This is a genomic window from Nocardia seriolae NBRC 15557, assembly GCF_007990715.1.
Lineage (GTDB): Bacteria > Actinomycetota > Actinomycetes > Mycobacteriales > Mycobacteriaceae > Nocardia > Nocardia seriolae.
Window position 1 is genome coordinate 56,757 of the sequence record NZ_BJWY01000010.1, and the last position, 44,559, is coordinate 101,315.

Annotated in this window: 23 protein-coding genes and 1 tRNA gene; 15 read left to right on the forward strand and 9 right to left on the reverse strand. The window is 68.7% G+C overall.

Features of this window, described 5'->3' with window-relative positions:
- Positions 1 to 2 precede the first annotated feature (2 nt).
- From NS2_RS05345 to NS2_RS05375, 7 genes are all read left to right on the forward strand, one after another.
- Positions 3 to 1,829 (forward strand): multicopper oxidase family protein, encoded by a 1,827-nt coding sequence (locus NS2_RS05345; protein WP_033086209.1) that lies wholly within the window; start codon positions 3 to 5, stop codon positions 1,827 to 1,829.
- A 237-nt stretch (positions 1,830 to 2,066) separates the two neighbouring features.
- Positions 2,067 to 2,783: a DUF6875 domain-containing protein gene (locus NS2_RS05350; RefSeq protein WP_033086210.1), complete on the forward strand. Its 717-nt coding sequence runs from the start codon at positions 2,067 to 2,069 to the stop codon at positions 2,781 to 2,783.
- A 6-nt stretch (positions 2,784 to 2,789) separates the two neighbouring features.
- Entirely contained in the window at positions 2,790 to 19,241 is a 16,452-nt protein-coding gene (locus tag NS2_RS05355; protein WP_052086062.1) for a non-ribosomal peptide synthetase, read from the forward strand.
- Positions 19,242 to 19,397: 156 nt separating this feature from the next.
- Complete coding sequence (locus tag NS2_RS05360) at positions 19,398 to 20,834, forward strand: molybdopterin-dependent oxidoreductase (protein ID WP_158544116.1); 1,437 nt, start codon at positions 19,398 to 19,400, stop codon at positions 20,832 to 20,834.
- A 254-nt stretch (positions 20,835 to 21,088) separates the two neighbouring features.
- On the forward strand, positions 21,089 to 22,219 hold the full coding sequence (locus NS2_RS05365; RefSeq protein WP_036549180.1) for a sensor histidine kinase: 1,131 nt from the start codon (positions 21,089 to 21,091) through the stop codon (positions 22,217 to 22,219).
- Complete coding sequence (locus NS2_RS05370; protein ID WP_033086213.1) at positions 22,216 to 22,821, forward strand: response regulator transcription factor; 606 nt, start codon at positions 22,216 to 22,218, stop codon at positions 22,819 to 22,821. Before NS2_RS05365 ends, NS2_RS05370 begins: the two co-directional genes overlap by 4 nt.
- A gap of 115 nt (positions 22,822 to 22,936) precedes the next feature.
- Positions 22,937 to 23,647, forward strand: a complete 711-nt coding sequence (locus NS2_RS05375; protein WP_197707846.1) for a hypothetical protein — start codon at positions 22,937 to 22,939, stop codon at positions 23,645 to 23,647.
- A gap of 1,015 nt (positions 23,648 to 24,662) precedes the next feature.
- On the opposite strand, the gene NS2_RS05380 is transcribed toward NS2_RS05375, so the two are convergent.
- Together NS2_RS05380 and NS2_RS05385 are read right to left on the reverse strand one after the other, a co-directional pair.
- Positions 24,663 to 25,352 (reverse strand): hypothetical protein, encoded by a 690-nt coding sequence (locus NS2_RS05380; protein ID WP_045436547.1) that lies wholly within the window; start codon positions 25,350 to 25,352, stop codon positions 24,663 to 24,665.
- A gap of 404 nt (positions 25,353 to 25,756) precedes the next feature.
- Entirely contained in the window at positions 25,757 to 27,760 is a 2,004-nt protein-coding gene (locus NS2_RS05385; protein WP_033086214.1) for a TPM domain-containing protein, read from the reverse strand.
- A 61-nt stretch (positions 27,761 to 27,821) separates the two neighbouring features.
- On the opposite strand from NS2_RS05385, the gene NS2_RS05390 reads away from it, so the two are divergent.
- The 4 genes from NS2_RS05390 to NS2_RS05405 are packed head-to-tail and all read left to right on the forward strand — an operon-like array spanning position 27,822 to position 31,227.
- Positions 27,822 to 28,517 carry an MBL fold metallo-hydrolase gene (locus NS2_RS05390; protein ID WP_033086215.1) on the forward strand — a complete coding sequence of 232 codons (696 nt, stop codon included), beginning with the start codon at positions 27,822 to 27,824 and terminating at the stop codon, positions 28,515 to 28,517.
- Positions 28,518 to 28,561: 44 nt separating this feature from the next.
- Positions 28,562 to 29,221: a YdcF family protein gene (locus NS2_RS05395; RefSeq protein ID WP_033086248.1), complete on the forward strand. Its 660-nt coding sequence runs from the start codon at positions 28,562 to 28,564 to the stop codon at positions 29,219 to 29,221.
- A gap of 3 nt (positions 29,222 to 29,224) precedes the next feature.
- Positions 29,225 to 30,493 (forward strand): deoxyguanosinetriphosphate triphosphohydrolase, encoded by a 1,269-nt coding sequence (locus NS2_RS05400; RefSeq protein WP_033086216.1) that lies wholly within the window; start codon positions 29,225 to 29,227, stop codon positions 30,491 to 30,493.
- 29 nt (positions 30,494 to 30,522) lie between these two features.
- The gene (locus NS2_RS05405) at positions 30,523 to 31,227 is read left to right on the forward strand and encodes a HalD/BesD family halogenase (RefSeq protein WP_036549188.1); all 705 of its coding nucleotides are present in this window, start codon (positions 30,523 to 30,525) and stop codon (positions 31,225 to 31,227) included.
- A 61-nt stretch (positions 31,228 to 31,288) separates the two neighbouring features.
- On the opposite strand, the gene NS2_RS05410 is transcribed toward NS2_RS05405, so the two are convergent.
- From NS2_RS05410 to NS2_RS05420, 3 genes are read right to left on the reverse strand one after another with little or no spacing between them, the layout of a single operon-like run.
- Positions 31,289 to 31,969 (reverse strand): energy-coupling factor ABC transporter ATP-binding protein, encoded by a 681-nt coding sequence (locus tag NS2_RS05410; protein ID WP_033086218.1) that lies wholly within the window; start codon positions 31,967 to 31,969, stop codon positions 31,289 to 31,291.
- Entirely contained in the window at positions 31,966 to 32,529 is a 564-nt protein-coding gene (locus tag NS2_RS05415; protein WP_033086219.1) for a biotin transporter BioY, read from the reverse strand. Before NS2_RS05415 ends, NS2_RS05410 begins: the two co-directional genes overlap by 4 nt.
- A gap of 24 nt (positions 32,530 to 32,553) precedes the next feature.
- Complete coding sequence (locus NS2_RS05420) at positions 32,554 to 33,144, reverse strand: energy-coupling factor transporter transmembrane component T family protein (RefSeq protein ID WP_063876854.1); 591 nt, start codon at positions 33,142 to 33,144, stop codon at positions 32,554 to 32,556.
- Positions 33,145 to 33,356: 212 nt separating this feature from the next.
- Between NS2_RS05420 and dnaG the strand changes: the two genes are divergently transcribed.
- Positions 33,357 to 35,273, forward strand: coding sequence for a DNA primase (dnaG, locus tag NS2_RS05425; protein WP_033086221.1), 1,917 nt, complete (start codon positions 33,357 to 33,359; stop codon positions 35,271 to 35,273).
- A gap of 130 nt (positions 35,274 to 35,403) precedes the next feature.
- Here dnaG and NS2_RS05430 read toward each other — a convergent pair whose 3' ends face one another.
- Positions 35,404 to 35,649 carry a hypothetical protein gene (locus NS2_RS05430; RefSeq protein WP_033086249.1) on the reverse strand — a complete coding sequence of 82 codons (246 nt, stop codon included), beginning with the start codon at positions 35,647 to 35,649 and terminating at the stop codon, positions 35,404 to 35,406.
- Positions 35,650 to 35,836: 187 nt separating this feature from the next.
- On the opposite strand from NS2_RS05430, the gene NS2_RS05435 reads away from it, so the two are divergent.
- Positions 35,837 to 35,909 (forward strand) — tRNA-Asn (locus NS2_RS05435).
- 125 nt (positions 35,910 to 36,034) lie between these two features.
- Here NS2_RS05435 and NS2_RS05440 read toward each other — a convergent pair.
- Positions 36,035 to 36,844, reverse strand: a complete 810-nt coding sequence (locus NS2_RS05440; protein WP_033086222.1) for a tyrosine-type recombinase/integrase — start codon at positions 36,842 to 36,844, stop codon at positions 36,035 to 36,037.
- Positions 36,845 to 37,663: 819 nt separating this feature from the next.
- Between NS2_RS05440 and NS2_RS05445 the strand changes: the two genes are divergently transcribed.
- Positions 37,664 to 39,013, forward strand: coding sequence for an AAA family ATPase (locus NS2_RS05445; protein WP_261772263.1), 1,350 nt, complete (start codon positions 37,664 to 37,666; stop codon positions 39,011 to 39,013).
- 45 nt (positions 39,014 to 39,058) lie between these two features.
- Here the strand turns inward: NS2_RS05445 and NS2_RS05450 are convergent, their stop codons facing one another.
- Together NS2_RS05450 and NS2_RS05455 are read right to left on the reverse strand one after the other, a co-directional pair.
- Positions 39,059 to 42,295 carry a DEAD/DEAH box helicase gene (locus NS2_RS05450; protein WP_033086224.1) on the reverse strand — a complete coding sequence of 1,079 codons (3,237 nt, stop codon included), beginning with the start codon at positions 42,293 to 42,295 and terminating at the stop codon, positions 39,059 to 39,061.
- A 116-nt stretch (positions 42,296 to 42,411) separates the two neighbouring features.
- Positions 42,412 to 43,656, reverse strand: coding sequence for a DUF6880 family protein (locus tag NS2_RS05455; RefSeq protein ID WP_143161402.1), 1,245 nt, complete (start codon positions 43,654 to 43,656; stop codon positions 42,412 to 42,414).
- Between the two features lie 168 nt (positions 43,657 to 43,824).
- On the opposite strand from NS2_RS05455, the gene NS2_RS05460 reads away from it, so the two are divergent.
- On the forward strand, positions 43,825 to 44,349 hold the full coding sequence (locus NS2_RS05460; RefSeq protein WP_036552659.1) for a helicase associated domain-containing protein: 525 nt from the start codon (positions 43,825 to 43,827) through the stop codon (positions 44,347 to 44,349).
- Positions 44,350 to 44,559 lie beyond the last annotated feature (210 nt).

A 44,559-nucleotide genomic window follows, 5' to 3' on the forward strand; every position in this document is an offset into this window, starting at 1 on the left:
GCATGGCCGAGAACCTGCCGCGACGGGGGTTCCTCACGGGAACCCTCGGTCTCCTCGGGCTCGGCGTCACCGGGATCGGGCGAGCCGATCCCGTCGCGGTGCCGCCGCCACCGCTGCCCATGCCCTACCTTCCGTCCTCGCCGTACACCCCGCTGAACTACCACTCCCCGCCGTTGCAGCCCTTCGTCGACGAGCTTCCGGTCCCCGAAACCATACCGGCCGCAGGGGAATTGGCGGCGACCTCGGGGATGCACCGCTATCACCGGGAGCTGCCGGAGACCCGCGCCTGGGGCTTCTCCCGGCCGGTGCTGGGCCCGTGCCTGGAGGCGCGCCGGGATCGGCAGGCGCACGTCGGTTTTCGCAACGACCTGGGCACCCACGTGCTGGCCCAGCACGTGGATCTCACCATGCACGGCGTGACCGAGCTGGACCGCACCGATCCGCGCTTCACCGTCCACCTGCACGGCGGGGTGAACGCGCCGAGTTCGGACGGGCATCCGCTGGTCGGCTGGCGCAATGGCGGACGGCCGAGCTTCACGTACACGAATCGGCAAGAGGCGGCGACACTCTGGTATCACGACCACGCCATGGGCATCTCCCGCCTCAATATTCAGGCCGGTCTGGCCGGGATGTACTACCTGCGAGACGAATTCGACACCGGCCGGGCGGACAACCCGCTCGGGCTGCCCAGTGGCGAGTTCGAGGTGCCGCTGATCGTGCAGGACCGCACCTTCAACGCGGACGGCACCGTGCAGCCCATGGTGGGGCTCTATCTTCCGCAGGGCTACAACCAGTCCGGGCAATTGGGTGACGTGGCGTGCGTCAACGGGGTGGTGTGGCCGCGCTTCGAGGTGCGCCGCACGGTGTATCGCTTCCGGCTGCTGAACGGATCCAATTCGCGGGCTTATGTTTTTGCGCTCACCAACGCCCGGCTGTGGGTGATCGGCGGCGATCTCGGCCTGCTGGATGAGCCGATCGTCACGCCGAGCGTTCGGGTGAGCCCCGGCGAACGCATCGATGTGCTGGTGGATTTCAGCGAGCTGCGCGACGGGGAGGTGGTGGATCTGGTCAATGTCGCGCTCAACGACATCGGCAATACCTTCTTCATGGTCCCGGAGCTGCGCAACATCATGCGCTTCACGGTGGCCGGGGACGGGCCGCCCGCCGAGATCCCCTCGGTGCTGCGCGGCGGTCCCGGACTGCCCGACCCGCTGGGGCCGCTGCCCGAGCCGGACTCGGTGCGCACCGTGACCCTGATGGGATACAACGAAGACGCCCGGCAGGCGGCCGTCTTCCCGGGCATGGGGGTGCTCGACAATCTGCCGTTCCTGGGCACGGACATCGATACCGCGCGGGCGGGGGCGGTCGAGCAGTGGAACATCGTCAACACCACCTCGTTCGACCATCCGGTCCATATTCATCTGGCCCGCATGCGCGTGCTGGGCCGGCAGTCGATCAATGCCTACGACTACTGGATGGCCGACCCGCCGCCCGCCTTCGGTATCCGCTGGGCCCCCTCGGCCGACGGCTTCGCCCTGGGTCCGCAGACGCTGCCGCCGCTCTGGGAGACCGGGTGGAAGGACACCGTCGAATGTCCGACCGACGCCATCACCCGGGTCCTGGTGCGTTGGCCCTCGGTCGAGGAGCTCGGTTTCGACCCGGACGCGCCCGTCGCGGTCCCGCCCGATGCCGAGGCGATGTCGCCGAGCGGGGCGATGTCCGGGGACATGATGGCCGGTCACGAGGAGATTCGCGGGTACGTCTGGCACTGCCACAACCTCGACCACGCCGACCACGACATGATGCAGCAGATCCGGGTGCTGCCGTGATCGCGGCTGAGTAGCGGGCTACTCGGGGGTAGGTACGAGGTGCTGGTGACCTTGGTTTCGCGGGAAAAGCTGATCAAAGTCTGACCGGTCTATTCTTTTCCTTCGCCCCCGAAATTCGAGGCACCGTAGCGAAATTGGGTATGCGACTACTCGTGTTAACGGCCCATGACCGGCGCACTATTTAGGTGTGTGAGAACGGCGCATTCTCTGCCGTATCTCGATCATCCGAGGTGAGTCATGAGCGAGCGTGTTATCGGCCCCCGCTCGGGGCTGCAATGGGTGTCATTGGGGGACATCGGATCAACCTGTTCGGCCGCCCGGCCCACGGTCGCGGCTTTTCGATCTTGGGCCGATTCCTTTCGGACCAGGCCCAGCGACGAACTGGGGCGCGACGGTGCGGTGTGCCCGTACGTCAAGCCGTCGCTGCGGCGGGATCTGATGTGGTTGGCGCAGGTACCGGCGGCCGAGCCACGGCCGATGTGGGTGCGCGCGATCATCGCCGACGCCCTCGAGGTCTATCCCCAACTGCCCACGGGGAACGGCGGTTCCGATTCCGTGCTGCGGGCTTTGATCACCGTTTTTCCGAATTTGCACGATTATACGCTGATCGACGAGGTGCACTCCGAATTCAAGAGCAAGTTCGTGGAACGCGGCATCATGCTGGGTCAGTTTTATCCGGGCTGCGATCAACCGGGATTGTGGAACAAGGATTTTCGGCCATTGGACGCGCCGCTGCCGATGCTGGTGGTTCGGCCGATGATGACCACGGATTTCGCCTTCCTGGTGGATCGGCCGGAGTGGGCCGACGCGTACGTGCGCAAGTTCGCGCCGTCGCTGCCCGCCCACGTGCGCTCGGTCATGGTGGGGCGCTTGACATCCGGGACCGCCGAATGCGTCCCGGCCTACCACGAAGCACAGCTCGACGACGAATCATGTTCCGTGACCAGCAGGTAGGCAATCGTGACGCGTGAACTCGCGGCGGATCGGACCGCCACCACCCTTTCTCGAACGGCCATCGTCTTTCCGCTCTCCCCGGCGCAACAGGGGTTTTGGTATGCGCAGCAACTGGATCCGACCGTGCCGTTGTCGGAGGCCCAGTACATCGAGATGCGCGGGCCTCTCGACCTGGAGGCGCTGCGCGGTGCCGCCACCACCGCGGCGCGCGAATTCGGTTCCGGCGTCCTGCGACTCGTCGAGATCGACGGCAGGCCGTATCAGCTGATCGATCCGGGGAAGGCGCCCACCCTGGGGTTCCTGGACTTCGCGGACCGGCCCGATCCGATGGCCGAGGCGCTGGCGTGGATGCGGGCGGAGGTGGCCGCGCCCATCGACCTGCTGGGCGAGAACGCCGGAGTAACAACGGTGATCCGGGTCGGGGAGTCCCATCACCTGTGGTACACCAGAGCACACCACATCCTCATCGATGGATTCGGCTCGATGACCATGCTGTACCGGGTCGCCGAGCTGTACAACGCCGCGGTGCACGGGCAAACGGCGCCTCCCGGCACCGCGGCCTCCCTCGCGGAGGTGCACGAGGCGGAGATGGCGTACCGGGAATCGTCCCGGTTCGCCGCCGACGCCGCGTACTGGCGCGAGGTGACCGCCGACATGCCCGAGCGGTGCAGTCTGGTGGCGGCCACCGCGCCCGCCGCCGCGCTGGCCCGCGAAGCCTGGGAGCAACTGCCCGAGGCGACCTCGGCGCTCCTGGAGAGCGCCGCGCGGCGGCTCGACAGCAGCGTGGCCGGGGTGGTGATGGCGGCCGTGGCGCTCTACTACGGGCGCATCACCGCCACCGAGGACGTGGTGCTGAGCCTGCCGGTCTCCGGCCGGACCACGGCCGTGCTGCGGCGCTCGGGCGGCATGATCGCCAATGTGGTGCCGCTGCGGGTGCCGGTGCCGCGGACCGGACGGGTCGGCGTCGTGCTGGCGGCGATCCGGGTCGCGGCCTCGGGTGCATTGCGGCACCAGCGTTTCCGGCACGAGGACATGCGCGACGAGCAGGGCGACGGCGCGGGGGAGCTGACCCGCGGGATCGTCGGGCCGGTCATCAACATCATGATGTTCTCGGCCGGAATCGACTTCGCCGGTCTCGAGTGCGGCCTGAACGTGGTCACCTCCGGGCCCATCGAGGACCTGTTCGTCAACTTCTACCAGCACGGCGCGGACGCACCGATCCACGTGGACTTCGCCGCGAATCCCCGGCTCTACGACGAGGATTCGCTGCGCAGTCATCACCGCCGGTTCCTCGCCCTGCTGGATTCGCTACTGGACGCCGACGCCGAAACCCCGGTCACCGCACTGCGATACGCTACGGCCGAGGACGGCAGCGTGCTCGGCGGCGCGCACGGCGCGCCCGCGCCCGAACCCCGGCTGCTGCCGGAGATCCTCGAATCCGGTTTGCGCAGTGCGGGTCCCGACGCCGTGGCGATCGTCGCCGGTGATCGGGAGCTGACCTACCGTGAACTCGATGCGCTGTCGAATCGGCTGGCGCGCCGGATCATAGCCGCCGCCGACGACAAGCCGGTCGGTCCGGAATCGGCTGTGCTGCTGCATCTTCCACGCTCGATCGAGGCAATGGTGGCGCTGTGGGCGGTCGCCAAGACCGGTGCCGCGTTCGTGCCGCTCGGCACCGCCATGCCCGCCGACAGAATGGCCCGGATCGCCGCCGAATGCGATGCCGGTATCGGGCTCACGCTGCGCCGAACCGGCGGCGAACTGCCCGATACGGTGCGGTGGATCGCGCTGGACGATCTCCTGGACCGAGCGGCCGGGAGCGACGGCGAGTCATGGTCGACGGCCCAGCTCACGCCCGGCGAGCTGCCGGGCCGTCCGCGGCTGGAGAATCCGGCCTACATCGTGTTCACCTCCGGCTCCACCGGCGTCCCGAAGGGCGTGGTGGTCACCCATGCCGGGCTCGCGGGTCTGGCCGCCGCCATCGTGGACGCGTATCGGGTGGCCCCCGGCGCACGGGTGCTGCAATGCCTGAATCCGAGTTTCGACGCGGCCGTCCTGGAATGGCTGATGGCCTTCGCCTCGGGCACCACGCTGGTGGTCGCCGAGCCGGATCCGGTGCTGGGCGCGGAGCTGGCCGCGCTGGTGCGCGAGCACCGGATCACCCAGGTGTGCTCGACGCCCGCGGTGCTGTCGACCCTGGACGCGCACGCGCTGGACGGGGTGCGGGCGGTGTCCTCGGGCGGCGAGCCGACGCCGCCGGATATCGTGGCGCGCTTCGGAATCGGGCGCGACCTGCTGAATTCGTACGGTCCGAGCGAGACCACGGTGGCCGTCACCTACACCAAGGGGCTGGTGCCGGGGGAGAACGCCGGACTCGGTGAACCCATCCGTGGCGCGGGCATGCTGGTGCTGGATCGCTGGCTGCGCCCGGTGCCCGTCGGGGTCGCGGGGGAGCTGTACGTGACCGGGCCGGGGGTGGCGCGCGGGTATGTGGGCCGCGCCGCGCTGACCGCCGAACGGTTCGTGCCCGCGCTGTCGGGACCGGCCGGGAGCCGCATGTATCGGACCGGAGATCTGGTCCGGTGGACGAGGGCTCCCGGCGCTTCGGGATCCTCGCACGTGCTCGAATATGTGGGGCGCAGCGATTTCCAGGTGAAGCTGCGCGGGATGCGGATCGAGCTGGGCGAGATCGACTCCGCCCTGAACGCGCATCCGGCGGTGGAGATCGCGGTGACGGTCGCGCGTCAGACCTCGGGCGGCAACTCCGTGCTCGCGGCCTACGTGGTGCCCCGGGCCGAGGCCAGCCTGACCGAATCCGAACTCCTGGAACACGCCTCGCACCGGCTGCCGCCCTACATGGTGCCCGCGACCGTCACGGTGCTGGGCGCGCTCCCGCTGACCGCCAATGGCAAGGTCGACCGGCGCGCCCTGCCCGAACCCGTACTCGCGCAGCCGGTCCACCGGGCCGCGGCCGGTGCCGCCGAACGCCTGCTCTGCGACCTCTACGCCGAGATTCTGGGCGGCGCGCAGGTCGGCCCCGAGACCTCGTTCTTCGCGCTCGGCGGCGATTCGATCATGGCCATCACCCTGGTCTCGCGCGCCCGCGAGAGCGGGCTGGTGTTCTCCGCCCGAGAGGTTTTCGAGCACCGCACGCCGGCGGCGCTGGCCGTGGTGGCGAGCCGGGTGGCGGATCGCCCGGCCCGGCTGGCCGAACTGCCCGGCGGCGGCATCGGGAGCATGCCGTTGACGCCGGTCGCGGCGTGGCTGCTGGAACGGCCGGGCTGGGAACGGTTCGCGCAGTCCATGGTGGTTCGGCTGCCCGGGGGAGTCGAGGCCGGGGCGCTCACCCGCAGCGTGCAGGCCCTGGTGGACCGCCACGACATGCTGCGTGCCCGCGTGATCGAGACCGGACCGGTGCTGGAGGTCGGCGAGCACGCCGACGCGGGCGCGCTGCTGACCCGAATCGATTGCCCGGCAGGCGGAATCGGCGATGCCCTGATCGCTCGCGAGCTCGACGCGGCGGTCGGCCGGTTGCGCCCGCGCGCCGGGGTCATGATCGCGTTCACCTGGCTGGACGCCGGACCTGTGACGCAGGGGCGATTGCTCATCGCGGTCCACCATCTCGCGTGTGACGCGGTGTCGTGGCGAATTCTGCTGCCCGATCTGCTGTCGGCGTGGACGCAGGTGGCGGCCGGGACGGACCCGGAACTCCGGGAGACCGGCACGTCCATGCGCACCTGGGCGCACGCGCTGAGCGGGCTCGCCGAATCGGACGCGGACCGGTGGCCGGTCAGCGAACTCGGATACTGGCAGCACACCTTGGCACCCGATCCGTTGGTGGGTGCGCGTCGGCTCGATCCGGTGCCGGATACGCACGGGACGGCCGGGCGGCTCGAGGTCGAGGTGCCCGGCGAGGTCTCCGCGGCGCTGGTCGGGCGGATCACGGCGGCCTATCGCTGCGGGGTCGAGGACGCCCTGCTGGCCGCGCTGGCCCTGGCCCTGGCCCTGGCGCGGTGGCGCGGGGATCGGGAGACGGCCACGGTGGTGGCGGTCGAGCGGCACGGCCGCGAGGAGGCGGCCGTGCCCGGAGCGGACCTGTCCCGCACGGTCGGCTGGTTCACCGCGCAGGTGCCGGTACGGATCGGACCGGTTGCACCGCAGGCGGATCCGTCGGACACGCGGGCCGCCGCGGTCGCGCTGAAGACAGTGAAGGAGCAGCTGCGGGCGGTGCCGCGCGGCGGCATCGGCTTCGGCCTGCTGCGCCACTCGAATCCCGCCACCGCGCGCGAACTGGCCGGGCTGCCCGAGCCGCAGGTGGGATTCAACTATCTCGGGCAGATTCCCGACGGTGTCGGTGAGGCCGATTGGCTGCCGGAGTCGATGGCGGATCGGCTGGGCGGCCACGCCCATCCGGACATGCCGCTGGCCGCCGTGCTCGCCGTGGACGCGGTGACCTTGGAATCCGCCGATGGGCAACGGATTCGGGCGATCTGGCAGTTCGCGCCCGGCGCGATCGATGGCGTCGCGGTGGAAGCGCTGGCGCGGGAATGGGTTTCGGCGGTGTCCGCGATCGCGGCCTTGGCCGATGATCCGGCGGCGGGTGGGTTCACGCCCAGCGATCTGGATCTGCTGTCGGTCGGCCAGGCCGATATCGACGGCTGGGAGCGGCGGTACGGCCGCCTCGACGATGTCTTGCCGCTGACCCCGTTGCAGCGCGGTCTGCTCTTCCAGTCCCAGCTGGCCGCGGGTGGCGCGGACGGGTACTCGGTGCAGGCCGTCATCGATGTGGAGGCCGACCTGGACTTCCCGCGTCTGACCGCCGCGGTCGAGGCCCTGGTCCAGCGCCACGATGTGCTGCGCACGGGCTTCGTCCAGTCCGGCGACGGGGCGGTCCAGGTGATCGCCGCGCACGCCGACGTGTCGTGTGTCTATCACGACGCGCCCGACGCCACCCCGGCCGCGCTCGACGAGCTGGCCGCCGCGCAATTGCGCATCCCCTTCGCCGTGGACACCCCACCACTGCTCCGCGTGCTGTGTATCGGCATGGGGGACAGGCGAATCCGGCTGGTCATCACCAATCACCACCTGATTCTCGACGGCTGGTCCATGCCGCTGCTGTTCGCGGAACTGATCGCGCTCTACGAAAAGGCCGGGGACACGGCTGGATTCGACACCCCGGTGCCGTTCCGGCGCTACCTCGAGTGGATCTCCGAGCGCGATGCGGAACGGGCGCGCGCGGCCTGGTCGCAGGCATTGGACGGACTCGACGGGCCGACACTGGTGGCCCCGGGCGCACCCCGCGCTGACGCCGCCGCGGCTCCGGTCGCCCACGATGTCCCCCTGCCCGACGGGCTGGTCGAACGACTGCGCGCCACCGCCGCCGAGTCCCAGGTCACCGTGAACACCATCGTGCAGGTGGCCTGGGCCATGACCCTGGCAGGACTCACCGGATCCGCCGATATCGTCTTCGGCGCAACGGTTTCCGGTCGTCCGCCCGAGCTTCCCGGGCCCGAACGCATGGTCGGCATGCTGGTGAACACCGTGCCGGTCCGCATCCACCTGAACCCCGCCGAGCCGATCACCGGCCTGCTGGCGCGCGTCCAGCGTGAACAGGCCGCCCTGGCCGAGCACCAATTCCTCGGCCTCGACGAAATCCATGCCCGCACCGGCCTCGGCCCGCTGTTCGACACCGCCACCGTCTTCGAGTCCTACCCGGTCGACGCGGCCTCCCTCACCGCCGCCACCCGCCAGGCCCAACTCGCGGTCACCGGCATCGTCGGCCACGACGGCACCCACTACCCACTGTCCCTGGCCGCCTACGCCGACACCGGTCTCCGGCTCGAACTGACGCGCTCGCCGCGCTATTTCGATGCGGCACAGGCGGATTCGATCGCCCGGGCCATGTCTCGGCTGCTGGTCGCGATCGTGTCGCACCCGGAACGCCGCACCGCGGCGGTGACCGATGCGGACCCGCTGAACACGGCTGCCATCCGGCGCGGTGCTCCTGCGGTTGCGGTGCGACTGCTGCCGGACCTGCTGACCGCCGCCGGAACGGCTCAGCGTGTCGCCGTGGGAACTCCCGCGCAGCCCGCGGTTCGCCGTGGCGATGTCGCGGCATCGCATCGCAATCCCTTCCTCGCTGCGGATCTCACCTATGCCGAGCTGGATGATCTGTCGAATCGGCTGGCGCGCAGGCTGATCGAGAACGGCGCGGGCCCGGAGCGGGCCGTGCTGGTGGTGCTGCCGCGGTCGGTCGAGGCCATGGTCGCCATCTGGGCGGTGGCCAAGACCGGTGCGGCGTTCGTGCCGGTCGACAGCGCGCAACCGGCCGCCCGGACCGCCGTGATGGCGTCCGAATGCGGAGCGACACTGGGCATTACGGTGACCGCACCCGACATCGAGCTGCCCTCGGAGGTCGACTGGCTGCGGCTGAACGATCCCATCGTCGCGGGGCGTCTTGCCGGGCTGTCCGGTGCGGCGCTGACCGATGCCGATCGCCTGGCACCGCTGCGCCCCGGCCAGGCCGCGTACGTCGTCTTCACCTCCGGTTCCACCGGAACACCCAAGGGTGTCGTGGTCACCCACGCCGGTCTGGCGAGCATGGTCGCCGCCACCGTGGAGCGGATTCGGATCGATCGCGATTCCCGGGTGATGCACTGCCTGCATCCGGCATTCGATGCCGCGATCCTGGTCTGGCTGTCCACCTTCGCTGCCGGTGGCACGCTCGTGCTGGCCCCGCCGACGGCCAATGCCGGGGCGGAGCTGGGTGCCGCGCTCACCGAAAGCGCCGCCACACATCTGATCTGCACCCCGTCGGTGCTCGCCACCGTCGATACCGAAGATCTGGCGACGGTTCGGGCCATCGCCACCGGCGGTGAGGCTTGCACACCCGCCCTGGTGACGCGTGTCGGAGCGGATCGACTGCTGGTGAACTCCTACGGTCCGGCCGAGACCACCATTGCCACCAGCTACGGCGATCCGATGACCACGGACACCGCCACCGTGATCGGCAACCCGATCGCCGGTGTGGCCATGCTGGTGCTGGACCACTGGCTGCGGCCCGTGCCGCTGGGCGCGGTCGGGGAGCTTTACCTGAGCGGTCCCGCCCTGGCGCGCGGATACGCCGCCCGGACCGCCGCGACCGCAGCTCGGTTCGTGGCCGATCCCTACGCCGCCGGTGCCCGCATGTATCGCACCGGCGATCTCATACGTTGCACGGCAGCGGGTTTCGAGTATGTCGGCCGCACCGACTTCCAGGTGAAGATTCGCGGTATTCGCGTCGAGCCCGGTGAGGTGGATGCCGCGCTGCTGACCCACCCGATGGTGGCGGCGGCGGTGACCGTGGCTCATCGCGGGCAGACCGGCGCAATGATGCTGGCCTCCTACGTTTCGCTCGCGCCGGGCGCAGCGGTGTCCGCCGATGACCTGTCGGCGTGGCTGGCGGGCAGGTTGCCCCGGTATCTGGTGCCTGCCGGCATCCAGGTGCTCGACGAGCTGCCGCGGACCGCGGGCGGCAAGGTCGATCCGCGGGCGCTTCCGGAACCGCAAGTGGCGCAGGCGGAATACGTGGAGCCGGTGGGTGACGAGGCCATCGTCGCCGAGATCTACGCCGATGTGCTGGGACTCGAGCGCATCGGTGCGCGCGATGATTTCTTCGCGCTGGGCGGGGATTCACTCATCGCCACCCGGGTGGTAGCGCGGTTGAGCGCCGCCCTGCACCGGACGGTACCGGTGCGCACCCTGTTCGAGGCCCCGGTGGTGGCGGAACTGGCCCGGCGCGTGCGGGCCGCCGAATCGGCGGCCGAAGGTCCGGCGCTGGTGCGCGGGCCGCGCCCGGAGCCGGTGCCGTTGTCGCCCGCGCAGCAGCGCATGTGGTTCGTCAACCGCTTCGATCCGGGATCCCCGGCCTACAACGTGCCGGTGGCGCTGCGACTTTCGGGCCACCTGGACACGGCGGCGCTGCGGGCGGCGGTCTACGACGTGATCGACCGCCACGAGACCCTGCGCACGGTCTACCCGGATCTCGATGGCGTCGGCGTCCAGCGGATTCGCGCCGTGGACGAGATCGCGCTCGACCTCGAACCCGTCGTGATTCCCGCCGACCGGCTGCCGGAAACGGTGATACGCACCGTCACACAGGGATTCGATGTCACCGCGGCGGTTCCCCTGCGGCTGAACGTCTTCCGCATCGAAGGCACGGAAGACGAACACGTGGTCGTGCTCGTCGCCCACCACATCGCGACCGACGGCTTCTCCATGGCCCCGCTGACCCGGGATCTGGCTGCCGCGTACGCGACCCGGGCCGCCGGGCAGACACCCGCGTGGGAGCCGTTGCCGGTGCAGTACGCGGATTACAGCCTGTGGCAGCTGGATCGGCTCGGGGCGGAGGACGATCCGGAGTCACTGCTGGCGCGTCAGGTGCGGTACTGGTCGCAGCACCTGGCCGAGCTGCCCGATCACCTGGAACTGCCGACCGATCGGCCCCGTCCGGCGCGCGCCTCGTACCGGGCGGCCGAGTGGACCACCCGGGTGGACGGCGACCTGACCGCCGCGATCGAACGGTGTGCCCGCGCGCATCGGGCCACGCCGTTCATGGTGGTGCACGCGGCCTTCGCGGTGCTGCTGGCCCGTCTGGGCGGTGGCCCCGATATCGCGGTCGGCACGCCGGTCGCCGGTCGCGGACGGCGTGAGCTCGACGATCTGGTCGGGATGTTCGTCAATACCCTGGTGCTGCGCACCGGGATCCGGCTCGGGGAGAGCTTCGCCGACCTGCTCGAGCGGGTGCGCGATATCGATCTCGCCGCCTTCGAACACGCCGATATGCCGTTCGAACGGCTGGTGGATGTCCTGGCACCGGCCCGCTCGCAGGCCCGCCATCCCATCGTCCAGGTCATGCTGGTCTACCAGAACCTGGTGATCCCGGAGCTCCGGCTGCCCGAGCTGACCGTGGCCCCGCTCGAAATGCCGCAGACCACCAGCCGATTCGACCTCATGCTGACCCTGCGGGACGCCGGTGACGACGGCATGTCGGCCGTATTCACCTACGCGCGTGACCTTTTCGACGAATCGACGGTCACCGCGTTCGGCGCACGGTTGCTGCGCCTGCTGGAGCGGATCATCGCCGATCCGTCCGCGCCGGTCGGGGATCTGGAGCTGCTCGCCGCCGGTGAGCGCGCCGCGCTGCTGGATCGCACCGGCGGCCCGGCGGTGCGGCCCGGCACACTGCCGGAGCTGCTGGCCGCGGCGGTGGCGGCGAATCCGGACGGCCCGGCCGTCACCTTCGCCGGTCGCGCCCTGACCTACACCGAGCTGGACGCCGCCTCGTCGCGGCTGGCGCGCGAGCTCATCGCGCGCGGCGCGGGCCCGGATGTGCGGGTGGCCATGGCCGTTCCGCGCTCCATCGAATCGGTGCTGGCCGTCTGGGCCATCACCAAATCCGGCGCGGGTCTCGTCCCGGTGGACCCGAACTATCCCGCCGACCGCATCGAGCACATGGTCACCGATTCCGGAGCGCTGTTCGGGGTGGCACTGGGTGCGGCCGCGCCCACGCTGCCCGCACTGCCGGGGCAGTGGCTGCCGCTGGACGACCCCTATCTGCTGCGGGACCTCGAAAAGCATTCGGCCGCACCGATATCGGATGCCGACCGCCGGGCCCCGCTGCGACCGGGCAATATCGCCTACATCACCTACACCTCCGGCTCCACCGGTGTGCCCAAGGGCGTGCTGGTGACCCATGCGGGCCTGGCCAACTACAGCCGGGCACAGCTGGATCGGCTCCGGCTCGATTCCTCCTCGCGCACCCTGCATTTCGCGTCGCCCAGCTTCGACGGCGCGATGCTGGAGCTGCTGCAGGCCGTCGGCCCGGCCGCCACCATGGTGATCGTCGAGCCCGGGATCATCGGCGGCGAGGAACTGGCGGAGGTGATCCGCGGCGAGCGGGTGACCCACGCGTTCCTCACCACCGCCGCGGCCGCGACCATGGAGACCACCGGGCTCGACGAACTCCGGGTGCTGTCGGCCGGTGGCGAGGCCATGCCCGCGGACCTGGTGGCCAAGTGGACGGCCCCCGCGCCCGACGGCTCGGTGCGCGCCCTCCACAACGTGTACGGCCCGACCGAGACCACCATCGTCACCAATATGAGTCCGCCACTGGTGGCCGGTGATCCGCTGGTCATCGGCGCACCGATCCGCGGTGTGCGGGCCCTGGTCCTCGACCCGCGCCTGCGGCCGGTGCCCGAGGGCGTCGTCGGTGAGCTGTACCTGTCGGGCATCCAACTGGCTCGCGGATATCACGCCCGGCCCGGCCTCACCGCCGAACGGTTCGTCGCCAATCCCCATGAGCCGTCCGGTGAGCGCATGTACCGCACCGGCGACCTGGTGCGCTGGCGGCCGGACGCGACCGGACATCCGGCCATCGAGTACCTGGGACGCAATGACTTCCAGGTGAAGGTGCGTGGGTTCCGCATCGAACTCGGCGAGATCGACGCGGCGCTGGTCGCGCACGAGAGCGTCGAATTCGCGGTCACCGTCGGCTACCGGCGCTCCGGGACGGCCGAGTCCACGGCGGTCGTGTCCTACGTGCTGGCCGCTCCGGGCCACGACATCGACACCGCGGAGCTCACCGAGTTCGTGGCCGAGCGCCTGCCGGAATACATGGTGCCCATGGCCATTACGGTCCTGGACGAACTGCCCCTCACCCCGGTCGGGAAGCTGGACCGCCGGGCGCTGCCCGAACCGGTGTTCGGTGCGCGCGAATTCCGCGCTCCCCGAGGCGAACTCGAAACACTGGTCGCCGAGGTGTTCGCGGAGGTTCTGGGCGCGGAGCGGGTCGGCGCGGACGATCACTTCTTCACCCTCGGCGGAAACTCGCTGCTGGCAACGCAGGTGACCGCGCGCCTCGGCGCGGCCCTCGACACCCGGGTGCCGGTGCGGGCGCTGTTCGACGCCCCGACCGTGACCGCGCTCACTGCGGCCCTGGCCACCGGTGTGTCCGCGGCCCGTCCGCGCCTCGAAGCGCGCCCGCGCCCGGAGCGCATTCCACTGTCCGCGGCGCAGCTGCGCATGTGGTTCCTCAACCGACTGGAACCGGAGTCGCCCGCCTACAACATCCCCGGCGCGTTCAATATCGAAGGGGCCCTGGATATCACGGCTCTGCGAGCCGCCATCGACGATGTGGTCGCCCGCCACGAGACCCTGCGGACGATCTACCCGGTCGATCCGGACGGGCAGCCGTATCAGCGAATCCTGCCCGCCACACCGGGTTCCACACCGGTGACGGAGATCGCGGCGGCCGCCGACGAGGTCGCGGGCGTGCTGGCGTCGCAGCTGTCGCACGGCTTCGACGTCGGCCGCGAAACCCCGCTGCGGGTCTGCGTGGTGCACGTGGCACCCGAGCACACCGTGCTGGCCTGGGCCGTGCATCACATCGCCGCCGGCGGCTGGTCCATGACACCGATGGCGCGAGACATCGTGACCGCGTACGTCTCTCGCGCGGCCGATACCGCACCGCAGTGGAGTCCGCTGCCGCTGCAATACACCGACTACGCGCTGTGGCAGCGCGAACTGCTCGGAGCCGACGACGACCCCGACGCCCTCGCGCACCGCCAGCTCGACTTCTGGCGTACCGCCCTCGCGGGCCTGCCGGAGGTCCACGGCCTGCCCACCGACCGGCCCCGCCCGCCCCGGCCGTCCGGGCGCGGCGACGATGTCGAATTCACCATCCCGGCCGAGGTTCACGAACGACTCCAGGCCCTCGGCCGCGCGCACGGCGCGAGCCCGTTCATGGTGGTGCACACCGCCCTGGCCATCCTGCTGGCCAGGCTGTCCGGGGAGACCGATATCGCCATCGGCTCGGTGGTCGCCGGCCGCGGCGAGGGCGAACTCGACGATCTCGTCGGCATGTTCGTCAATACGGTGGTACTGCGCACACAGCTCGACCCGGACGCCGTCTTCGCCGCCGCCCTGGATACCGTGCGGCAGTCGGATCTGGCGGTCTACGAGCACATGGAATTGCCGTTCGAGCGACTGGTGGACGCGCTGTCCCCGGAACGCTCCACCGCGCACCATCCGCTGTTCCAGGTGCTGCTGGCCTTCCAGAACCTGCGGACACCGCGAACCACCCTGCCCGGCTTGGCGATCAGCCCGGTGGAAGCGCCGGCGCCGGGATCGAAGTTCGATCTCGAATGGGTGCTGGCCGAGGAGTTCGGTGCCGAGGGCGAACCGGCGGGGATCACCGGCAAGCTGGTCTACGCCACCGACCTCTTCGACCGTTCCACCGTCGCCACCCTGGCGGACCGGTTCGTGCGGGTGCTGACCGCCGCCACCGCCGATCCCGCTGCCCGGGTGTCGGATATCGACCTGCTCGACGCTGCCGAACGCCGCGTCCTGGTGCCGGCGCGTGGACCCAGCGGGAGCGGCACGACCGGCACCCTGGTGCGGATCCTCACCGCGACCGCCGCCGCGCATCCCGATCGCCCGGCCATCGTCGCCGCGGGCCGGACCATCGGCTACCGGGACCTCGACCTCGCCTCCGATGCGCTGGCCGCCCGGCTGGCCACCGCCGGTGCAACCGTGGAAACCGTTGTCGCCCTGGCCCTGCCGCGGGGCGCGGAACTGCTCACCGCAGTCTGGGCGGTGGCCAAGACCGGTGCCGCGTTCCTGCCTGTCGATCCGCGCAATCCGCTCGACCGCATCGACCACATGCTCTCGGATTCCGGTGCGGTCCTCGGCCTCACCAGCGACGAGCATCGATCGGCGCTGCCGGACTCGGCCGAGTGGATGACGCTGAACGGCGCGGCGCGACCCGGAACCGGCGATCGGCCGATGCCCACCGCCGTGCACCCCGATCACCCGGCCTGGCTGATCTACACCTCCGGATCGACCGGAACTCCCAAGGGCGTCACGGTTTCCCATCGCGGGCTCGCGAATCTCGTGACCTCACTGCGCCACACCTTCGGAGTGGATCAGTCATCCCGCGTATTGCTGGTCGCCTCAACGAGTTTCGATGCCTCGATGCACGAGGCGCTGATGGCCTTCGGTGTCGGCGGCGCGGCCGTGGTCGCCCCGCCGGAGGTATTCGCCGGTGACGCCCTGGCGAATCTCATCGCCTCCGAGCAGGTCACACACCTGGCCATGACGCCCACCGCCCTCGCGACCATGGATCCGGCCGCGGTGCCCACCCTCCGGACACTGGGCGTGGGCGGTGAGGCCATCGGATCGGAACTGGCGCAGCGCTGGTCGGCGGATCGCACGCTGATCAATGTCTACGGGCCGACCGAATTCACCATCTGGGCAACGGCTTCCGAGCCGTTGACGGCAGAGGCGCCGATCACCATCGGCGGACCGATCCACGGTGCGGCCGTCCTCGTCCTCGACGAGCGGCTGCGGCCGGTGCCCATGGGCGTGGCCGGGGAGCTGTACCTGGCCGGGCCCGCGCTGGCCCGCGGCTATCACGCGCGCCCCGGGCTGACCGCGGCCCGGTTCGTCGCCGATCCGTACGGTTCGGCGGGTGAGCGCATGTACCGCACCGGCGATCTGGTCCGCTGGATCGGCGAACCGGCGTCCCCGCGACTGGAATACCTGGGCCGCAGCGACTTCCAGGTGAAGATCCGCGGTCAGCGCATCGAGCTCGGCGAGATCGACGCAGTGTTGTCGCGGGCCGAGGGCGTGGAGTCCGCTGTCACCCTGGGTGTTCCGGGACCAGGCGGGGCCACCGCGCTGGCGGCGTACGTGCAGCCCGCGCCCGACGCCGCGGTGGATCTCGCCGCATTGCGGGCCCACGCCGCCGCCGGACTGCCCGGGTACATGGTGCCGTCGGCCTTCGTGCTGCTCGACGCCATGCCGCTCAACGCGGTCGGCAAGCTCGATCGGAAGGCGCTGCCGCAGCCGGTATTCGAGGCCGAGACCGAGTATCGCCCGCCGACGACTCCCACCGAGATCGCACTCGCCGGGATCGTGGCGGAACTGCTGGGCCGCGAACGGGTCGGCGTCCACGATTCGTTCTTCGCGCTCGGCGGCGACAGCATTCTCGCCATCCAGCTGGTCTCGCGGGCACGGCCGCACGGGATCGAGCTGTCCCCGATGCAGGTGTTCGAGCACCGCACGGTCGCGGCGCTGTCGGCACTGGCGGACAACGCCGGGGAGACCGTCGTGCTCGAGGAACTCGACGGCGGCGGCACCGGCGAGCTGCCGCTCACCCCGGTCGTGCGCTGGATGACCGAGCGCGGCGGCGATTTCGGGCGCTTCGCCCAATCGGCGGTCTTGGAGCTGCCGTCCGGCATCACACGTGAACGGATCGTCGCCACCGTCACCGCGGCGGTGACCCGGCACGACATGCTGCGGGCCCGGCTCACCAACGAGGACGGCGACTGGCGACTGCGCACCCGCGAGCCCGGCGAGGTCGATGTCGACGCGCTGCTGCACCGCGTCGAATTCGACGAGAACGAGGTTGCCGGTCAGCGGGAACGCGCCGCCGCCGAACTGGATTCGGCTCTCGACCGGCTCGATCCGGCCAACGGCACGGTGCTGCAACTGATCTGGCTCGACCCCGAGGATGCCGCGGTGCGCCGCAACGGCCTGTTGATCCTGGTGGCTCACCACCTCGTGATCGACGGCGTGTCCTGGCGCATCCTGATCCCGGACCTGATCGCGGCGTGGGCGCAGATCGCCCAGGGTGCGACGCCGGCCCTGCCCGAGACCGGCACCTCCATGCGACGGTGGGCGCACGCCCTGCGCGAAGCGGCCCACAGCGATACCCGCACGGCCGAACTCGACTACTGGCGTCGCCTCACCGACGAACCGGACCCGCTCATCGGCGATCGTGAACTCGACCCCGCCGTCGATCGCACGGCCACCGCGCGCGCCATCGATGTCACGGCCCCGGCCGAGGTCACCGACGCGCTGCTCACCACGCTGCCCGCGCTCTTCGACGGATCCGTGGAGGACGCCCTGCTGGCTGCCCTCGCGCTGGCCGTATTGCGCTGGCGGACAGCACGTTCGGCCGCGCCGGGGCCCGCCTCGGTCCTGGTCCGGATGGAAGGGCACGGACGCCAGCAGGAGATCGTGCCCGGCGCGGATCTGTCCCGCACCGTCGGCTGGTTCACCAGCATGTACCCGATGCGCGTGGACCTGTCCGGGATCGACGTCGGCGAGGCCCTGGCGGGCGGACCCGCCATGGGCGCGGCCATCCTCGCGGCCAAGCATCAGCGACTCGCCCTGCCGGACAAGGGCATCGGCTACAGCCTGCTGCGCTACCTCAACGAGGACACCGCCCGGCAGCTGCCGCACCGGGTGCCCGGCCGCATCGGATTCAACTATCTCGGCCGCTACGCCGACGCGGACCGGCCCGCCGGCCTGGCCGGGCTCGGGTGGCTGCCCGCCGAGGAGTTCGGCGAACTGCACGCGCCGGAGCATCCCGAGGTGCCCATCGCCGCGGAGATCGAGATCAACGCGGTCGTGGTCAGCGGTCACCTGCGCGCGAACATCGGATACGCGGGTCTGCTGCTGGCCCGCGAGGAGGTCGCGGAACTGGCTCGGCTGTGGATCGAAGTGCTCACCGCGGCAGCCGATTTCGCCGAGACACCCGCCGCCCGCGCGGCCGCCGAGGCGGAAGCACGGGAGCAGGCGCGACAGGCGGAGATCGCCGCCCTCACCGCGGGGCTCGCGGACCGGCCCGTCGGACTCGGCCTCGACGTGGTGTTCCCGATCCGGACCGCCGGTGACGGCCCGGCGGTGTTCTGCGTCCATCCGGCCTCGGGCATCGCCTGGAGCTACCTGGGCCTGGGCGAGTTGCTCGCGCCCGGGCGGCCCGTCTACGGCTTGCAGGCTCCCGATCTGTCCGGCGAAGCGCCGGTGGGCAGCATGGACGATTTCGTAGAGCGCTACCTGCGCGAAATCCGCCGCCTGCAACCGGAAGGCCCCTACCACCTGATCGGCTGGTCGTTCGGCGGGCTCATCGCGCACGCCCTCGCCGCCCGACTCCAGGCCGAGGGCGCCCAGATCGGCACCCTGGCCCTGCTCGACGCCGACAGCGGCGACACCGACGCCGACAGCCACGAGCAGCTCACCGCGGTCTCCCTGGTCGAGGCGCTCGGCCCGGTCCTCGGCATCACCGACATTCCGCCCGAATCCACCGCCGAGGACGTCGTGGAGCTGATCCGCGCCCGCATGGGCTGCGTCTCCCTGGTGGACGCGGCCACGCTGGAACACATGGCCGCCTCCTACAACTCCTCCGGCCGCGCCCGCACCGGCTATCGGCGACCGGTATTCCACGGTGACGCACTGTATTTCAGCGCCACGGTGGACAGCGCGGAGGTCTTCGGCCCGGCGGGCTGGCGGCCGTTCATCACCGGCGACATCAACAACCACGACATCGAGGTGACCCACAACGAGATGACTACCCCGCACGCGCTCGCCATCATCGCCCGCGTCCTCGACGAAAACCTGGGGACGCCCCGCTGAGACCACCGTCCGGCCGGTATCGAATGCTGTCGTTCATGCCGAATGCGAGCCCGCCTTTCGCGCCGAGTCCGCCGGATGCCGGGTGAGTACCCCCGCGACTGGGGAACAATGGTCGCTGGAAACCCGGTCGGCTACGGAAGGTTCGAGCAAGTGTCGGTGGACGAGAAGAGGCGGCTGCTGGGGGCGGCGGCCGTGGGGTTGGGCGCACTCGGCGCGGGCGAGCTGCTGGCGGCGGCCCGGGGCGGTTCGCCGCTCGACGGTCTGGGGCGGCTGGCCGCCGACTACGCGCCGGTGCCGGTGGTGGAGACCATGGTCGCGCGGGCGGGCAGGCACGACAAGGAGATGACCCGCCTGGGCGTCGCGCTGGGCGGTGTCGCGGCGGCGGCCGGAATGGCGCTGCTGCCACCGCGATTGCGGACACCCGCGGCGGTCGCCTTCGGCGCCGGAACCGCGGCCGCGGCGCTGCGCAGCGCCGACCGGTCGGTGCCCGGCGCACTCGGCGGCCTCACCGCCGCGGCGGTGCTGCGTGCCGGACTGCGGCGGCGGCCGACCGGCTTCGGCGGCGAATTCCTCTGGGCGGCAGCGGGAACCGGCATGCTGGCCGCGGCCGAGTCGCTGCTGCGCCGCGACGACCTGCGCCACCGCGAGCAGGCCCGCCGGGTCGGGCCCATGGGCGCGCACGCACCGGTCCCCGAGGACGGCATCGGCATCGAGCCGGGCCTGACCCCGCTGATCACCGCGGCGGGCAAATTCTATGTGGCGGACGTGAATTCGCGGCCGCCCCGCATCGACCCCACCCAGTGGCGGCTGTCCATCGGCGGCAAGGTCGCCCACCACCTGCGCCTGTCCCTGGCCGACCTGGCCGAGCAGGCGGTCGAATTCGACGCCGTGATGGTGTGCGTGCACAACACGGTCGGGTCCCACCGCTGCGGCAATGCGCGCTGGTTCGGCGTCCCGTTGACCACCCTGCTCGAACACGCCGTCCCCGAATCCGGGGCCACCCGCCTGGTCACCCGCGCCGTCGACGGCTACACCATCTCCCTGCCACTGGAACCGCTGCGCACCGGCGAATGGCCCGGCTACCTGGTCATCGGCATGAACGGCGAAGCGCTGCCGCCCGAACACGGCTTCCCCGCACGGGTTTTCGTCCCCGGCATCTACGGCCAGTACACGGGCGCGAAGTGGATCACCGAACTCGAACTCGCCGACGACACCCACGTCGACTACTGGTGGAAACGTGGCTGGCCCGCCGAAACCCTCTGGGTCCGACCCGAATCCCGCATCGACGTGGCCACCTGCGGCCCCTCGGACTCCGGCAAGTTCACCGTGGCGGGCGTGGCCTGGGCCCCGCCCCACGGCGTCTCGGGCGTCGAACTCCGCATCGACGAGACGGAGTGGTTCCCCGTCGAACTCGGCTCCGAACTGGCCCCCGCCGCCTGGCGGCGCTGGCGCACCATCGTCGACCTCCCGCCCGGCACCCACACCATCCAGGCCCGCGCCATCAGCCGCTCGGGCGAGGTCCAGGACGCGGGGGAGCGCCCGCCCTTCCCGATCGGGCCTGGTGGTCTGCACACGGTGACCGTCACCGCCTGACCGGTCGCCGACCCGGCCATGACATCTGTCATGCGGGAGTGGTGACGGACGGGGGAAGCGCCCGGATCCCCGTCGGCCGACAGTAGGGGTATGAACCACCGGAATGGCTGTCACAGCTCGACGGGACTGCTGGAACGCCATCCGGCGGTCCCGCCGTCGCGGTCCGATCGTGCTGTTCGCGACGCATTATGTCGACGAGGGCCACGCTCATGTCGTCGGGAGCGCCGGTGCGAGGTCGGGTAGCGTCCGGCGCTGTGGACGAGGAAGACGAGGGCGTTCGGCGGCGGCGACGGTTCGGGGCATTGTTTTCGGCGGCATGGGTGGTCTATCTGATCGACCCGCTGCGCAAGGGCTGGGAGCTGGAGAATCCGGTGGCGCGGGGGTACACGCTCGCGGTGATCGTGGCCTTCGGCGTCGTGTATGTCGGATCGTATTGGTTCCTGGTGCGGGGGCCGGTGCGTCAGCCGTGGCCGCCGAGTCCGCAGCTGCGCACAGTGGTCTGGCCCTTGGCGCTACAGGTGGCGCTGATTCTCGCTGCGGCGGTGACCCTGCGCTTCGAGGTCACCGGGCTGGGTGTCTATCTGGCCTCCTATATCGGGTTCACCATGTCGGCGCGATGGGCGATCCCCATGGTGGCCGCGGTGATTCTCGCGGCGACCGTGATTCCGCAACTGGCCGTCGGGCACTCGCCGAACTACCCGCTCATGCAGTCGGTGGCACTGGCCGGTCTCGCGGTCGGCGGACTCCGGGTGATCCTCATGCGCAACCATCAACTGTATATGGCGCGCAAGCAGCTCACCGACCTGGCGGTGGCCGAGGAACGGTTGCGGGTGGGCCGGGACGTGCACGACATCCTCGGCCATTCGCTCACCGTCATCACGGTGAAAACCGAACTGGCGCAACGGCTCATCGACCTCGATCCGGAGCGCGCCAAGACCGAGATGGCCGATGTGGAGCGGCTCGCGCGCGAGGCGCTGGCGGGCGTGCGCACGACAGTCGGTGGGCTGCGCGAGGTTTCGCTGGCGGGGGAGCTGGCCAATGCCCGCACCGCCCTGAACGCCGCCGAAATCGACGCCGAGCTACCGGATTCCGACGAGCTGCCGATCCGCTACAGCGTGGTGTTCGGCTGGGTGCTGCGCGAGGCCGTCACCAATGTGGTGCGGCACAGCGGGGCCGGGCACTGCTGGGTGCGGGTCACCCCGACCAGCATCGAGGTGTCCGATGACGGTGTCGGCATACGCGATTCGGGCCGGGCCGGCTCGGGGCTGTCCGGGCTGCGCGAGCGGGTGCAGGCCACCGGCGGCACCCTCACCCTGACCGATCGACAAGAGGGCGGATTGCGGGTGCTGGCAAGCTTTCCGGCGACGAACAAGGAGCCGAAGTGATCAAACTACTGCTCGCCGACGACCAGGCCCTGGTCCGCGGCGCGCTCGCCGCGCTGCTGAGCCTGGAACCCGACCTGGACGTGGTCGCCGAGGTCGGACGCGGCGACGAGGTGCTGGCCGCGGTCGCGCGCACCGCGCCCGACGTGGCGCTGCTGGATGTGGAAATGCCCGGCCTGGACGGTATCTCGGCCGCTCAGCAGCTGCATGCCGCGCATCCGGAGGTGCGCATCCTCATGGTCACCACCTTCGGCAGGCCCGGCTACCTGCGCCGCGCCATCGACGCCGGAGCATCCGGATTCGTCGTCAAGGACACCCCGGCCCGCGAGCTCGCCGACGCCGTCCGCCGCGTCCACATGGGCCTGCGCGTGGTCGACCCGGCCCTGGCCACCGAGACCCTCACCGCGGGCACCTCGCCGCTGACCGCCCGGGAACGTGAAGTTCTCGCCGCGGCCGCCGACGGCGCGACCGCGGGCGCGATCGCCAAGCAGCTGCACCTGTCCGAGGGCACGGTCCGCAACCACCTCTCGGCCGCCATCGGCAAAACCGGCACCCGGACCCGCGCCGAGGCCGTCCGAGCCGCCGAACGGCTGGGCTGGCTCTGATCATCTGGGCCGGAACGGTGCCTCCCGGCGTCGTATCGCAATACAATTCGAACTGCTTCTCATTTCGTTCGAACTCGTGGAGTTTCGACTCTCGCGAGAGAGGGTGATGTCCGAGATGTTCATTGCGAGAATCACCGCGGCCCTGCTGGCCGTGGTCGCACTCACCGGGGCCCTGCTCACCACCGGGTCGGGAACATCCCAAGCCAGCCCGTTCTGCGTACCCGGCAACACACTGCAACCCACGGCGGAACTGTTCGCCACCACCAACACCGCCACCATCACCGACCCCGCCGACCCCCGCCTGAACGACCAGCTCTCCCTGTTCGAGACGGAAGTGAATCTCAACGCGCTCATGGAACTCGGCGTAGCGGTCGGCTCCGAGAAGGTCGACGGCGTCTTCTGGTCAGACCAGTCCCAGCAGATCACCTACGAGCCCGCCCGCCGCTTCGACCTGGCCTGCACCAGCAGCGAGAACCTCTGCTGGATAGCCGACGACCTGCGCCTCCGCCACAACCAGGAAGCCGTCCTCGGCATCGTCTACCTCCCCGAAGACAACGAACGCACCGACGGCTTCCTGATCCGCGTCCCCGGCGTAGACCGCACCCGCCTACACGACGCCCTGCTCACCGACTCCGCGGCCCGCGACCGCCTCGGCGGCGGCTCGATCACCGCCGACGGCACCCTGATCCTGGTCGCCAACCGCTCCGACCTCGCCATCGCCAAGTCCTTCATCGAAGGCCTCGGCGCGCAATGGGATCCATCCGCCGTCCGCTACGGCGACCGAGAACTCGTCACCGACACCTGCATCCAGGGAGTCCTCTTCTGACCACCGCGGTCGGTGACAATGGGCCGCAAGCGATTTGCCGTACAGGTCGTGGTGCTGATCGTCGTCACGCCAGAAATCGCTGATCCCCGACTGCTCACCCGCCGTGACTCCGTGTCGATCCGAACCATCGGCAGCTCCCGCCGCCCGGCCGCCAGCGCATCAACCCGATGCATCAACTCCCATGTCCTACAAAATCCAGATCACCCCACAGACCAGACTTCACCCCGCAACACGCATCTGACGCAACCCAACCGTTCCAACGAGTCCGCGACCCCCGCCGCCGAACACCCGCTCATGCCTGCAGTCCAGGATGCGCGGTGAGCATGCATCCCCGAACACAAACGTCGAGAAGGCGTGTACCCCAGTGCATTCTCGTGGCGATTCCGTCGGGTGGTCCGTCAGCCGGCAAGATCAGGGAGCTGTCAGCGAGGGGAAGTGGACAAATTTCCGCAGTGAGAGCTCCCTGATCTTGTACGGTGCGTACACCCGGGTGGCGCCGACTTGGCGATCTACGAACGCGCTATGCCGCTGGTCGCGCTGACTGGACCAGTCAGGGCCAAGCCGTAGTGCGCTTCTCGCTTCGGGCGATCGCGTCTTGTGGGGCGAGGTCTCGACCGCGGTCCGAGCGGTGTTTTACAAGGTCGACGACGACTGCATTCTGATTCGGTTCGTCGTCGATGGAAATCCCATCGGGCAGCCACCATCTCACCACCGGCCGCCTCCAGCACAGCTTCGACCGATTCCGGTGCTACACACCAGTGTCGGAGGTGTATCGGCAGGCTCTCGTATGGGTCATCGCCGGTACCCGATGAAGGGACCGGGGCACAGGGGTCCTGATCGGGTCGATCGGCCCACCAGTCGGCCTGCACATCCATGCGGAGCAGGTCCATCCCGAACGAGCCACCTGGCTGGCCTCGCGGGTCGGGCTGCACATCCTCGGCGAACCGCAGATGTCGGCGCTCTGATCCTGCCGATGACCGGTTGTCTGGCGAAGGCTTCTCTGAGATGGCTTCTGTCAGAAGCTGACCGGGATTCCGGAGATCGCGGCCTCTTCGGTCACGATTGCAAGGTCGATGTGAGGATTCAACCGATGTACGAGATCGGCCGTGATCGGTGCGCCCTCCATGATCGCGTGCAACGCAGCATGGTCAGGATCGGCCGGCAGATCGAAGTAGCGGCGGTAGTGGTCGGCCTTGGGCTCCGCGGACCAGTCGATGAGTTGGTCGAACAGCCAATCCGAGCCGTCGCCGTTCAAGTCCTCCTCATCGAGCTGAACGGTCTGGCCTGTCTGCCAACCGCTGTCGGTGGACAGTCGCCAGAGGCAGACGGTCATGGTCGGCTCCTCGTCGAACCGGAAGGCCGCATCGGTGACGTAGGTGTGAAAGGGCGCCGGGAGCCCGTCGGTCAGCCCCGGCCACAGCTCACCGGTGTCGCTCTGGCCGTAGGTGTTCAGCTCCGAATAGTGGTCGAACCCGCGCACGTACGTCCCGGCGCTGCTGAACACGATGGAGTATTCGTCACCGGCACCGTTGTCCATCGAGGCCAGCGATTCCCCGGGACGCCGGTCCTCGACGTAACGATACGTCCGAGTCGGATGAGCCGGTGCCATGCCGCCCAGCACACAATCGAGCAGCGCCAGCACACGGGACCTGCGCCGCAGTTGGTCAGGCGCCGGAAGTGCACGCAGTACAGCGATTTCAACCACCGTGCGACTGTAGCCATCGCAGCCGACACCGAAGCAGTGCCGAACACCGGCGATAGGCGCGCGCCCGCTACTGGCTGCTCATCGAACCGGTCGGCGGCGGGGGAGATCAATGGGCAGAGCATTGAACGACGCCCGGCAGTACGGGTTCGTGACGCCGGGACTGCGTAAGTCGGGCTTGTCGGGCTAGCGTTCGGCCGCCGACGACGTGGTTCTGGATAAGTTGTTGTCCGCGAGTCGGTTCGGAAGCTACAGTCTGCGCTGATCTCGCCTGAGGCGCGTTGGCCACCGGATGAGCGCGCCCGCAATTGTGGAGAGGGCAGCTGCCCGTTCGAGCCGGGCCGAGTCCGGAGGAGCCCGGGTACGGATCCGGGCTCCCTTGCGCCTGACTTGATCGAACGCGACGGTCAGAAGCGGCCGCCGCGGCTGATGCGGCGGGAGCCGTCGGAGCCGCCGAAGGAGCCGGGGCCGTAGCTGCCGCCTCCGCCGAAACCGCCTCCGCCGCTGCGGTATTGGTTGCCCATGCCGCGGAGCATGCCGTCGATGAGGATGCCGCCGAGGATGGCGTCGGTGGGGGAGCCGGATTGGGGGCCGGTGGTGAGGCGTTGTTGCTGGGTTTGCCAGTCGCGGACGGCTGCTTGGGCGGTCATGAGGGCTCGGGAGCCGAGTTCGGCGGCGCGTTGGGCGGATTGGAGGGCGGCGGCGGGGTCGGAGGTCGAAAGTTGTTCGGCCTGTTGCAGGCTGCGCTGGGCCTCGGCCAGGCGGGTGCGGGGTTCGGCGTCGATGCCGCCGCGGCGGGTGCTGATGAAATCGGCGGCGGCGTTGATCTGGCTGCGGGCGGCGGTCAGGGTTTGGTCGAGGCGGCGGGCGAGTTCCTCGGCGGCGTGCTTGCGGTCGGTGGCGGAGGCGATGGCCTGGTCGAGGGCGGTGTCGGCGGCGACTGCCTGGCGGAAGACGCCCAGGGGGTTGGTTGCCGCGTCGGCGGTGGCCTGGTCCAGCGCGGTGCGGGCGGCCGTTGTGGCCGTGGGTAATTCGGTGCCGCCGTGGACGGACAGGTCGGCGGCGGTGGCGAGGTCGCGGCGGAGTTCCTCGATGATGCCGGGTAGCCCGGCTCGCGCCTGGTCGATGTCGGTGGCGGCATTGTCCACCGCGTCGAGCAGGGTGCGGGCGGCGTCCACGGCGGATTCGGCGGACCGGATATCGGCGACGGCCGCGCCCTGCTGGCCGACGGGCTTCGCGACAGCGGCGCGGCCGTTCTCGATCGTCTGCTCCGCGAAGCCGATTCGCTCGGTCGCCATGGTCACGTTGTCGTGGATGGGGGCCAGCACCGAGGCCGGGTGTTCGGCGATCAGCTGGGTGAGGGTGGTCTGGGATTTGGGCAGGCGGGCGGTGAGTTCCACCAGGTCGCGGGTCAGCGCGTCGAGACGGTCACCGGCATTGATGAGCAGGTTTCGCATGGCGTCGAATTCGCTGACCTTGGCGTCGAGGTCGCGGTCGGCGCTGCCGCAGCTCGAGATGAGGTCGATGAGCATGCGCTGCTGCTGGTCCGGGGTCTCGGGGATGTCGTCGTCGAGCTGCTGGCGGATCGAGAACGCCTTGGCCAGCGCCCTTTTCGCGGCTTCCAGCGCGGCGGTGAAGGGTGCGGTGGTGGTGGCGCCGAATTCGTCGGTGGCCAGGCGCAATTCCTCGGTGCTGGTGCGAATCGCGTTGTCGGTGTCGACCAGCGTCTCCTTGGACAGGGCGTCCAGGATCACCAGCGGGAGGTCTTCCAGCGCGGCGGTATCGGTCGGATCCGTCTTGCGCGCGGACTCCAGCACCGCGTGCGCACGCCGGGTCTTGCGCCGTCGTGACCACACCCACACCGCGAGCACCACCAGCACCACGACCAGCGCCAGGATCAGCAGCGTCCCGAATCCGACCCCGCCGGAACCACTCATGGCCTGCGTCAGCCCGGTGGCCGCGGCCAGTCCGGCCCCCGCCCAATCCCCGGCCCGCAGCTTCGGCTCGACCTGGTCGACGAGCAGCGCGTCCAGTTCCTTGTCGCTGACCGCCGGTGGCAGTGTGCCCGTGAACGCGTAGGCGCGATCGTCCACCGCCACCGACAGCAGCACGTCCCGATCCCCGAATCCGGACAATCGGGCGGTCTGCTCGCCCCACGAATGCGAGTCCATCCCATTGAAATTCCGCACGTAGACCACCCACAGCCGCTCGTGGTCGCGCGAATACAGCGAGTCGATGGCCTGTTGCAGCTCGGCGGTCTGCCCGGGGTCGAGCACGCCCGCGTTGTCGGTCACATAGCTCGGCAGCCGCAGCGGCTCGTCGGCGAGCACGGGTGCTGCCCGCCCGCCGACCAGGGCCAAGGCCAGGAGCAATCCGGTCAGCACGAGGCACAGCTGCTTCGGTAGCCGCATCCTCTGAATCTAACTGTGGAACGCGGAGGGTCGGTTTCTTCTGCACACTGTGTCGGCCGCCATGACTACCATCGATCACGTGATCACGATCGATTCCCCCTACACGGGACACGTCGCCCCCGGCTCCAACCCGCAGCAGCGCGAGGTGCCGGGCGCCCGCATCGTGAAGATGTCCGTCGGCGGCATGGACAACAACGTCTACCTGGTGCAGTGCACCGCCACCGGTGCCACCGTGCTGATCGACGCCGCCAACGAGGCGGACCGGATTCTCGAGCTCGTCGGCCAGGAGGCCCCGGGTCGCGTGGAGCTCATCGTCACCACCCACCAGCATCGCGATCACTGGATGGCGCTGCGGGATGTGGTGTCGGCGACCGAGATTCCCACCGCCGCCCACGTCCTCGACGCCGATCCGCTACCCGTGAAGCCGGACCGCCTACTCGCGGACGGCGACAAGTTCCAGGTCGGCGAGCTCGAACTGGAGGCCATCCACCTGCGCGGCCACACCCCCGGCTCGGTCGCGCTGGCGCTGACCGACGGCGCGGGCCGCACCCACCTGTTCACCGGTGACTCGCTGTTCCCCGGCGGCGTCGGCCGGACGCTCTCGCCCGAGCAGTTCACCTCGCTGCTCGGCGATGTGGAAACCAAACTGTTCGACCGCTACCCGGACGACACCGCGGTGTACCCGGGCCACGGCGACGACACCACCCTCGGCGTCGAGCGCCCGCAGTTGCCCGAGTGGCGGCGACGCGGTTGGTGAAACTCCGGAACCGTCCCGTCGAGCCGGATTGGCTGGTTCGCGACATGACCGAACCCACGCCCGCGAGCGGCTGCGCCAGCGGCGTCTGGCGCTGGACACGGCGGCTGGTGCTCGGCGCGCTCGTCATGGGCCTGCTGGTGGTGGGCGGTACCGCCGTACGGGTCTGGCAGGTGGCCCGCATCGACGACTACACCCCGGCCGACGCCATCGTGGTGCTGGGCGCGGCCCAGTACGACGGCACCCCGTCCTCGGTGTTCCAGGCGCGACTGGACCAGGCCTACAAGCTGTTCCGCAAACAGATCGCGCCCATGATCGTCACCGTGGGCGGCAAACAGGTCGGCGACAACTACACCGAGGCGGCCTCGGGCAAGATCTACCTGGAGGACCGCGGCGTCCCCGGGGATCGGATCCTGGCCGTCGAAACCGGTTCCGACACCCTGCAGAGCGTGGAGGCGGTGTCGAAAGCCCTGCTGGCGCGGGGTAAGACATCGGTGGTGCTGGTCAGCGACCCGTGGCACTCGCTGCGCACCCGCACCATGGCGCGCGACGCCGGGCTGAAGGCCTGGACCGCGCCCACCCGCACCGGGCCCGCGGTCTACACGCGGGAATCGCAGGCGCACGGCATTTTCCGGGAGACCTTCGCGTTGTTGTGGTATCAGCTGACCCACTTCTCGGCGGATTTCAAATACACGGCGGATCAGTGAGCAATGAACGCGCGCATCGACTATGACCGGGTGTACACCGAGGCCGATCGGGAACGCATGGTGCCCGAAACCGAGCGGACCGCCGGATTGAGCTGGTCGCCGTGCCCGGCCCGGCGCAGCGAGTTCGCGCGGGATCGAGCGCGGGTGCTGCATTCCGCGGCGCTGCGGCGGCTGGCGGACAAGACGCAGGTCATGGGGCCGCGCGACGGTGACACCCCGCGCACCCGGCTGACGCATTCGCTGGAGGTCGCGCAGATCGGGCGCAGCATCGCCGACAGCCTGGGGTGCGATCCGGATCTGGTGGATCTGGCCGGGCTCGCGCACGATATCGGGCACCCGCCGTATGGGCACAATGGCGAGAAGGCGCTGGACCAATTCGCCGACAGGCACGGCGGTTTCGAGGGCAATGCGCAGAACCTGCGCATTCTGACCCGGCTGGAACCGAAGGTGATCGACGATCATGACCGCAGCTTCGGACTCAATCCGACCCGCGCCGCCCTGGACGCGGTCATCAAATATCCCTGGGGCAGAACGGGTCCGAACTCCAAGTTCGGTGCCTACGGCGTGGACATGGACCGCCTGGACTGGGTCCGCAAGGGCGCGCCGGAGCGCCGCCAATGCCTGGAATCGCAGATCATGGACTGGTCCGACGATGTCGCGTACTCCGTGCACGACGTCGAGGACGGGGTGATCGCGGGCCGCATCGACCTGCGCGCGCTGGCCGACCCGGTCGAGCAGGCGGCGCTGGCGGAACTCGGTGCGCGCCAGCACCCTTCGCTGACGGTCGACGAGCTGGTGGCCGCCGCCCAACGGCTCTCGGAAATGCCGGTGGTCGCCGCGGCCATCGAATACGACGGCTCCCTGCGCGCCTCCGTCGCCCTGAAGCGGCTGACCAGCGACCTGGTGGGCCGCTTCGCCACCGCCGCGGTCGAGGCCACCCGGGCCGGGTGGGGCGGCCGCCAATTGTCGCGCTACGCCGCCGATCTGGAAGTGCCGCGGGTGGTGGCCGCCGAGGTCGCCGTGCTCAAGACCATGGCGCTGCGCTACGTACTCTCCGACCCCATCCACCGCGTCCGCCAGGCCGGGCAGCGCGAACGCGTGCTGCTGGTCGCCAACCGGCTGCTCGAGGCCGCCCCGCACGGCCTGGACCGGCTGCTGCTGCCGTGGTGGGAGACCGCCGCCGACGACACCGCCCGCGTCCGGGTGATCGTCGACCAAATCGCCTCCTACACCGAGAGCCGCCTGGAACGCATCGCCGCCGCGATACCCTGATTCCGGCGAATTCAGCGGCAGGGGGCGCGATGACACGCGAGGTGGACGGCACTGTCGACCTGGACAGATATCCGCTGGACCGGCGGTCCGTGACGCGCCTGCGCGAGGTGATCGAGCGATCCCAGGCGGACTTCCTGGTCAGCGGCGTCACCGTGCGGCCCGAATTCCTGCGCCCCGCCGCGGTTACCGAGATGGCCGCGGATGTTTTGTCCGACGGGCTCGGTGACGCCATGCGTTTCGAGTACACCGTGGCCTACGACCGGATACCGGATTCCTCGCCGTTGAAGGCGCTCTACCACTGGGAGCCCTTGCGGCAGTTCGTGTCTCAGCTGGTGGGGGAGCAGGCGTACCGCTCGGCCGACGAACTGGGCGCGATGACGGTGCAGATCCACGAGAACGGGGACGTGCAGGACTGGCACTACGACATGTCGGATTACACGGTGATGCTGCACATTGTCGCGCCGGAGCGGGGCGGGGCGCTCGAATACATTCCGCTGCCGGGGGCTTTCATCGAGCGCGGGGGCGGGCTGCCGATGCGGCATCGGCATTTGGTGAAGATGCTGCCGACGGTGCCGGGGATGTTGGTGCTGCATGCGGGGCGGCGGTCCCGGCATCGGGTGACGCCGGTGCAGGGGGAGATTCCGCGGGTGAGCGTGCACATGGCGTTCAATGCGCGGCCGGGGCAGCGGTTGAACGCGCATGTGCGGCGGCATCTTTTCGGGCGCGAGGAGTGAATCGGCTGGCGGTCTGCCCGGTCAGTTCGCAGTCTGCCCGGTCAGTTCGCGGTGTGCCCGTTCAATTCGCGGTGTGCATGGCCACGTAGAAGGGGATGGTGTCGGCCGGCGGGCCGTCCGCGACGAGGCGGCCGTCGTCGAAGACCAGCACACGGTCGAAATCCGTCAGCAGCTCCAGGTCGTGCGAGACGACGATCAGCTGCTGCGGAAGTTCGTGCAGCAGACCGGAAATGCGGCGCTTGTTGCGCAGATCCAGCAGGGTTGTCGGCTCGTCGAAGACGACGTACTTCGGCCGGACCGACAGCACGGCGGCAATGGCCAGCAGCTGTTTCTGGCCGCCGCTGAGCAGATGCGCTGGATGGTCGCGGAATTCGGTAAGGCCGTACTCGGCGAGGGTCGCGTCGACGCGGTCGGCGATCTCGGACTTGGCGACGCCGTGGTGCTTGAGGCCGAACGCCAGATCCTCGGCGACCGTCGGCATGACGATCTGCACGTCCGGATCCTGGAAGACGAATCCGACCAGCTTGCGAACGGCCTTGCCCTGCTTGCGGGTATCGAGGCCGTCGACGCGGACCTCGCCGTCGGTGGGCACCTGGAGGCCGTTGAGCAGGCGCGCGAAGGTGGATTTGCCCGAGCCGTTGGAGCCGATGACGGCAATCCGGTTCTCGCGCAGGGTCAGATCGAGGTTCTTCAGCACCTCGCGCTCCCCGAAACGGTGGGCCACGCCCTCGATCTCGATCATGCGCGATCGCGAATCACGCGGTCCTCGATCATCGGATAGGCCCGGCGGACCGCCACCGCCGCCAGGGATCCGATGACGACCTTCACGATGTCACCCGGGATGAACGCCACCGACGTGGTGATGGCCTTGCCGAGCGAGATGTGCGCGGCCGCCGCCATCCACGGAATCCCGATAGCGTACAGCACGATCGCGCCGCCCAGGAAGTTGATCGGCAGCGCGAAGTAGATGTTGTAGCGCCGCCACACCAGCTCGGTGAGGAAGCCGATCACGAACGCGCCGATCGGATAGGCGATCACGAATCCACCCGTCGGGCCCATGATCACCGACAGTCCGCCGCGCCCGCCCGGCAGCACCGGCAAGCCGATGAAGACCAGCACGTCGAACAGCAGGATGGCCAGCGCCCCGCGCTTCGCGCCCAGAATCGACCCGGCCAGGATGACGCCCAGAGTTTGCGAGGTGAACGGCGCGAACGCTCCCGGCAACTGGATCAGCGGGAAGAAGCCCAGAACCACCATGATTGCCGCGAACAGCGCGATCTGCGCCAAATCCCTACTACGCACCGAGGCATCCTAAATGGCGACTGGTCAGTCCAGTCCGCGGGCATCGAGGGCCTCACCGACACCGTCGGCCACGCGCAGTGTGCGGATCAGTAGCGGGACCAGGAAGACCGTGCTGCGTTCGATGCCGCGGGCGCGCTGTGCGGCGCGCACCAATTCGGCTTGTTCGCGGATGACCGGTATGAACCGGATGGTCATGGCGACCAGCAGGCCGACGCGTTCGGGCCGGACACCCAGGGGTTTCAGCGGCCGCAAGACCCGCTCGACGGTGTCGATCATGGCCGAGGTGCGTGTGGTCAGCGTCACCAGATTCGCCAGCAGAACCAGGGTGAGCAGCCGTTCCCCGACCAGAATCGCGCTCTGCCACCCGGTGAAGATCACCTGCGCCAGCATGATCAGCGCGAGGAACGGCGCGAGTCCCAGTACCTGCCGCCCGGTGGTCCGCCACGGAATGCGAGCCAGCCCATACAAACCCAGCACCACCGCGAGTGCGACAGCCAGCCACACGATCGACGGCACGAAGAACAGCGCCGTGCCCGCGACCGCCAGCACCAGCAGTTTCGTCCCGGCGGGCACGGTATGCACCGGCGTCCGGGCGTCGTGGTACAGGCTGAGCACCGCTAGATCCTGGCAGTTCGGTTGCATGGTTGGTCGTTCGGGTCCGGACGACTGATTTCGTTGCGAGCGGGGTAACTCGTCGGGACGTCCAAAATAGGTTCGCCATCTGACCGCCGGTCCGCATATGGGGCGGTGAACGGCTCTCTGCCGGGCGCCGAGGCACGGAGAGGCGGGGGAGCGCGTGTCGGTTGCGCGGGGCTAGACTCGCTGCCGTGGCAGGCCGTATTCCGGACCGCGATATCGCGGCGATTCGTGAACGTGTCCGGATCGAGGATGTCGTGGGTGAGTACGTCACCCTCAAACGTGCCGGTGCCGACTCGATGAAGGGCCTGTGCCCCTTCCACGACGAGAAGTCCCCGTCCTTCCACGTCCGTCCCAATCACGGTGTGTTCCACTGCTTCGGTTGCGGCGAGGGCGGCGACGCGTTCGCGTTCCTGCAGAAGCTCGAGCACATCGGCTTCGTCGAGGCCGTCGAGCAGCTGGCCGACAAGGTCGGCTACAAGATCACCTACGAGGGTGGCGGCACCTCGGTCCAGCGCGATCGCGGCACCCGCGCCCGCCTGGTCGCCGCCAATGCTGCCGCGCACGAGTTCTACATGGCGCAGCTCGGCGAACACCAGGCCGAGGCCGCCCGCAAGTACCTCACCGACCGCAACTTCGACCACAACGCCGCCCGCCAGTTCGGCTGCGGCTACGCCCCCGGCGGCTGGGACACCCTGACGAAACACCTGCTGCGCAAGGGTTTCGACTTCAAGGAGCTGGAGGCCGCGGGCCTGTCCAAGCAGGGCCAGCGCGGCCCCATGGACCGCTTTAACCGCCGCCTGCTGTGGCCCATCCGAAATCTCGGCGGCGAGGTCATCGGTTTCGGCGCGCGCCGACTCTACGACGACGACACCATGACCGCCAAGTACATCAACACCTCGGAAACGTTGCTGTACAAGAAGTCCCAGGTGCTCTTCGGCCTCGACCACGCCAAGCGTGAGATCGCCAAGGGCCATCAGGCCGTCGTAGTCGAGGGCTACACCGACGTTATGGCCATGCACCTGTCCGGCGTCAAAACCGCGGTCGCCTCCTGCGGCACCGCCTTCGGCGACGAACACCTCGCGATCCTGCGCCGCCTGCTCATGGACGACAACTTCTGGCGCGGCGAGATCATCTACACCTTCGACGGCGACGCCGCCGGCCAGGCCGCCGCGTTGAAGGCTTTCTCCGGCGACCAGAAACTGGCAGGCCAGACCTACATCGCCGTCGCCCCCGACGGCCTCGACCCCTGCGAACTCCGCCAGCGCAACGGCGACGGCGCGGTCCGAGACCTGGTCGCCCGCCGAGTCCCGTTGTACGAGTTCGTCATCCGCGGCCTACTCGCCGAACACAACCTCGACTCACCCGAGGGACAGGTCGAGGCGCTGCGCCGCGCGGTCCCCGTGGTGTCGCAGATCAAGGACTTCGCCCTCCGCAAGGCGTACGCCACCAAACTCGCGGGCTGGGTCGGCTGGGACGACATCCAGCAGGTCGTCCGCCGCGTCGGCGACGAGGCCCGCAAGGGCGCCCGCACCGGCACCAAACCCGGCATCCCCGAACGCCAAGCCCGCCCCGAGGTCGCCGAACACCCGGCAGCCCGCCCCAACCCCCACGACCCCACCCTGCTCCCGCAGCGCCAAACCCTCGCCGCCGCACTGCAATACCCCGCCTTCGCGGGCCCCGTCTTCGACTCCCTCGAGCCCGAAGCCTTCACCCACCCGGCCTACGTGGCCGTCCGCGCCGCCATCGTCGAAGCGGGCGGCACCGCCAGCGGCGTCACCGGCGCCGAATGGGTCACCATGGTCGCCGACAACACCGACGACCTCACCATGCGCGCCCTGGTCTCCGAACTGGCCGCCGAGCCGCTCCCCGTGAAATCCGCCGACGACATCCCCCGCTTCGTCACCGGCGTCCTGGCCCGCACCCAGGAATCCTGGGTGGGCCGCCAAATCGCGGAGCTGAAGTCCAAACTCCAGCGCATCTCCTCCACCGAACAACCCGACGCCTACATGGCATTGTTCGGCGATCTGGTCGCATTGGAGCAGTACCGGAAATCTCTTCTGACCCAAGCCATGGGCAACTCGGGCGACTTCGCAGTCGGCAGCTGACCCACCGACTGTTAATCGGCAGGTTCCCGGTTTCAACTTCAGGTGGCAGGCGGCGCAGCCCGCCGTCCTATCGCCGGGGTGTGGGGGCGCAGCCGCTACAAGGGGGGGCAAGGGGCAACGCCCCAATCCCTCAGCGGCGCAGCTGATCCTGCGGCACGAGGATGGTGGTGCGCTCATCCAGCGGCACCATCGGTTCCAGCTTCGGCTGGGTGCTCAGCTTGTCCGAGAGCTTCTGCCGCCCCATCATCACGACCTTCCGTGTGACCGGGCTCTCGCTGATCGCGCGGGTCGTCTTACTGATCTGCTCATACCGAGCCCGCCCGGCCTTAGCGCCCAGCACGTACCCAGCCGCCACACCGATGATCAACCGCAGCATCCCGAGAAGCTCCTCCCATAGACCATTCCGCCCCCACATCCTGCCCGACCCCACCCCACCCTGTCGATCCGGCACCCCGTGTCCGCCCCGCCCATGTTCCCGCAGGTAGAGCCGCGATTTGGGAACTGTACAACCGATACGCTAAAGTTTTCTCCGGCCGGTCCGGAAGGGCCAGCCAGGGAAACAATCCCCTATAGCTCAATTGGCAGAGCAGCCGACTGTTAATCGGCAGGTTTCTGGTTCGAGTCCAGATGGGGGAGCTTCGGAATTGCCTCCGACCAGGGAATATGAATTTCCGGGTCGGAGGCTTTCATCGTGGTGGGGTCGAAAAGGTCCGTGATTGGTCCATGATCGAATGGTTTTCGGCTGGTCGGGAGCGGTGTGTCTATCCGCTGGTTGGTTCCAGTGCTGTTCGGTTGTCCACGTGCTGGTTGCGGGCTGCGTAGTAGCGTGCGACGACGAGGGGTGAGTCGCCGAGTTGTGCGGCGGCTGCTTCGATGCCGTTGATGTCGCGGATGTCGGTGGCGACGCGGTGGCGGATCTGGGTGGGGGTGACGGCGGCGAATTCGTCGGTTCGGACGGTGCGCCAGAGGCGTCCGAAGTTGTTGGGGCTCCATCCTTTTCCTGTTCGGGAGGGGATGAGGAGGTTGTCTTCAGAAGGGATGCCGTAGGCGAGCAGTTCGTGGATTGCTCGTATTCCTCGGGAGGAGAGGGCCAGGCGGCGAATGCCTTTCGATCCGGTCTTGAGACCTGGCTGCCAGCGCCAGCCGCGGCCCTTGCCTTGGTTTTCGAGTTTGCCGCGGATCCAGATGCCCGGGGTCGGGACGTCGAGTTCGACGTCGTGGATGCGTAAGCCGAGCAGTTCGCCGGGGCGGACGCCGGTGTCCAGCAGCAGCTGGATGGTCCAGTAGATGCGTGCGTCGCGGGTGGTGCCGCCGTGGCGTGCGGGGCGGCCCGGGATGGCTTTGTCGTGGCACCAGGTGTCGACTTGGCGGAGGAAGCCGTCGAAGACGTTGTGCGGCAGGGTATGTGGTTCGTCGAGTCGGCGAGCGGGACGCAGGGTGGCGTCCATTGGATTGTGGTCGATGGCGCCGTGGCGGCGAGCGGTGTCGAACATGCCCGACAGGATGATCCAGTGTTGGGTGGCTTTGGCGGTGTGTCCGCGTTCCATGAGCGTGATCATGTATTCGTTCATCCGCGCTGTGGTCGCTTCGCGGATGGTCAGGGACCCGATGGAGGGTTTGATCTTGATTGCGTCGCGTCGGGCTCCTCTGCCGTGGGCGCGGTCGAGTTGATACTCGTAGATCGTGAGGGTGCCTGCGGCGAGGTGGCCGCGCAGTTTCCGTTTCGGCCAGCCAGATGTCGGCGAGATCCGTCAGTCGGGTGGTCGGTTTCACGGTGCGGCTGCCGGGATTGCTGCCGATCCACTCGGTCGCGGCCTTGCGGGCCTTCCACGCGGCTTCGCGTTCGGTGCGGCCGGTTCGTCTGGGCTTGCGGTAAATGCCGAGGTTGTTGCGGCACAGCAGTCTAGCTTCGTAGCGTCCGTCAGGGAGCGGTCGGATGCCGGGCTGTCCGATGGTGCCGGGTTGGAGTGCGGGATTGGACATTCGTGCTGCGTAGCACCTGTTCCGGTCGCATGGCAACGAGCCGAACGGTGCCCTCGCATCCGGGCTGGTCGGTCGGGTTGTTTGGCCCTCCCAACTCCTAGATGGTCATGATTTATGTAGACACGATCTACGTAGATTGGATCTACATGATCGCTTTCGTGCACAAAGATCGCGTTCCATGAGCGTGATCATGCACTCCAACCTGGATGCCCCGAGCCCCCCGGCGCTCCAACTGTAGAAGTGTACTTATTAGAAGTATAGTTCTATTCATGGCAGCCTTGGTGAAGCCGGACCGGGTGTTCGACCGCGATCGCGAGTGGGACGGGTTGGTGCGGTTCGCGACGTCGTCGAGTCCGGATGTGCGGTTGGGGATCGTCAGTGGGCGGCGGCGGCAGGGCAAGACGTTCTTGCTGGACGCGCTGGCCGACGTCGTCGGCGGTTTCTTCTTCACCGCGACTGATGCGACCGAGGTCGAGGCGCTGGAAGGCTTCGGTGCGGCGGTCGCCGCGTACGCGGGTGGTGGCCGGTATGCGTTCCGAGACTGGGACGAGGCGCTCGAGCGGCTGTTCGCGGTGGTCGGGGATGGACTGGTCATCATCGACGAGTTTCCGTATCTGACTAAAGCGAGTCCGTCGTTGCCGTCGGTGTTGCAGCGCGCGCTCGATCCCCGCGGCTATGCACGGCGGGCGGGTTCGCGGGTGTTGTTGTGCGGGTCGGCGATGTCGGTGATGGGAGGGTTGCTGGCAGGCAGTGCGCCGCTGCGGGGGAGGGCGAGTCTGGAATTGATCGTCAAGCCGCTCGGATATCGTGAGGCGGCTCGGTTCTGGGGACTCGATGATCCGCGCCTGGCGGTGCTGGTGCACGCGATCGTTGGCGGGACGCCGGCGTATCGGCGTGAGTTCGTTGCGGGCGATGCTCCGGAGTCGTTGGAGGACTTCGATTCCTGGGTGCTTCGGACGGTGCTCAATCCGCAGGTGCCGTTGTTCCGGGAGGCGAGGTATCTGCTGGCGGAGGAGACGGAGATTCGCGATGTGGCGCTATATCACGCGGTGCTGGGCGCGATCGCGGGCGGGCACACGACACGTGGCGGTATCGCGAACACGATTGGTCGCAGTTCCACCGATATCGGGCATCCGCTGTCGGTGCTCGAGGACGCGCAGTTGGTGATTCGGGAGGGGGATCCGTTCAATCGGGGCAAGTCGGTGTATCGGGTGGCCGAACCGCTGATCGTGTTCTATGAGGCGATCATGCGGCGGGAATGGACCCGGCTGGAACGCGGGAATCCCGAAGCGGCATGGCGTAATTCGCGTGCGACGTTCCTATCGCAGGTGGTTGGCCCTCACTTCGAGGGGATCTGCCGGGAGTGGGCGATGTCGGTGGAATCGGAGGTGTTCGGTGATCTGCCCGGTCAGGTGGCCGCCGCGACGGTCAACGATCCACGGGACAGGAAACAGATTCAGATCGACGTTGCGGTGCTGGCACCGGAGGAGACCGATCGGCCGCGACGCATTCTGTCGCTGGGCGAGGTGAAATGGGACCGGACGATGACTCTCGGACATGTCGACCGCTTGCGCCGAGCGCGAGAATTGTTGGCGGCCAAAGGTTACGACACCAGCCAAACCATTCTGACCTGCTACAGCGGGGCGGGATTCGACGAGAACCTCCTGGCTATCGGCACCAGCCCGGGGCAGCCGCAGAAACAGGCCGACAGTCCGATGCTGGTCGACCTCGACACGATTTACGCCGGGTTGCGGTGACACCCTGAGCCCGCCGCGCACCTGCACGAACTGTCGGCCACGGTGCTAGTCGAACAGCGCGCGGATGTCCGCAGCGTCCAGTTGGCCGGCGAAACCTCCACCGGCGTCGTCGAAGACGCCGTCGAACAGTGCGGCCTTGCGTTGTTTGAGTCGCATCACCTTGTCCTCGATGGTGTCGTTCGCGATCAGTCGGTACACCAAGACGGTGTTGGTTTGTCCGATGCGGTGGGCGCGGTCGACGGCCTGGGCCTCGGTCGCGGGGTTCCACCAGGGATCGAGCACGAAACAGTAATCGGCCTCGGTGAGGTTGAGTCCGAATCCGCCGGCTTTGAGGCTGATCAGGAAGACCGGGGCGGTGCCGCCGCGGAAGCGTTCGATGGCTTCGGCGCGTTTGCGGGTGCGGCCATCGAGATAACTGTGGGCGATGCCTTCGGCGTCGAGCCGGTCTCGGACGCGGGTCAGGAATCGGGTGAACTGGCTGAATACCAGTGCGCGATGCCCGGATTCGGCCACCTCGCGCAGATGTTCCAGCAGCGCTTCGAGTTTGGCCGATTCGACGGCGTCGTGCTTGTCGTCGACCAGGCCTGCGTGCAGGCTGAGCTGCCGCAGCGCTGTCAGCGAGGTCAGGATGGTGAGGCGGTTGCGGTCGACGTCGTCGAGCAGGCCGAGGACCTTGCGTCGTTCGTGCTGTAGCCGGGTTTCGTAGATCTTGCGGTGGCGGGGCGAGAGGTCGACGTGCAGGGTCTGCTCGAGTTTCGGGGGCAGCTCGGGGGCTACCTGTTCTTTGGTGCGGCGGCGCAGCAGGGGAGCGATTCGCCGTTGCAGCCGCGCCAAACGGTCGGTGTTTCCGCCCTTTTCGATGGGGGTGGCGTAGTAGTCGCGGAATTTGACCGGATGCGGGAACAGGCCGGGCGCGACGATGGACAGCAGTGACCACAGTTCCATCAAGTTGTTCTCCATCGGGGTGCCGGTGATCGCCAGCCGGAACGGGGCGTCGACGCGGCGGGCGCACTGATGGGTCTTGGCCTGACGGTTCTTCACGAATTGGGCTTCGTCCATCAGCAATCCAGACCAGGATCGTGCCAGGTAGGAGTCGGCGTCCAGGCGCAGCAGGGTGTAGGAGGTGACGATGACCTCGGCGGTGGCGGCGATGTCGTCGAGGTCGCGGCCTGAGCGGCGCAGCGTGTCGGTGAGTGCGGTGACGCGCAGGGCGGGCACGAACCGCGCGGCTTCGTTGACCCAGTTGGGTGCCACGCTGGCGGGTGCGACGATCAGCCACGGTGGCGCGTCGGGATCGTGTTGGCGGGCATGGCAGATGAGCGCCAGCGCCTGCACGGTCTTGCCAAGTCCCATGTCGTCGGCCAGGATTCCGCCCAGGCGATGGCACCACAGGAATGCCAGCCAGGCGAACCCCTCCAGTTGATAGTGGCGCAGTTCGGCGTTCAAACCCGTCGGGGTGGGGGGATTGTCGATGGCGGTCGTGTCGAGCAGTCCGCGTACCTGCTGTTGCCAGTCGGCGGCTTGCCAGCCGATGACGCCGAGTTCGGTGAGTTCGTCCCAGAACCCGGCCTGGTATCTGCTGATGCGCAGGCGATCCGGAGTCGCGTCGTGCAGTGCGCGGGCTTCCTCGATGAGTGAACGCAGTGTCCGCAGCTCGGGTCGGTCGAGGGTGAAATAGGCACCGTCGGGCAGGATCATGTGGGTCTCGTCGGCGCACAGCGCGGTGAAGACGTCGCGGAACGGCACGGGATGGGATTCGACCGAAATGGTGATGTTCAGGTCGAACCAATCGGTGCCGGAGTCGGCGGCAGCTGTGGATACCTCGATGACCAGGGAGTCACCGGCGTCGCGGTAATCGGTCGCCGCGCCTTGTATTACGACGCGGACGCCGGGGTGCTCGCGTAGCGGCGACAGCACCTGGGTCATGAAACGCAGGGTGTCGGTGCCGGTGAGTTCGGCGGTTGCCGATCCTAGGACCGATGGCTGCAACCGCGCGAGGTCGGCGTCGCGGAAATCCACCGGTAACTCGGTGATCAGAATCTGCTCGACCGCGCTGTCGCGGAACTCGTGACCGGATCGGCTGTCGAGGGGCACCAGGTGAGGGTCGTCGGCGATGGAGTACTCCCACTGCCAGCGCACCTGCACGGTGTGGTCTCGTCCGCAGCCGAGCTCCAATATCAAGATCGGTCCGGAAATGGTTGGTGCGTCGAATGTTTCGCTGTCGGCATCGATCATGTGGCGTAAGCGCGGGTAATAGCCGGTGAGCAGGAGATTCCGGTCGCTCGCGGGTACGCGCAGCCCTGTCCGGGCGTACAGCGCGGGATGCGACCGTGCCGGGGCCGGAGGATCGAGCCGAGCCAGTCGGAATCGCTCATCCGGATCGGTGGGGTCGGTGTACACGACCCCGTGGCCGCCGGCTCCGACGAACGACAGCGGCGTCACCTGACGTTCCCCCACCCGGATCACGGGCGTGATCGTCACATCCCCGCCATCGTCGGCGACCTGCAGTTGGTATCGGCCGTGCGCGGGATTCTCCTCGAGTGGTCGTTTGCCGTGGACGAGCGGAATTCCGGCGTCGTGGGCGGTGGCCAGCATCATCCACAGGGCGGGACTGTCGAAAGCGGCGAGGTTCACGGTTTTTTCGGAGCCGTAGCCATAGTGGCCGTACCGCCCTGAGCTCAGATACAGCCCGTACAACTCCCGCAGGATCCGCAAGTGATCGGGTGCGAAACGCCGCCCGTCGGGTGCCTGCGCGTATCCCAGGTTGGACCAGTTCAACTTGCCCGCTACCCATCCGGTCTTGCCGGTGTGCGCCGGGCGCAGTGTGGCCGTGACCGAGGGGCCGGGTCCCGAGGTGTCAGGGCGGCGCCGTGTCACGTTCAGCTGCAACGCCAATGGGGCGGTGTCGGTGTCCTGGCGGTCGGGCAGCAGATCGCCGAGCGCGGTCTCCCACGACGGCCGTGCGTCCATCGCTGCGGCCGACGCGGGCATGCATGCGGTGATGGCCAGGGCCACAGCGTGTTTGCAGTGATATCCGACCGGGCAGGTGCAGTCGGAATCGACCACCTCGAGCACGCCCCGGCGTCGGGCGAACCGGATGGTCGAAACGTAGGCGTTGTAGTGGGATCCCTCGACTTCGCCGACCAGTTCCAGCTCGGCGGGGAACCATTCGGCCGAGGTGACACGGCCTTGCTCCGCATATTTCAGTCCGCGCTGAAAGGTCCGGTCGTCGAATACGTTGTCCAGGCTGGAGTCGGCGACCACCAGCAGAGGGCTTGCCACGTATTGGCACTCTAATCGTTTCCCGAACCGCTGGATCATCTACCGTCCGGTAAGCGGCCACGGTTGCGGGAACGGCGTGCAGCAGCTGCACCGTTATCGAAACCGGTCGGTCCGGGTCAGAATCCGGTGCGGTCGAGTTTCGCGATCAGCGAGGTCTTGCGCTTGTGGCGGTCTCGCAACTCGGCCTGGTAGCCGTCGAAATCGGTAGATTTCCCGGCGGCTCGGTAGGCGCCGCGGAGCTGCCGCAGCAGTTTGACGGCGCGATCGTAGCGGTGTTTGTCGCGGTCGTCGGTCAGGCGATTCTCGATCAGCCGTTGTAGCGGCGCGATGACCTCGGCTGGGTGGTCGGGCTGGCGCAATTCGATCAGCTGGCGCCACCGGGATTCGTACAGGCTGTCGGGATGCTCGCCCGCTACCTGCCAAGCCTGGTCGAGGTCGTCCTCGTCGAGCAGGAGGACGGTGATCAACTCGTCGGCGTAGCCGGATTGTTCCGCGACAGCGGTGTAAAGGCGCTCGATCGCTGTGCCTCGCAGTCCATCCCATTGCTCGAGCATCGAAGCCGTGCGGCGCAGGTCGGCGTAGTTGCGGCGGGTCGGATGCTGATCGAACACCTTTCGCCGCAGGTCCATCGCCTCGGTGGTCGCTCCGCGGCGTAGCAGCAGATCCACGTAGACATCCCGCAGCTTGGCGACGTCCTCGGGTATGCCCCGCTGACCCAGGCCACGTGCTGCCCACTGTTCGGCGTCGGGGTGGCGGTCGGCCGCGGTGAACGCGTCGACGATCTTGAGGTATTGCGTGGCCGAGTGCAGGGATTCGGCGAGCACGGCGACATACTCGTCGACGTCGCCGGAGGTCTCGGCGAGTTGCTCGCGCATGATGCGAATTCCGAATGCGTCGCATCCGTACGGATCCGGGTCGGCCGCTGTGGCGCGGTCGGCAAGCAGGCGAGCGATCTCGCGGCGGCCCCGGTCGCCGAGTGCATCGGCGTAGTCGCGTAATTCGAAGTCCGGCCATCCGGGGCCGTCGAGGCGCAGCTTGACCAGCCACGTCGCCAGCCGTTTCGCGTCCGGTGGCGCAACCATGCAGGCGTGGGCGTGTACGGCCATGAGCCCGCGCAGATTGTCTCCGACGATGCCGGCGGAGTCGTCCATGTACATCAGCGTTGCGGTCACCCTCTCCACCGCTCGCTGCAGCAAGGCTGGCACTGCGGTCGGTTCGGTGCCGATCAACTCGTGACATGCCACCGCGACTTCGTTCGCGCGTGCGGAGTACTCGCGCCGATCGTGGTACGGGTGGGTGCGCCGGTCGCGGCGCAGGCCGTCGATCAACCGGCGAATCCGTTCCACTTCGTTTCTGACCACCGCGCTATTCAACCCGCACCACCGTCGTCAGATGTGAAGCGGCCCCTTGTGCCCGATGCTTCTGCGGCGTGTCGAACGTTCGATGGCGGGTGCCGACGCGGTACGAATCGTCCGGCTGCAAAAGTGCTGGGGACAGGCTGATCGTCGTCGACGAGATTTCGGAGGGACGTGGGTACCAGCGAGCAGGAACAGCAGCAGCGGTGGAAGCAGTGGCTGGACGCTCTGGCCGAATACCGGGATGCCCATGGGCACACCGATATTCCGTCGACGTTCGTCACCTCCGACGGCCGCAAGCTCGGGAAGTGGCTGGCGCACTGCCACCGCAGGCACCTGCAAGGCCGGCTGCCCGCCGACCTGGCGGCCGACCTGATCGCGCTGGGGGTGGACCTGAGCAACCGGAAACGGCATTTCACCACCGCCGACGAGCAGACCTGGCAGCGGCGGTTGGACGCGGTGCGGGCCTATCGGGACGAGTACGGCCACACCAGGATTCCCCACAACTACCGCAGCCCCGATGGGGACAAGCTCGGAAACTGGTTGATCCGGGTGCGGTCGGAGGCGCACGTCGCCAAACTGCCCGCCGACAGAATTGAGTTGCTGCGCGCCGCGGGTGTGGAGATCCGGGACCCGGAGTTACCGCCGATCGAGCAGGAACGCTCTTTCGCTCTGGCACGCGATTCGATGATGCCATGAAATCTGGTGTTTACGAACGGGTTTCACGCGTTGATCTAAGTCCTGTACCCAGAGGGTCGTCTCGAGATCCGCTACGATGGTGTGGAATCCGGCGGCAGGTGAAACGCGACTCGCCCCCGCGAAGACTCACCGCTCAGCCTGCAAGACGCCGGTATGTATCAGATCGATTGAGATAGGACACCGGCGATTGCTGATCGATCGCTAGTGTCC

Coding starts and splice junctions, on each gene's coding strand:
- NS2_RS05345 (WP_033086209.1), top strand. CDS start 3: ATGGCCGAGAACCTGCCGCGACGGGGGTTCCTCACGGGAACCCTCGGT.
- NS2_RS05350 (WP_033086210.1), top strand. CDS start 2,067: ATGAGCGAGCGTGTTATCGGCCCCCGCTCGGGGCTGCAATGGGTGTCA.
- NS2_RS05375 (WP_197707846.1), top strand. CDS start 22,937: ATGTTCATTGCGAGAATCACCGCGGCCCTGCTGGCCGTGGTCGCACTC.
- NS2_RS05385 (WP_033086214.1), bottom strand. CDS start 27,760: ATGCGGCTACCGAAGCAGCTGTGCCTCGTGCTGACCGGATTGCTCCTG.
- NS2_RS05390 (WP_033086215.1), top strand. CDS start 27,822: ATGACTACCATCGATCACGTGATCACGATCGATTCCCCCTACACGGGA.
- NS2_RS05395 (WP_033086248.1), top strand. CDS start 28,562: ATGACCGAACCCACGCCCGCGAGCGGCTGCGCCAGCGGCGTCTGGCGC.
- NS2_RS05400 (WP_033086216.1), top strand. CDS start 29,225: ATGAACGCGCGCATCGACTATGACCGGGTGTACACCGAGGCCGATCGG.
- NS2_RS05405 (WP_036549188.1), top strand. CDS start 30,523: ATGACACGCGAGGTGGACGGCACTGTCGACCTGGACAGATATCCGCTG.
- NS2_RS05410 (WP_033086218.1), bottom strand. CDS start 31,969: ATGATCGAGATCGAGGGCGTGGCCCACCGTTTCGGGGAGCGCGAGGTG.
- NS2_RS05430 (WP_033086249.1), bottom strand. CDS start 35,649: ATGCTGCGGTTGATCATCGGTGTGGCGGCTGGGTACGTGCTGGGCGCT.
- NS2_RS05440 (WP_033086222.1), bottom strand. CDS start 36,844: ATGAACGAATACATGATCACGCTCATGGAACGCGGACACACCGCCAAA.